Source organism: Actinomadura sp. RB99 (genome assembly GCF_014706005.1).
Lineage (GTDB): Bacteria > Actinomycetota > Actinomycetes > Streptosporangiales > Streptosporangiaceae > Spirillospora.
In genome coordinates this window covers 55,344-110,885 of the sequence record NZ_JABMCA010000012.1, presented here as the reverse complement: position 1 = coordinate 110,885, position 55,542 = coordinate 55,344, and the positions used below count along the sequence as shown (strand labels likewise).

Annotated in this window: 55 protein-coding genes (2 of these 55 running past the window's edge); 25 read left to right on the top strand and 30 right to left on the bottom strand. The window is 74.1% G+C overall.

The annotated features are described in order from the left end of the window. Together amrb99_RS14105 and amrb99_RS14100 are read right to left on the bottom strand one after the other, a co-directional pair. Positions 1-430: the 5' portion of an AIM24 family protein gene (locus tag amrb99_RS14105; RefSeq protein WP_190856391.1), read on the bottom strand. It extends 224 nt beyond the left edge of the window; the window shows 430 of its 654 coding nt (coding positions 1-430); it begins with the start codon at positions 428-430; its stop codon lies beyond the left edge, outside the window. Positions 431-485: 55 nt separating this feature from the next. Continuing rightward, positions 486-1,124, bottom strand: a complete 639-nt coding sequence (locus amrb99_RS14100) for an AIM24 family protein (RefSeq protein WP_347256669.1) — start codon at positions 1,122-1,124, stop codon at positions 486-488. Between the two features lie 152 nt (positions 1,125-1,276). Between amrb99_RS14100 and amrb99_RS14095 the strand changes: the two genes are divergently transcribed. Both amrb99_RS14095 and amrb99_RS14090 read left to right on the top strand, forming a co-directional pair. Further along, complete coding sequence (locus tag amrb99_RS14095) at positions 1,277-1,672, top strand: ABC transporter permease (protein WP_190856390.1); 396 nt, start codon at positions 1,277-1,279, stop codon at positions 1,670-1,672. Between the two features lie 104 nt (positions 1,673-1,776). Next, complete coding sequence (locus tag amrb99_RS14090; RefSeq protein ID WP_347256668.1) at positions 1,777-2,907, top strand: EAL domain-containing protein; 1,131 nt, start codon at positions 1,777-1,779, stop codon at positions 2,905-2,907. 38 nt (positions 2,908-2,945) lie between these two features. On the opposite strand, the gene amrb99_RS14085 is transcribed toward amrb99_RS14090, so the two are convergent. Then, positions 2,946-3,656, bottom strand: coding sequence for a response regulator (locus amrb99_RS14085; protein ID WP_190856389.1), 711 nt, complete (start codon positions 3,654-3,656; stop codon positions 2,946-2,948). A 47-nt stretch (positions 3,657-3,703) separates the two neighbouring features. Then, positions 3,704-4,900: a histidine kinase gene (locus amrb99_RS14080; protein ID WP_190856388.1), complete on the bottom strand. Its 1,197-nt coding sequence runs from the start codon at positions 4,898-4,900 to the stop codon at positions 3,704-3,706. 168 nt (positions 4,901-5,068) lie between these two features. On the opposite strand from amrb99_RS14080, the gene amrb99_RS14075 reads away from it, so the two are divergent. Beyond that, positions 5,069-5,644: a hypothetical protein gene (locus amrb99_RS14075; RefSeq protein ID WP_190856387.1), complete on the top strand. Its 576-nt coding sequence runs from the start codon at positions 5,069-5,071 to the stop codon at positions 5,642-5,644. On the opposite strand, the gene amrb99_RS14070 is transcribed toward amrb99_RS14075, so the two are convergent. The 13 genes from amrb99_RS14070 to argF all read right to left on the bottom strand — a co-directional run bounded on the left by amrb99_RS14070 (position 5,610) and on the right by argF (position 17,704). Next, complete coding sequence (locus amrb99_RS14070) at positions 5,610-6,395, bottom strand: methyltransferase domain-containing protein (RefSeq protein ID WP_190856386.1); 786 nt, start codon at positions 6,393-6,395, stop codon at positions 5,610-5,612. The genes amrb99_RS14075 and amrb99_RS14070 overlap by 35 nt on opposite strands. An 80-nt stretch (positions 6,396-6,475) precedes the next feature. Further along, on the bottom strand, positions 6,476-6,829 hold the full coding sequence (locus amrb99_RS14065) for a metal-sulfur cluster assembly factor (RefSeq protein WP_190856385.1): 354 nt from the start codon (positions 6,827-6,829) through the stop codon (positions 6,476-6,478). Further along, complete coding sequence (gene sufU, locus amrb99_RS14060) at positions 6,826-7,284, bottom strand: Fe-S cluster assembly sulfur transfer protein SufU (RefSeq protein ID WP_190856384.1); 459 nt, start codon at positions 7,282-7,284, stop codon at positions 6,826-6,828. The genes amrb99_RS14065 and sufU overlap by 4 nt, the downstream gene beginning before the upstream one ends. Positions 7,285-7,346: 62 nt before the next feature. Continuing rightward, positions 7,347-8,630, bottom strand: coding sequence for a cysteine desulfurase (locus amrb99_RS14055; RefSeq protein WP_190856383.1), 1,284 nt, complete (start codon positions 8,628-8,630; stop codon positions 7,347-7,349). Then, on the bottom strand, positions 8,627-9,394 hold the full coding sequence (gene sufC / locus amrb99_RS14050) for a Fe-S cluster assembly ATPase SufC (RefSeq protein WP_190856382.1): 768 nt from the start codon (positions 9,392-9,394) through the stop codon (positions 8,627-8,629). Before sufC ends, amrb99_RS14055 begins: the two co-directional genes overlap by 4 nt. Before the next feature lie 15 nt (positions 9,395-9,409). After that, on the bottom strand, positions 9,410-9,727 hold the full coding sequence (locus amrb99_RS14045) for a non-heme iron oxygenase ferredoxin subunit (protein WP_190856381.1): 318 nt from the start codon (positions 9,725-9,727) through the stop codon (positions 9,410-9,412). Continuing rightward, on the bottom strand, positions 9,724-10,866 hold the full coding sequence (sufD, locus tag amrb99_RS14040) for a Fe-S cluster assembly protein SufD (protein ID WP_190856380.1): 1,143 nt from the start codon (positions 10,864-10,866) through the stop codon (positions 9,724-9,726). The genes amrb99_RS14045 and sufD overlap by 4 nt, the downstream gene beginning before the upstream one ends. Then, positions 10,866-12,275: a Fe-S cluster assembly protein SufB gene (sufB, locus tag amrb99_RS14035; protein WP_190856379.1), complete on the bottom strand. Its 1,410-nt coding sequence runs from the start codon at positions 12,273-12,275 to the stop codon at positions 10,866-10,868. Before sufB ends, sufD begins: the two co-directional genes overlap by 1 nt. Then, the gene (locus amrb99_RS14030; protein WP_347256677.1) at positions 12,272-13,069 is read right to left on the bottom strand and encodes a metalloregulator ArsR/SmtB family transcription factor; all 798 of its coding nucleotides are present in this window, start codon (positions 13,067-13,069) and stop codon (positions 12,272-12,274) included. Before amrb99_RS14030 ends, sufB begins: the two co-directional genes overlap by 4 nt. 138 nt (positions 13,070-13,207) lie before the next feature. Next, on the bottom strand, positions 13,208-14,179 hold the full coding sequence (locus amrb99_RS14025) for a universal stress protein (RefSeq protein WP_190856377.1): 972 nt from the start codon (positions 14,177-14,179) through the stop codon (positions 13,208-13,210). After that, positions 14,176-15,639: an amino acid permease gene (locus tag amrb99_RS14020; protein ID WP_190856376.1), complete on the bottom strand. Its 1,464-nt coding sequence runs from the start codon at positions 15,637-15,639 to the stop codon at positions 14,176-14,178. Before amrb99_RS14020 ends, amrb99_RS14025 begins: the two co-directional genes overlap by 4 nt. A 91-nt stretch (positions 15,640-15,730) precedes the next feature. Continuing rightward, entirely contained in the window at positions 15,731-16,666 is a 936-nt protein-coding gene (arcC, locus tag amrb99_RS14015; protein WP_190856375.1) for a carbamate kinase, read from the bottom strand. A 36-nt stretch (positions 16,667-16,702) separates the two neighbouring features. Continuing rightward, complete coding sequence (gene argF / locus amrb99_RS14010) at positions 16,703-17,704, bottom strand: ornithine carbamoyltransferase (RefSeq protein WP_190856374.1); 1,002 nt, start codon at positions 17,702-17,704, stop codon at positions 16,703-16,705. A gap of 204 nt (positions 17,705-17,908) precedes the next feature. Between argF and amrb99_RS14005 the strand changes: the two genes are divergently transcribed. The 5 genes from amrb99_RS14005 to polX all read left to right on the top strand — a co-directional run bounded on the left by amrb99_RS14005 (position 17,909) and on the right by polX (position 23,408). After that, on the top strand, positions 17,909-18,835 hold the full coding sequence (locus amrb99_RS14005; RefSeq protein ID WP_190856373.1) for an ABC transporter ATP-binding protein: 927 nt from the start codon (positions 17,909-17,911) through the stop codon (positions 18,833-18,835). Next, positions 18,832-19,635 (top strand): ABC transporter permease, encoded by an 804-nt coding sequence (locus tag amrb99_RS14000; protein ID WP_190856372.1) that lies wholly within the window; start codon positions 18,832-18,834, stop codon positions 19,633-19,635. Before amrb99_RS14005 ends, amrb99_RS14000 begins: the two co-directional genes overlap by 4 nt. A 3-nt stretch (positions 19,636-19,638) precedes the next feature. Next, positions 19,639-20,574, top strand: coding sequence for an EamA family transporter (locus amrb99_RS13995; protein WP_241755538.1), 936 nt, complete (start codon positions 19,639-19,641; stop codon positions 20,572-20,574). Between the two features lie 158 nt (positions 20,575-20,732). Then, positions 20,733-21,572 carry a proteasome subunit beta gene (prcB, locus tag amrb99_RS13990; RefSeq protein WP_190856371.1) on the top strand — a complete coding sequence of 280 codons (840 nt, stop codon included), beginning with the start codon at positions 20,733-20,735 and terminating at the stop codon, positions 21,570-21,572. Between the two features lie 105 nt (positions 21,573-21,677). Beyond that, complete coding sequence (gene polX, locus amrb99_RS13985; RefSeq protein ID WP_190856370.1) at positions 21,678-23,408, top strand: DNA polymerase/3'-5' exonuclease PolX; 1,731 nt, start codon at positions 21,678-21,680, stop codon at positions 23,406-23,408. Positions 23,409-23,421: 13 nt separating this feature from the next. Here polX and amrb99_RS13980 read toward each other — a convergent pair whose 3' ends face one another. The 3 genes from amrb99_RS13980 to amrb99_RS13970 all read right to left on the bottom strand — a co-directional run bounded on the left by amrb99_RS13980 (position 23,422) and on the right by amrb99_RS13970 (position 26,676). Continuing rightward, a complete protein-coding gene (locus amrb99_RS13980) occupies positions 23,422-24,420 on the bottom strand; it encodes a COX15/CtaA family protein (RefSeq protein ID WP_190856369.1) in 999 nt (332 codons plus the stop codon). Between the two features lie 47 nt (positions 24,421-24,467). After that, positions 24,468-25,691: a PrsW family intramembrane metalloprotease gene (locus amrb99_RS13975; protein WP_190856368.1), complete on the bottom strand. Its 1,224-nt coding sequence runs from the start codon at positions 25,689-25,691 to the stop codon at positions 24,468-24,470. A gap of 79 nt (positions 25,692-25,770) precedes the next feature. Beyond that, a complete protein-coding gene (locus amrb99_RS13970; protein WP_347256676.1) occupies positions 25,771-26,676 on the bottom strand; it encodes a heme o synthase in 906 nt (301 codons plus the stop codon). Positions 26,677-27,409: 733 nt separating this feature from the next. On the opposite strand from amrb99_RS13970, the gene tkt reads away from it, so the two are divergent. The 10 genes from tkt (at position 27,410) to amrb99_RS13920 (ending at position 41,200) form a co-directional block, all read left to right on the top strand. Beyond that, entirely contained in the window at positions 27,410-29,536 is a 2,127-nt protein-coding gene (gene tkt, locus amrb99_RS13965; protein ID WP_190856366.1) for a transketolase, read from the top strand. Between the two features lie 88 nt (positions 29,537-29,624). Beyond that, the gene (gene tal, locus amrb99_RS13960; RefSeq protein ID WP_190856365.1) at positions 29,625-30,734 is read left to right on the top strand and encodes a transaldolase; all 1,110 of its coding nucleotides are present in this window, start codon (positions 29,625-29,627) and stop codon (positions 30,732-30,734) included. Further along, the gene (locus tag amrb99_RS13955; protein ID WP_190856364.1) at positions 30,731-32,401 is read left to right on the top strand and encodes a glucose-6-phosphate isomerase; all 1,671 of its coding nucleotides are present in this window, start codon (positions 30,731-30,733) and stop codon (positions 32,399-32,401) included. Before tal ends, amrb99_RS13955 begins: the two co-directional genes overlap by 4 nt. A 132-nt stretch (positions 32,402-32,533) precedes the next feature. Then, a complete protein-coding gene (locus amrb99_RS13950; protein WP_190856363.1) occupies positions 32,534-34,219 on the top strand; it encodes a phosphoheptose isomerase in 1,686 nt (561 codons plus the stop codon). Continuing rightward, positions 34,216-35,841 carry a glucose-6-phosphate isomerase gene (locus amrb99_RS13945; protein ID WP_190856362.1) on the top strand — a complete coding sequence of 542 codons (1,626 nt, stop codon included), beginning with the start codon at positions 34,216-34,218 and terminating at the stop codon, positions 35,839-35,841. Before amrb99_RS13950 ends, amrb99_RS13945 begins: the two co-directional genes overlap by 4 nt. A 164-nt stretch (positions 35,842-36,005) precedes the next feature. Beyond that, complete coding sequence (zwf, locus tag amrb99_RS13940; protein WP_190856361.1) at positions 36,006-37,532, top strand: glucose-6-phosphate dehydrogenase; 1,527 nt, start codon at positions 36,006-36,008, stop codon at positions 37,530-37,532. Then, entirely contained in the window at positions 37,532-38,623 is a 1,092-nt protein-coding gene (locus amrb99_RS13935) for a glucose-6-phosphate dehydrogenase assembly protein OpcA (RefSeq protein ID WP_190856360.1), read from the top strand. Before zwf ends, amrb99_RS13935 begins: the two co-directional genes overlap by 1 nt. Continuing rightward, positions 38,620-39,399: a 6-phosphogluconolactonase gene (gene pgl, locus amrb99_RS13930; protein WP_190856359.1), complete on the top strand. Its 780-nt coding sequence runs from the start codon at positions 38,620-38,622 to the stop codon at positions 39,397-39,399. Before amrb99_RS13935 ends, pgl begins: the two co-directional genes overlap by 4 nt. Positions 39,400-39,586: 187 nt before the next feature. Continuing rightward, positions 39,587-40,792 carry an Ig-like domain-containing protein gene (locus amrb99_RS13925; RefSeq protein ID WP_190856358.1) on the top strand — a complete coding sequence of 402 codons (1,206 nt, stop codon included), beginning with the start codon at positions 39,587-39,589 and terminating at the stop codon, positions 40,790-40,792. Between the two features lie 78 nt (positions 40,793-40,870). Next, positions 40,871-41,200, top strand: a complete 330-nt coding sequence (locus amrb99_RS13920; protein ID WP_190856357.1) for a cupin domain-containing protein — start codon at positions 40,871-40,873, stop codon at positions 41,198-41,200. A 33-nt stretch (positions 41,201-41,233) separates the two neighbouring features. On the opposite strand, the gene amrb99_RS13915 is transcribed toward amrb99_RS13920, so the two are convergent. The 3 genes from amrb99_RS13915 to fdxA are packed head-to-tail and all read right to left on the bottom strand — an operon-like array spanning position 41,234 to position 42,689. Next, positions 41,234-41,668 carry a hypothetical protein gene (locus tag amrb99_RS13915; RefSeq protein ID WP_190856356.1) on the bottom strand — a complete coding sequence of 145 codons (435 nt, stop codon included), beginning with the start codon at positions 41,666-41,668 and terminating at the stop codon, positions 41,234-41,236. Between the two features lie 53 nt (positions 41,669-41,721). After that, on the bottom strand, positions 41,722-42,360 hold the full coding sequence (locus amrb99_RS13910; RefSeq protein ID WP_190856355.1) for a helix-turn-helix domain-containing protein: 639 nt from the start codon (positions 42,358-42,360) through the stop codon (positions 41,722-41,724). A gap of 5 nt (positions 42,361-42,365) precedes the next feature. Further along, the gene (fdxA, locus tag amrb99_RS13905) at positions 42,366-42,689 is read right to left on the bottom strand and encodes a ferredoxin (protein WP_190856354.1); all 324 of its coding nucleotides are present in this window, start codon (positions 42,687-42,689) and stop codon (positions 42,366-42,368) included. A gap of 68 nt (positions 42,690-42,757) precedes the next feature. Here fdxA and amrb99_RS13900 point away from each other — a divergent pair, with 68 nt between their 5' ends. Beyond that, complete coding sequence (locus tag amrb99_RS13900; protein WP_190856353.1) at positions 42,758-43,450, top strand: DUF2249 domain-containing protein; 693 nt, start codon at positions 42,758-42,760, stop codon at positions 43,448-43,450. A gap of 28 nt (positions 43,451-43,478) precedes the next feature. Here the strand turns inward: amrb99_RS13900 and amrb99_RS13895 are convergent, their stop codons facing one another. Both amrb99_RS13895 and amrb99_RS13890 read right to left on the bottom strand, forming a co-directional pair. Then, entirely contained in the window at positions 43,479-45,029 is a 1,551-nt protein-coding gene (locus amrb99_RS13895; protein WP_190856352.1) for an alpha/beta hydrolase, read from the bottom strand. Then, on the bottom strand, positions 45,026-46,213 hold the full coding sequence (locus amrb99_RS13890) for a serine hydrolase domain-containing protein (RefSeq protein ID WP_190856351.1): 1,188 nt from the start codon (positions 46,211-46,213) through the stop codon (positions 45,026-45,028). Before amrb99_RS13890 ends, amrb99_RS13895 begins: the two co-directional genes overlap by 4 nt. A gap of 207 nt (positions 46,214-46,420) precedes the next feature. Between amrb99_RS13890 and amrb99_RS13885 the strand changes: the two genes are divergently transcribed. The 3 genes from amrb99_RS13885 (at position 46,421) to amrb99_RS13875 (ending at position 48,889) form a co-directional block, all read left to right on the top strand. Next, positions 46,421-47,629, top strand: a complete 1,209-nt coding sequence (locus tag amrb99_RS13885; protein WP_190856350.1) for a histidine kinase — start codon at positions 46,421-46,423, stop codon at positions 47,627-47,629. 129 nt (positions 47,630-47,758) lie between these two features. After that, positions 47,759-48,184 (top strand): pyridoxamine 5'-phosphate oxidase family protein, encoded by a 426-nt coding sequence (locus tag amrb99_RS13880; protein ID WP_241755537.1) that lies wholly within the window; start codon positions 47,759-47,761, stop codon positions 48,182-48,184. Positions 48,185-48,223: 39 nt separating this feature from the next. After that, positions 48,224-48,889, top strand: coding sequence for a response regulator transcription factor (locus amrb99_RS13875; protein WP_190856349.1), 666 nt, complete (start codon positions 48,224-48,226; stop codon positions 48,887-48,889). Positions 48,890-48,921: 32 nt separating this feature from the next. Here the strand turns inward: amrb99_RS13875 and amrb99_RS13870 are convergent, their stop codons facing one another. Further along, positions 48,922-50,427: an MDR family MFS transporter gene (locus amrb99_RS13870; protein ID WP_190856348.1), complete on the bottom strand. Its 1,506-nt coding sequence runs from the start codon at positions 50,425-50,427 to the stop codon at positions 48,922-48,924. A gap of 83 nt (positions 50,428-50,510) precedes the next feature. Here amrb99_RS13870 and amrb99_RS13865 point away from each other — a divergent pair, with 83 nt between their 5' ends. Continuing rightward, positions 50,511-50,966, top strand: a complete 456-nt coding sequence (locus amrb99_RS13865; protein ID WP_190856347.1) for a MarR family transcriptional regulator — start codon at positions 50,511-50,513, stop codon at positions 50,964-50,966. Positions 50,967-51,040: 74 nt separating this feature from the next. Further along, complete coding sequence (locus amrb99_RS13860) at positions 51,041-51,670, top strand: TetR/AcrR family transcriptional regulator (RefSeq protein ID WP_190856346.1); 630 nt, start codon at positions 51,041-51,043, stop codon at positions 51,668-51,670. A 2-nt stretch (positions 51,671-51,672) separates the two neighbouring features. On the opposite strand, the gene amrb99_RS13855 is transcribed toward amrb99_RS13860, so the two are convergent. The 3 genes from amrb99_RS13855 to amrb99_RS13845 form a co-directional block, all read right to left on the bottom strand. Next, entirely contained in the window at positions 51,673-52,443 is a 771-nt protein-coding gene (locus amrb99_RS13855; RefSeq protein WP_190856345.1) for an SGNH/GDSL hydrolase family protein, read from the bottom strand. Next, positions 52,443-52,997 (bottom strand): PadR family transcriptional regulator, encoded by a 555-nt coding sequence (locus tag amrb99_RS13850; RefSeq protein ID WP_190856344.1) that lies wholly within the window; start codon positions 52,995-52,997, stop codon positions 52,443-52,445. The genes amrb99_RS13855 and amrb99_RS13850 overlap by 1 nt, the downstream gene beginning before the upstream one ends. 69 nt (positions 52,998-53,066) lie before the next feature. Continuing rightward, positions 53,067-53,885 carry a class I SAM-dependent methyltransferase gene (locus amrb99_RS13845; RefSeq protein ID WP_190856343.1) on the bottom strand — a complete coding sequence of 273 codons (819 nt, stop codon included), beginning with the start codon at positions 53,883-53,885 and terminating at the stop codon, positions 53,067-53,069. A gap of 50 nt (positions 53,886-53,935) precedes the next feature. Between amrb99_RS13845 and amrb99_RS13840 the strand changes: the two genes are divergently transcribed. Further along, positions 53,936-54,529 carry a TetR family transcriptional regulator gene (locus amrb99_RS13840; protein WP_190856342.1) on the top strand — a complete coding sequence of 198 codons (594 nt, stop codon included), beginning with the start codon at positions 53,936-53,938 and terminating at the stop codon, positions 54,527-54,529. 4 nt (positions 54,530-54,533) lie between these two features. Here amrb99_RS13840 and amrb99_RS13835 read toward each other — a convergent pair whose 3' ends face one another. Then, positions 54,534-55,542 carry the 3' portion of an MFS transporter gene (locus tag amrb99_RS13835; protein WP_190856341.1) on the bottom strand. The gene runs 182 nt beyond the window's last position, so the window shows 1,009 of its 1,191 coding nt (coding positions 183-1,191); its start codon lies beyond the right edge, outside the window; it ends in the stop codon at positions 54,534-54,536.

Genomic DNA, 55,542 nt, shown 5'->3' with positions numbered 1-55,542 from the left:
CGCACGAGCCCTGGCCGGTCAGCGTGGTGGTGAACAGGCCCTGCCCGCTGACGGCGCCCCGCACGATGCCGCGCACGCCGCCCTGCTCACCCATGAACATGGTCCCGACCTGCAGGGACGCGTCGTGTACGAGGAGCCGGTCGGCCTCGACGTACAGGGTGTCGCCGCCGCCGAGGTCGACGACGGACACGTGCAGCCCGGCGTGCCCGAACATGACCTCGCCCTGCCCGGTGACGTGCATCATCGCGCTGCGCTCGCCCGCGACGGCGCGTCCGATGGCGCCGCCGATGCTCTGCCCCGCCGTGGTGGACGGGGCGAACGCCACCGACCCGGTGTAGGCGAGCATCGCGCCGCGCCTGCTGTAGACCTCCCGCCCGGGGCCGACCGGCACCTGGAGCATCTTGGAGGTGATCTTCTGGTATCCCGGCATCAGTACCTTCCGCAGCGGGCCGGCCGCCCGCGCCGCCCGCACGCCTTCGTCGTCATCAGATCTCCAGGATCCCGCCGCGCTCGGCGGGCTGGACGTAGACCAGACCGTGCCCCTGGTACCGGAACTGGACGCTCTCGCCCGACCCGTGGCCGATGACGGTCCGCCAGTTGACGTCGGTGACGACGTCCTGGCGCAGCTGCCCGTGGTGCCCGACGTAGGCGTGCGGGTCGACCGACAGCGGCGTCTCGGGCGTCACCTCCAGCGCGATCGCCGGCCCGTCGGACACGATCGCGACCGTGCCGTGCCCCTCCACCTTGGTCGTGGCGAGGCCCTGCCCGGTCCCCATCCCGCGCAGGCCGACGAACTGGACGCCCGTGCGCAGCCCGCCCTCCAGCGCCAGGAGGCTCTCCGACTCCACGAACAGGGTGTCGCCGGTCAGCTGGACGAGCGTCACCTCCGCCGCCTCGCTCGCCAGGTACACGGTGCCCTCGCCGGTGACCTCCATGAGCGTCATGCCCTCGCCGGCGATCTTGCGCTTGAGCGCGCCGCGCAGGCCCTCTCCCCCGGTCATCCCCTCCCGTTTGAACGCCATCCGCCCCTCGTAGGCGACCATGGCGCCGTTCAGCGCCCGGATCGTCTCCCCGGCGAGATCGACGGCCAGCATCTTCGAGCCGTTCAGTCGAAAGTGCGCCACGAGGCGACAAGATACCGGCCGGAACCCCGCGCGGTCCGGGCATTCGGCGCGGTCCCCCCGGCGGGGGCGGGCGAGCCGCCGGCGGCCCTCATCGCGGCGGAACCGGCGCGTTGCCGGTCCCGTGCGCCCGCCGATCGGAGAGGATGTCGCTCATGTGGATCGCTCCCGAACGCCGCAGCCTCAGCCGGTGGGCCGTACCCGGGCTCGTCCTCGGTGCCGGGGTGGTGGTCGGCGCCGTGCTCGCCGCCGACGGACGCGACGGCACCGCCCTCATCGCGCTCGCCGCCCTCGCCGGGTACGCCGGCTACCTGGCCTTCCGGCGCAACGAGCCCGCGCTGCCGCTCAGCGAGGGCTTCGGCTCCGGCCACCGCGCCCGCACCCATCTGCGCGCCGCCGCGATGACCGGCGACGTGCTGACGGTCGCCGTGATCGGCGGGCTCGTCGTGCAGGCGCTGCGCGGCGGCGACATCACCGCCTACGTCTGGCTCGCGGCCGTCGCGGGGGTCACCTACGCGCTGTCGGCGATGGTCGGCGGCCGCGGGCTGTGACGGCCCGCCCCGGGTCAAGATCCACACCGCGACCTGCGCGAATTATGCGTTAACTTCTCCTGACAACGGTGGTTCCGGGCGCTTCCGGACGACATGATGCCGCTGTGTCAGCCGTAGATGTCCTGGTCCCGGCGAGGGCGGTGTTCCATCCGGTCGTCGATCTCGGCACCGGGACCGTCGTCGCCGTGGAGGCGCACGCGGGGCCGCCCGCCGCGACCGGGCTGCCGCCGCGGGTCGATCCCGTGTCCGAGGACCTGCGGCGCGCCGCCGAGGCGGCCCGCGCCGCGGCGGACCTCCGCACGCCCCTGCCGCTGCAGATCGGCCTGCGCGCCGAGACCCTCGCCTTCGGCGACCCGGTGCTCGCGGAGCTGCACCAGGGGTTCGCCGGGGCCGGGCGCCGCCCGCAGGAGATCATCATCTGCGTCACCGGGGGCTTCCCGCCGGCGCAGCGCGCCCCCGTCACCGCGGCGCTGTCCGGGCTGCGCCGGGCCGGGTACCTCGTCGGGCTCGGCGGCGTCGGCGCCGCGCACGCCCCGCTCGACCTGCTCGTCGACGGCGCGTCCTACCTGCTCAAGCTCGATCCCGTGCTGGCCCGCCGGGCGCCCGCCGAGCCGCGCCGCTCCGCGCTGGTGGCGAGCCTCGTCGAGCTGGCGCACCGGCTGGAGACCCACGTGCTCGCGCCCGGCCTGGAGACCGGCGACCAGGTGCTGCACCTGCGCGAACTCGGGGTGCGGCTGGTCCAGGGGCCGGCGCTGGCGCCGCCGGAGTGGCGGCCCGGCATGCCGGTCACGGTCCCCGTCGCGGCGCGCGGCGCCCCGGACCCCCGCGAGCGCCCCGACCTCGGCCCCCGCGTCTCGGAGTTCACGCTCCCCGGCGTCACGATGCCGCACACCGCGACCGCCGACGAGGTGCTGGACGCCCTGAACGCCGAGACGGGCATCACCAGCATCGTCCTGGTCGACGAGCGGCAGCGGCCCCGCGCCACCGTGGACCGGACGCGCTTCCTGCTCCGGCTGTCGGGCGCCTACGGCCACGCGCTGCACGCCCACCGGCCCGCCGCCCGGCTGGCCGACCCGCCCCGCCCGGTCCCGCGCACCGTCCCGGCCGTGGCGGCGCTGCGCGCGGCGGGCCAGGAGGACGAGCGCGTCTACGACGACCTGGTCGTGGTCGACGAGCTGGGCCGCTGCCTGGGGATCGTCCGCGTCGCCGACCTGATCCGCGGCCTGTCGCCCTGACCGGCGGCGTTCCGGTCCGGAGCGGTTCCCGGCGGGGGTCAGCCCGCGCTGAGATCCCCGCTGCCGGATCCGGGCGCGTCCGGCGCCGCGGTGGCCCCAGACGGGTCCGTGAGGCCGGACGCGGCCAGCTCCTGCGCGAGGATGGCGGCCTGGACCCGGCTGCGCAGCCCGAGCTTCCCGAGGATGCGGCTGACGTGCGTCTTGGTGGTCGTCTCCGCCATCGACAGCCGCCGCGCGATCTCCCCGTTCGACAGCCCCTCCCCGAGGCAGGCCAGCACCTCGCGCTCCCGCGGCGTCAGCTCCGCCACCGCCGCCGGGCCCGGCACGGGCGGCTCCGGCCGGGCCGCGAACGCGCCGATCAGCCGCCGCGTCACCTGCGGCGCGATGATCCCGTCCCCGGCCGCCACCGTCCGCACCGCCTCCACCAGCCGGTCGGCGTCCACGTCCTTCAGCAGGAACCCCGCCGCGCCCGCCCGCAGCGCCCCGAACACGTACTCGTCGAGGTCGAACGTGGTCAGCACCAGCACGTCCGCGAACCCGGCGATCTGCCGGGTGGCGCTGATCCCGTCCAGCCGCGGCATCCGCACGTCCATCAGCACCACGTCGGGGCGCAGCTCCCGGGCCAGCTCGACGGCCCGCTCCCCGTCGGCGGCCTCGCCGACCACCCGCACGTCCGGCGCCGCGCCGAGGATCAGCACCAGCCCGGCCCGCACGGCCGCCTGGTCGTCGGCCACCAGCACCTCGATCACCGCGCCACCTCGATCACCGCGCCACCCCGCTCATCGCGCCACCCCGATCACCGGACGCCTTCACGGCCGCGCGCGGGCTCCGCGTCCACCGGCAGTTCCGCGTGCACCAGCCAGCGCCCGCCGTCCGGCCCGGCGGAGAACTCCCCGCCGAGGATCGCCGCCCGCTCCCGCATCCCGATCAGGCCGCTGCCCGACCCCGGCAGCCCCGCGCCGTCACCGAGGGGGCTCAGCACGTCGATCACCACCCGCCCCCGCGCGTACCCGACCGACACCTCGGCGTCGCCCGGCCCGGCGTGCTTGAGCGCGTTGGTCAGGGACTCCTGGACGATCCGGTACGCGGCCAGCTCGACCGGCGCGGGCAGTTCGGGGAGCTCGCCGGCCGGGCGCAGCCGCGCCGACAGGTCCGGGCGGGCCGTCCGCTCGACGAGCCGGCCGAGGTCGGCCAGCCGCGGCGCCTCCGCCGGGTCGGCGCCGCCGGCGCCGCCCTCGCGCAGCAGCCCGATCATCCGGCGCATCTCCGCCAGCCCCTGCACGCTGTTCTCCCGGATCACCGTCATCGCCCGGTCCAGGCCCTCCCGGTCCAGGTCGCGGACCTTCAGCACGGCCGAGGAGTGCAGCGCGACGGCGCTCAGATGGTTGGCGATCACGTCGTGCAGCTCGCGCGCCATCCGGGCGCGCTCTGCGCCGACGGCGGCGCGCCGGTCCATCTCGGCGAGCCGCGCGACCTGCCGGGCGCGTTGCCGCTCCGCCTCCGCCCGGGACCGGTGCTCCCGGACGAGCATCGCGGTCAGCACCGGCGTCACCCACACCGCCGCCGCGAGCGCCCCGGCCACCACGCCGAGCGCGAGGTCGCGCGCCAGCGCGCCGGTCACCGCCAGGACCGCGACGGTCCCGCCGACGGTCGCGCCGAGCAGCCCTTCCGCCGTCCGCCGCGGCCGCCCGTACAGGCTCGCCGCGTACAGCGCGTCCCCGTAGATCATCGCGGTGGCGATGGACGGGCCGAACGCCACGTCGAGGAAGTTGAACGGGGTGGAGATCGCCAGCGCGGTGAGGGGGGCCGTGCGCCGCAGCAGCATCGCCCCGCACAGCCCGGCGAGCGGCAGCAGCCGGAGCCCGGCGGGCGGCCAGTGGTCGGTCCAGGTGCTGTACCCGTGCGCCGCCAGCAGCACCAGCCCGGCCGCCAGCGCCCCGGCGGCGATGAGCGCGTCCTGGGGCGTGGTGAGGCGGCGGAGCCTGGAGAGCACGGATCCATCTCAGCATCCCGCCGGGACCGTCGCGTCCATCTCGCTGAGGGCACCTCGTACATCCTTCGGAGGACCCTGAGAACCTCATCGGCGACGACGCCTCGCCCCTCCGCCGTACCCGACCATCGAGACACAGGCAATGGACGGGGAAGTGGAGGGGAACGCGCCATGCTCGTCGGGATCATCGCCGCCTGCGAGATCGGCTTCTGGGTCGTCCTCGCGGCCGGTCTGGTCGCCCGCTACCCGCTGCGGATGCGCAGGACCGGCGCGGCGCTCCTGCTGGGCGTCCCGCTGGTCGACCTCGTCCTCCTCGCGGCCACGGTCGCCGACCTGCGCGGGGGCGCGACCGCGGGCTTCGCCCACGGCCTGGCGGCGGCCTACCTCGGCTACTCGGTCGCGTTCGGGCACGGCATGGTCCGGTGGGCCGACGAGCGGTTCGCGCACCGCTTCGCCGGCGGGCCGCCGCCCCGGCGCAAGCCCCGGTACGGCCGGGCGCGCGCCCGCCACGAGTGGGTGGAGTTCGGCAAGGCCGCCGTCGCGACGGGGATCGGCTGCGCGCTGCTGCTGGCGATGATCGCGCTGGTCGGCGCCCCCGACCGGACCGCCGCCCTGACCGCCTGGACGGCCCGTCTCGGGCTCGTCCTCGCGATCTGGTCGCTGTGGCCGATCACCCACACGCTGTGGCCGTCCAAGCCGAAGGACGGGGCCGCTAGCCCGCCCGCAGAGCGCGCGCGGCCAAGGTGACGATCGGCAGGTCGAACTCGCCCTCGGCGGTCTCCGGCGTCATCCTCAGGAACTCGACGATCCGCTCGGTCACCTCCGCCCGCTCGGCCTCGTCGAGCACGAGCATGTGCGAATGCGTCCCGATCGTAGCCGCCATCGACTCGGCCGTGCGGCGCTGCGCATGCGGGAACTCCGCCCGCTCGAACAGCGGGAACCACCGGGTCCCGGGCAGGTCCTTCGGCTGCCACCGCCGGTACGACACGCTGCTGCGGGAGACCCGCTTCAGCTCCGCGACCCACGAGACCCGGTCGTCGTCGGTGTTCCACAGTCCCGCGAGCACCCCGCCCGGGGACAGCACCCGGTGGATCTCCGGCAGCGCCCGGTCCAGGTCGAACCAGTGCATCGCCTGCCCCACCAGGACGGCGTCGACCGCGGCGTCCGGCAGCGGGATCGCCTCCGCGCCGCCTCGCAGCGCCCGCACGCCGGGCACCTCGCGGCGCAGCTCGTCCAGCATCGCCGCGTCGGGCTCCACGGCCACCAGGTCCGCGGCGTCGACGCCGTTGCGGAGCAGCACCTGTGTCAGCTTGCCCGTGCCGGCCGCCAGGTCGAGCACCCGGAGTGGCCTGCGGCCCGCCACGGGCTCAAGGGCCCACCGCACCGCCGCGTCGGGATAGTCCGGACGCTCCCGCGCGTACGCCGCCGCGCTCCCGCCGAACGACGAGGCCCTGCGCGCCACCAGTGCGGGATCGCTGTCGGGAAAGGCATCCTTCACATCGCCTCACCCTAGACGCGCCCGGGCATGCGCGAGGCCGCGCCCCCGGCGGGGAGGCGCGGCCTCGCGGCGGCTCGGTGTCAGACGTTGAAGCCGAGGGCGCGGAGCTGGTCGCGGCCCTCGTCGGTGATCTTGTCCGGGCCCCACGGCGGCAGCCAGACCCAGTTGATCTTGACGTCCTTGACCAGGCCCTCCAGCGCGCTGTGCGCCTGGTCCTCGATCACGTCCGTGAGCGGGCAGGCGGCGCTGGTCAGGGTCATGTCCAGGGTGACGACCTCGTCGGCGAGGTTCACCCCGTACACCAGGCCGAGATCGACCACGTTGATGCCGAGTTCGGGGTCGACGACGTCCTTCAGCGCCTCGAGGATCTCCTCGTCGGGGACGGTGCCGGCCGCGGCGGTCGCGGGGGTCTCCTCCGGTGCGGTGTCGCTCATGATGCCTCTCCGAGTGCGCGGGCGGTCGCGTCCTTCCACGCCATCCAGGCGAGCAGGGCGCACTTGATCCTGGCGGGGTACTTCGACACCCCGGCGAAGGCGACGGCGTCCTCGAGGACGTCCTCGTCCGGCTCGACGTCCCGGCCGCGCGACTGCATCAGCGCCAGGAACTCCTCGCCGACCGCCATCGCCTCCTTCACGGACTTGCCGATGATCAGGTCGGACATCACCGACGCGCTGGCCTGGCTGATCGAGCAGCCCATGGCGTCGTAGGAGACGTCCGCCACCGTGGCGTCCTGGCCGTCGCCGTCCAGATGGACGCGGAGCGTCACCTCGTCCCCGCAGGTCGGGTTGACGTGGTGCGCCTCGCCCTCGTACGGCTCCCGCAGCCCCTTGTGCAGGGGGTTGCGGTAGTGGTCCAGGATGACCTCCTGGTACATCGCCTCCAGCTGCATGGCGTCCTTTCCAAGCCTTTCTCGCTACAACCCGGCCCCGGCGCGGGCTGTTCCTGCGGCCGTCAGGAGACGGTCCCGAAGAACTTCTGCGCCTGCCTGACCCCGTCGGCGAGCGCGTCGATGTCCGACAGGGTGTTGTAGAGGTAGAACGTCGCGCGGGTCGTGGCCGGGATGCCGAACCGGCGGCAGATCGGCCACGCGCAGTGGTGCCCGACGCGCACCTCGACGCCCAGGTCGTCCAGCACCTGGCCGACGTCGTGCGGGTGGATGTCCTCGACGGTGAACGACACGGCCCCGCCGCGCGCCTCGGTCGTGCCCGGCCCGATGATCCGGACGCCGGGGATCTCGCCGAGCCGCTTCAGCGAGTAGGCGACCAGCGCCTCCTCGTGGGCGTGGACGCGGTCCATGCCGATCTCGGCGAGGTAGTCGCAGGCCGCGCCGAGCCCGATCGCCTGCGCGGTCATCGGCACGCCGGCCTCGAACCGCTGCGGCGGCGGCATGAAGGTGGTCGCCTCCATGTGCACGACCTCGATCATGGAGCCGCCGGTGATGAATGGCGGCATGGCCTCCAGCAGCTCCGAACGCCCCCACAGCACGCCGATGCCGGTCGGGCCGAGCATCTTGTGCCCGGAGAACGCCAGGAAGTCGGCGCCCAGCTCGGCGACGTCCACCGGCTGGTGCGGGACCGACTGCGCGCCGTCCAGCAGGACGAGCGCGCCGACGGCGTGCGCCCGCTCGGCGATCAGCTTGATCGGCGGGACCGTTCCGAGGACGTTCGACTGGTGCGTGAGCGCGACGATCTTCGTGCGCTCGTTGACCAGCTCGTCCAGGTTCTCCAGGTCGAGGCGGCCGTCGTCGGTGATGCCGAACCACCGCAGGGTCGCGCCCGTCCGCTGGCAGAGCTGCTGCCACGGGACGAGGTTGGCGTGGTGCTCCATCTCCGACACCACGATCTCGTCGCCGGGGCCGACCTTGAACCGCTCGGCCTCGGGGCCCGCCGTGGCGGCGTTGCTCATCGCGTACGCCACCAGGTTGATGCCCTCGGTGGCGTTCTTGGTGAACACGATCTCGCCGGGCGTCGCGCCGATGAACCGGGCGATCGACGCGCGGGCGTTCTCGTACGCCTCGGTGGCCTCCTCGGCGAGCAGGTGCGCCCCGCGGTGCGGCGCCGCGTTGTGCCGCTCGTAGAACTCGCGCTCGGCGTCCAGCACCCGCGTCGGCTTCTGCGACGTCGCGCCGGAGTCGAGGTACACCAGCGGGCGCCCGCCGCGGACGGTGCGCTGCAGCAGCGGGAAGTCCTTCTTGAGCTCCTCGGGGAGCAGCGTCCCCTCGGACAGAAGCGTCATAGGGTCGCCTCCGCCTTCACGTACTTCTCGTACCCCTCGTTCTCGAGCTGGTCGGCCAGCTCCGGGCCGCCCTCGGCGACGACGCGGCCGGCCGCGAACACGTGCACGAAGTCCGGCTTCACGTACCGCAGGATGCGGGTGTAGTGCGTGATCAGCAGGACGCCGGTCTCGCCGCTCGCGGAGAACCGGTTGACGCCCTCGGAGACGACCTTCAGCGCGTCGACGTCCAGGCCGGAGTCGGTCTCGTCCAGCACGGCGACCTTCGGCTTGAGCATCTCCAGCTGGAGGATCTCGTGCCGCTTCTTCTCGCCGCCGGAGAAGCCCTCGTTCAGGCTGCGCTGCGCGAACGCCGGGTCGATGGACAGCTCGTCCATCGCCTGCTTCATCTCCTTGGAGAACTCGCGCAGCTTCGGCGCCTCGCCGCGCACCGCGGTGACCGCCGAGCGCAGGAAGTTCGACACCGACACCCCGGGGACCTCGACCGGGTACTGCATCGCCAGGAACAGCCCGGCGCGGGCGCGCTCGTCGACGGACATGCCGAGCACGTCCTCGCCGTCCAGCGTGACCGTGCCGGACGTCACCTCGTACTTCGGGTGGCCGGCGACGGCGTAGGCGAGCGTGGACTTGCCGGAGCCGTTCGGCCCCATGAGCGCGTGGGTCTCGCCGGCCTTGACGGTCAGGTCGACCCCGCGCAGGATCTCCTTCGTCCCGTCGGACCCGTCGGCGACGGAGACGTGGAGGTCGCGGATCTCAAGCGTGGCCATGGTGGTTGTCGTTCCTCAATCGTCGGAGCCGAGCGAGACGTAGACGTCGCCGTCCTCGACCTTGACCTTGTAGGTGGCGACCGGCTGGGTGGCCGGCGGGTTGGTGGGCTTGCCGGTGCTCAGGTCGAAGCAGGACCCGTGCAGCCAGCACTCGATGGTGCCGTTGTAGATCTCGCCCTCGGACAGCGACACCTCGGCGTGCGAGCAGATGTCGTTGACGGCGTAGACCTCGCCGCCGGTGCGCGCCAGCGCGACCGGCGTGTCGCCGATCTCGACGCCGAGGGCTCCGTCCTCGGGGATCTCCTCCAGCGCGCACACCTTGACGAAGCTCATCTGCCCTCCGCCCGCACGTCCAGCTCGGCCTCGATGGCCTCGGCGACCTTCTCGCGCACCTCGGGCACCTCGATCCGCTCGACCAGCTGGCCGAGGAACCCCCGCACCACCATGCGGCGCGCCTCGTCGAAGGTGATGCCGCGCGCCTGCAGGTAGAACAGGTGCTCGTCGTCGAGCCGCCCGGACGCCGAGGCGTGCCCGGCGCCGGCGACCTCGCCGGTGAGGATCTCCAGGTTCGGCACCGAGTCGACCCGCGTCCCGTCGGTCAGGACGAGGTTGCGGTTCAGCTCGTAGGTGTCGGTGCCCTCCGCCTCCGCGCGGATGATCACGTCGCCGATCCAGACGGCGTGCGCGTCCTGGTCCTGCAGCGCGCCGCGGTAGTCGACGCGGCTGCGGCAGTTCGGCACGGCGTGGTCGACCAGCAGCCGGTGCTCCAGGTGCTGGCCGCCGTCGACGAAGTACACCCCGTACAGCTCGGCGTCGCCGCCGGGCCCGTCGTAGGCGACGGACGGGGAGATCCGCACGAGGTCGCCGCCGAGCGAGACGTTGTGCGACACGAACCGGGCGTCGCGGCCCAGCCGCGCGTGCTGGTGCGAGACGTGCACGCTGTCGTCCGCCCAGTCCTGCAGGCTGATCACCGAGAGGCGGGCGCCGTCGCCGACGACGAACTCGACGTTGTCGGCGTAGGTCGCCGAGCCGCGGTGCGCGAGCACCACGGTCGCCTCGGCGAACGGCTCCAGGACCACGGTGGTGTGCCCGTAGGCGGCGGCCGACGCGTCCTCGCCGCGCAGCCGGATCACGGTCGGCGCCGAGGCGACGACCTCCTTCGGCACGGTGACGACGGTGGCGTGCGTGAACGACGTCCACGCCTGCGCGCTGACCCGGTCGGCGGGCACGTACGCCCTGCCGAGCCGGGCGTCGTCGCGGCCGACGGTCTCGACGGTCACCTCGGGCGCCGCCTCGACCTCGGCGATGACCTTGCCGTTGGGCTCGGCCGTGCCGTTGTGCAGGCCGCGCAGCCGGCGCAGCGGGGTGAACCGCCACTCCTCCTCGCGGCCGGTGGGCACGTCGAAGTCGCCCACCTCGTACGAAGCCTTCTCGTGCAGGGTCGAGAGCGGCTTGCCGGTCTCCAGCCCCATCAGCCGACGGCCCCTTCCATCTGCAGCTCGATGAGCCGGTTCAGCTCGAGCGCGTACTCCATCGGCAGCTCGCGCGCGATGGGCTCGACGAACCCGCGCACGATCATCGCCATCGCCTCGTCCTCGGTCATGCCGCGGCTCATGAGGTAGAACAGCTGGTCCTCGGACACCTTGGAGACGGTGGCCTCGTGGCCCATCTCCACGTCGTCCTCGCGGACGTCGACGTACGGGTAGGTGTCGGACCGGCTGATCTGGTCGACCAGCAGCGCGTCGCACTTGACCGTGGACTTGCTGTGCTCGGCGCCCTCCTGGATCTGCACCAGCCCGCGGTAGGAGGTGCGGCCGCCGCCGCGCGCCACCGACTTGGAGATGATGCTGCTGGAGGTGTTCGGCGCGGCGTGCACCATCTTGGCGCCGGCGTCCTGGTGCTGGTCCTCGCCGGCGAACGCGATCGACAGGGTCTCGCCCTTGGCGTGCTCGCCGAGCAGGTAGACCGCCGGGTACTTCATGGTGACCTTGGAGCCGATGTTGCCGTCGACCCACTCCATGGTGGCGCCCTCGTAGGCGACGGCGCGCTTGGTCACCAGGTTGTAGACGTTGTTCGACCAGTTCTGGATGGTCGTGTAGCGGACGCGGGCGTCCTTCTTCACGACGATCTCGACGACGGCGGAGTGCAGCGAGTCCGACTTGTAGATCGGCGCGGTGCAGCCCTCGACGTAGTGGACGTAGGAGCCCTCGTCGGCGATGATCAGCGTCCGCTCGAACTGGCCCATGTTCTCGGTGTTGATCCGGAAGTAGGCCTGGAGCGGGATCTCGACGTGGACGCCCGGCGGCACGTAGATGAACGAGCCGCCCGACCACACGGCGGTGTTGAGCGCGGCGAACTTGTTGTCGCCGACCGGGATCACGGAGCCGAAGTACTCCTGGAAGATCTCCGGGTGCTCGCGCAGGCCGGTGTCGGTGTCGACGAAGATGACGCCCTTCTCCTCAAGGTCCTCGCGGATCTTGTGGTAGACGACCTCCGACTCGTACTGGGCGGCGACGCCGGCGATGAGGCGCTGCTTCTCCGCCTCGGGGATGCCGAGCTTGTCGTAGGTGTTCTTGATGTCCTCGGGGAGCTCTTCCCAGGACGCCGCCTGCTTCTCGGTCGAGCGGACGAAGTACTTGATGTTCTCGAAGTCGATCGCCGACAGGTCCGAGCCCCAGGTGGGCATCGGCTTCTTGTCGAAGAGCCGGAGTCCCTTGAGGCGCAGGTCGAGCATCCAGTCCGGCTCGCCCTTCTTGGCCGAGATGTCGCGGACGACGTCCTCGTTCAGGCCGCGCCGCGCGGAGGCGCCGGCCTCGTCGGAGTCGGCCCAGCCGAACTTGTACCTGTCGAGCCCCTCCAGCTCGGGGTGGGCTGTAGTCATAGGGACGTCCTCCCGGACTCCTCGTCACTGGTGTGTGTCTTTTCGGGGGACCTCTCCCCCGCGTCCCCGCCAGGGGTGACGCTCGCTCCGGGATCCTCCGCCTGCCCCGTCCCGCACAGGGAGCGGGGGCTGACGTGGGTGGTGCAGATCCCGTCGCCGTGGGCGATGGTGGCCAACCGCTGGACGGGGGTGCCCAGCAGCCGGCTGAACGCCTCGGTCTCCGCCTCGCACAGCTGCGGGAACTCGGCCGCGACGTGCGCGACCGGGCAGTGGTGCTGGCACAGCTGCTCGCCGCCGCCCGGCTGGGGCGCCTTGCCGGCGGCGGCCGCGTAGCCGTCGCCGGAGAGCGCCTCGGCGAGCGTGCGGACCCGCTGCTGCGGCGGCGCGTCCTGCACGACGGGCCGGTAGCGCCGCTCCAGGTCGGCGATCTGCCGGCGGGCGAACTCGGCGACCGCGTGGTCCCCGGCCGTCTCGGCCAGGAACCGCAGGGCGCTGCTCGCCAGGTCGTCGTAGGCGTGCACGAACGCGCTGCGCCCGGCGTCGGTGATCGCGAACCACTTGGCGGGACGGCCGCGGCCGCGGCGGGTCTGCGGCGTCCGTGCCTTGCGGATCTCGATCATGCCCTCGGCCAGCAGCGCGTCCAGGTGCCGGCGGACCGCGGCGGGGGTGAGCCCCATGCGCTCGCCGAGCGTGGACGCCGTGACCGGCCCGTGCTCAAGGATCAGCCGGGCCACCCGGGCGCGGGTGTCGCGCTCGGTGTGGGAGGCGGCCGACGGCACGCCGGAAGGGCGCACGGGTGCGCTCTCCGGGGTCGTCTGATCCTCGCTCACGTTTTTCACAACATCAGTGTGCCGTAATTGCTTCCCCCGAAACACCGGAACGGGAATGTCCTCGCTCACGCAGGTTAGCCTTACCTAACCTTGGCCTTCTCGTCAGGCGAAAGCGCCCGCGGCCCCGCGCGGGAGGACGAGCACCGGGCACGGCGCGGCCCGGACGATCTTGCCGGAGCCCTCGCCCAGGAAGACCTTGCGCAGCGGCCCGTCGTGGCTGGACGGGCAGGCCAGCAGCTCACCCGGCAGCATATCCACCGCGGCCAGCGCGTTGGCGGTCCCCGTTCCGGCGACCGCCTCGGTCCCCACCAGCGTCCCCTCGCCCGCGATCCCGGTGAGCCGTTCGGCGGCGTCGGCGAGGTCCCGCTCCGCCCGGTCCAGCTGCCGTGCCATGACGTCGTCGGCGTTGCGGAACCGGGCCGCCAGCCCCGGCGGCCGCAGGACGAGGGTGACCAGCCGCACCGGCAGGGCCAGCGTCCGGGCGGTCCGCGCGGCCGCCTCCACCGGGCCGTCCGCCTCCGGCGCCCGCCAGTACGCCACCGTCAGCCGCTCGAACTGGTCGGGTGCGTGGACCGCGTACCCGCGCGGCGCCAGCAGCACAGGCACCGGCGAGCCGTGCAGCAACTGGTCCGCGGTGCTGCCGATGGCGACGCGCCCGCGCCGGCCGCGCGGCGCGGAGCCGATCACGATCAGGTCCGCGCCGGTCTCCGCGGCCACCTCGATCAGCCCGCGCCCGCTGCCCCGGTGCGCGTGCACCCGCAGGTCGGTGCGCCGGCCCGGCACGCCCAGTTCCGCCAGCCGCCCGGCCGCCCGCTCCAGCGCGTCGGCCGCCTGTTCCCGCAGGTAGCCGACCCATTCGGCGTCGACCGAGCCCGGCCCGCGCGCCGGCCAGGCCGGGGGATGCACGTTCGCCACGGTCAGCCGGACGTCCGCCACCCTGCGCGGCGCCGCCACGCCCCGCAGCACCAGCGCGGCGAGCGCCAGCGCGTCGCCGCCCCGCTCGTCCGGCGAGTACCCGGCGAGGATCCGCAGCGCGAGCCCGTCCGGCGCGTCCGGCCCGTTCGCCCCGCTCATCGCGGCTCCTTCCCGGGGATGCCGGACGCCTCGATCGCCAGGCGCGAATGGCGGCGCCCGTACAGGAAGTAGGCGACCAGCCCGGCGAGGGTCCACAGGGCGAACACGATCCAGGTCACGCTGCCGAGACCGACCATCAGGTACACGCAGAGCGCGACGCCGATCAGCGGCGTCGCCGGGTAGAACGGCGTGCGGAAGCCGCGCGGCAGGTCCGGCCGCGTCCGGCGCAGCACGATAACGCCCACGCTGACCAGGGCGAACGCGAACAGCGTGCCGATGCTGGTGGCGTCGACCAGCCGGCCGAGCGGGATCACGGCGGCGAGGACCCCGATGAACGCCGCGACGATCACGGTGTTGGCGACCGGCACCGCCCGGCCCGGGCTGACCCGCTGGAACACGTGCGGGACCAGCCCGTCCCGCGACATCGCGAACAGGATGCGGGTCTGCCCGTACATGACGGTGAGGACGACGCTGGCGATCGCGACCACCGCGCCGAGGGACAGGATCATCGACGGCCACGCCCGGCCGGTCGCCTCGTCCAGCACCAGGGCCAGCGACGCCTCCGACCCGCTGAGCGAGAACCGGGTCCAGTGCAGGGCGCCGACCGCGGCCAGCCCGACCAGCACGTACACCGCCGTCACGATCGCCAGCGACAGGACGATCGCGAGGGGCAGGTCGCGGCGCGGGTTGCGCGCCTCCTCGCCGGCGGTGGACGCGGCGTCGAACCCGATGTAGGAGAAGAACACCTTCGACCCGGCGGCGCTGATGCCCGCCCATCCCAGCGGCGCCAACGGGGTCAGGTTGCCCGCGTGGAACGCGGTGAAGGCGACCGCGCAGAAGAACAGCAGCACGGCGATCTTCAGGAACACCATGACCGTGTTGGCGCGGGCGCTCTCGGACGTGCCGCGCAGCAGCAGCAGGGCGGCGATCAGCACCACGACCACGGCCGGGACGTTGACCAGCCCGCCGTCACCCGGCGGGTTGCTGATCGCGGCCGGCATCGTGCCGCCGACCGCCTTGTCGAAGAACTCGTTCAGGTAGGAGCCCCAGCCGACCGCGACGGCCGACACCGAGACCGCGTACTCCAGCAGCAGGCACCACCCGCACACCCACGCCACCAGCTCGCCGAGCGTCGCGTAGGCATAGGAGTAGGACGAGCCGGACACCGGAATCGTCCCGGCGAGCTCGGCGTAGGACAGCGCGGAGAACAGCGCCGTCACCGCGGCGAGCACGAACGACAGCACCACCGCCGGGCCCGCCTTCGGCACCGCCTCCCCCAGCACGACGAAGATCCCGGTGCCGAGGGTCGCGCCCACGCTGAACAGGGTCAGCTGCAGCAGGCTCATCGAGCGCCGCAGCTCGCCGCCCTCGCCATGCCCGCCCTCGGCGACGATCCGGTCGACCGGCTTGGTCCGCACCAGCGACCGCGCGAACGACCCGCGGCCCGCCCCGGCGGTCACCGGCCGCTCCGGCGCGGCGCGGTGGCGGTCACCATGGTCGCAGTGGCCGCGTGCGTCCCGATGGTCGGCCGCGTCACGACGATCAGCCGGGTCACAGGGTGCTCGCCAGCGGCCAGGTCGCGTTCGGGGTCACGATCGTGCCCGCGGTCCCCGCGAGGATGTCGACGCACTCGTCCAGCAGCCCGATCGCGGCCATGTCGCCGGTGCGCTCCACGAACCCGGCGACGGCGGCGACCTTCGGACCCATCGACCCGTCCGGGAACTCCTCGCCGCGCAGCTCGTACGGGGTGGTGTGGTGGATCGCCTCCTGCCGGTCCGTCCCGTAGCGCCGCATGACGTTCGGGACGTCGGTGAGGATCAGCAGCGCGTCCGCGTCCAGCGTCTCGGCCAGCACCGACGCGGTGTGGTCCTTGTCGATCACCGCCTCGACGCCCTCCAGCCGGCCGACGTCGTTGCGGAACACCGGGACGCCCCCGCCGCCCGCGCACACCACGACCGTCCCGGCCCGCACCAGCTCCCGGATCAGCCGGGTCTCGATCACCCGCTGCGGCTTCGGCGACGGCACCACGCGGCGCCAGCGCTCCCCGTCCCGGCGGACCGTCCAGCCGTACTCGGCGGCCAGCCGCTCGGCCTCCTCCCGCTCGTACACCTGCCCGACGAACTTGGTCGGGTTCTGGAACGCCGGGTCCACCGCGGACACCAGCGTCTGGTTGACCATCGCCATCACCTGGCGGCCGGGCAGCGCGTTCTGCAGCGCCTGCAGCAGCCAGTATCCGATCATCCCCTGCGTCTCCGCGCCGATGGTGTCCAGCGGGTAGGGCCGGGTCAGCCGGCCGTCGTTCTGGCTCTCCAGCGCCAGCACCCCGACCTGCGGGCCGTTGCCGTGCGTCACGATCAGCTCGTGCTCCTCGGCGAGCGGCGCGAGCGCCCGGACGGCCCGGTCCACGTTGGCCCGCTGGAGCCGGGCGTCCGGCGTCTCCCCGCGCTTGACCAGCGCGTTCCCACCGAGCGCGACGACGACGCGCATCTCCCCCCTCCCCCGCGGCCCCGGCCCGGCGGGCGCTCAGCCGAGCGTCGCGACCAGCACGGCCTTGATCGTGTGCATCCGGTTCTCGGCCTCGTCGAACACGATCGAGGCGTCCGACTCGAACACCTCCTCGGTGACCTCCAGCGCCGCCAGGCCGGTCCGGCGGAAGATCTCCTCGCCGAGCGCGGTCTCCCGGTTGTGGAAGGCGGGGAGGCAGTGCATGAACTTCGCGTCCGGGTTCCCGGTCGCGCGCATCACCTCGGAGTCGACCTGGTACGGCTTGAGCAGCGTGATGCGCTCGTCCCAGACGTCCGCGGGCTCGCCCATCGACACCCACACGTCGGTGAGGACGAAGTCGGCGCCGCGCACGCCCTGCGCCACGTCCTCGGTGATGGTGATCTCCGCGCCGGTCCGCGCCGCGACCGCGTTGGCCGGGTCGACGACCGTGCTCCCGTCCGGCCACAGCGTCCTCGGCGCGACGATCCGGACGTCCATACCCAGCAGCGCCCCCGCGACCACGTACGAGTGCCCCATGTTGTTGCGCGCGTCGCCCAGGTACGCGTACGTGACGTCGCGCAGGGGCTTGTCGCTGTGCTCGCGCATGGTGAGCATGTCGGCGAGCATCTGCGTCGGATGCCACTCGTCGGTCAGGCCGTTCCACACCGGGACGCCCGCGTGCTCGGCCAGCTCCTCCACGTAGTGCTGCCGCGAGCCCCGGTACTCGATGCCGTCGAACATGCGGCCCAGCACGCGGGCGGTGTCCTTCATCGACTCCTTGTAGCCGATCTGGGAGCCGGCCGGGTCCAGGTAGGTCGTGTGGGCGCCCTGGTCGTGCGCGGCGACCTCGAACGCGCAGCGCGTCCGGGTCGAGGGCCGCTCGAAGATCAGCGCGATGTTGCGGCCCTCCAGGCGGCGCCGCTCCGTCCCGCTGTAGCGGGCGGCCTTCAACTCGGCGGCCAGGTCGATGAGGAAGCCGAACTCCTTCGGGGCGAGGTCGAGCTCGCGGGTGAGGCTGCGCCCGCGCAGGTTGTAGGCCATCGGTCCCCGGTCCCCCGTTCGGCGTGCCCGTCGGGCCACCGGCCCCGCCCCCGGTGACAGGCCGAGAGCTTCCCCTCGCCCCGCCGGGCGAAACCAGGGCCGTCCGGGGCTCCCCGGACCCGCCCGGCGCTTTTACCCGGCCTTCACCCGGCACCGGCGGCACCCCGCGCGGAGCCGTCCCGCGGCGGACCTAAACTCATTGCCATGACAACCCCCGGAGACGGCGCCGTCGAGCTGGACGCGCTCGTCAAGCGCTATGGCACGGCGACGGCCGTGGACGGCCTGTCGTTCAGCGCCGCCCGGGGCGCCGTCACCGCGCTCCTCGGCCCGAACGGCGCGGGCAAGACCACCACGATCGAGATCTGCGAGGGGTTCCGCCGCGCCGACGCGGGCACCGTCCGCGTCCTCGGCCTGGACCCGGTCGCCGACGCGCGGGCGCTCAAGCCCCGCGTCGGGGTGATGCCGCAGTCGGGCGGCGTTCCGGGCACCGCGAAGGCCGCCGAGTTCCTGCGGCTGGTCGCCTCGTTCCACGCCACGCCCCTCAACCCGGCCGCGCTGCTGGCGCGGCTCGGCCTCACCGAGCACGCCCGCACCCCGTTCCGCCGCATGTCGGGCGGCCAGCAGCAGCGGCTGTCGCTCGCGGTCGCCGTGGTCGGACGGCCCGAGCTGGTCTTCCTCGACGAGCCGTCCACCGGCCTCGACCCGCAGGCGCGGCACGCCACCTGGGAGCTGATCGAGGAGCTTCGCGAGGCCGGCGTCTCGGTGGTCCTCACCACGCACAACATGGAGGAGGCCGAGCGGCTCGCCGACAAGGTCGTGATCGTCGACCACGGCAAGGTCGTGGCGGAGGGCGGCCCGGCGGAGCTCACAGGCGCCGAGCGGCAGCTGCGCTTCCGCGCCCGGCCCGGCCTCGGGCTGGAGGAGCTGCTGTCGGCGCTGCCCGCCGGGAGCGCCGCGAAGGAGTCGCCCGCCGGGCACTACCTGATCGAGGCCGACGTCAGCCCGGAACTGCTCGCCACCGTCACCGCCTGGTGCGCCTCGCACGGGGTGATGACCGAGGACCTGCGGATCGAGCGCCGCACGCTGGAGGACGTCTTCCTCGAACTGACCGGACGGGAGCTGCGCTCATGACCACGACACCGGCGGCGACGCCCGCCGCGGCGCCGGCCGCGCTGGACCTGTCGCCCGCGCCGGGCGCGGTCCCGCTGCCGCGGATGATCCTGTCGCAGGCCGGCTACGAGTTCCGCGCCGTGGTGCGCAACGGCGAGCAGCTCCTGCTCACCCTGATCATCCCCGTGGTGCTGCTGACGCTGTTCGGCGCCACCTCGCTGCTGGACCTCGGCTCCGGCCGCCGGGTCGACTTCCTCGCCCCCGGCGTCCTCGCGCTCGCGGTGATGTCCACCGCGTTCACCGGGCAGGCGATCGGCACCGGGTTCGAGCGCCGCTACGGCGTGCTCAAGCGGCTCGGCGCCACGCCGCTGCCGCGCGGCGGGCTGATCGCCGCCAAGACGCTGTCGGTGGTCGCCGTCGAGATCCTTCAGGCGGTCGTGGTGTGCGCGGTCGCGCTGGCGCTCGGCTGGCACCCGCACGGCGACCCCGTCTCGGTGGTCGTCCTGCTGCTCTTCGGGACGGCCGCGTTCAGCGGGTTCGGGCTGCTGATGGCCGGGACGCTGCGCGCCGAGGCCACCCTCGCCGCCGCGAACCTGGTCTACATCCTGCTGCTGGCCGTCGGCGGCGTGGTGTTCCCCCTCGACAAGTTCCCCGGCGCCGTCCGGGACGTGCTGGAGCTGCTGCCGATCTCGGCGCTCGCCGACGGGCTGCGGCAGGTGCTGCAGCACGGCGCGGCGTTCCCCGGCAAGCCGCTGCTGGTCCTCGCGGTGTGGGCGGCCGCCGGGCTCGCCCTCGCCGCCCGCTTCTTCCGCTGGGAGTGATCGTTGGCACTCGCTGAGGCCCCCGGGTCCTACGGCGCGGCGGGCCGGGCGGCCCGGCGTGCCCGCACGCTGTCGCTCGGCTCGGTGCCGCCGCCCGCGATGATCCTGCTCGGCATCGTGTCCGTGCAGGTCGGCGCGGGTCTGGCCAAGCACCTGTTCGAGCGGCTGCCGCCGACGTCGGTGGTGTCGATCCGGCTGCTGGCGTCGGCGCTCGTGCTGGGCTTCCTCGCCCGCCGGGGGCTGCGGACGATCCTGCGCGACCACTCCTGGACGAGCCTGGCGTTCGCCGCGGGCTACGGGCTCGTACTGGCGATCATGAACTTCGCGTTCTACCAGTCGCTGTCGCGGATCCCGCTCGGGGTGGCGGTGACCATCGAGTTCCTCGGGCCGCTGTCGGTCGCGATCGTCGGCTCGCGCCGCCCCCGGGACCTGCTGTGGGTCGTGCTGGCGGGCGCGGGCGTGCTGATGCTCGCCCGGGGCGGCGGGCACGTGAACCTCGCCGGGATCGCGTTCGCGCTGGTCGCCGCGGTCGGCTGGGCGTGCTACATCCTACTGACCGCCGCCACCGGCCGGCGGATCCCGGGCACGACCGGCCTCGCCCTCGCCAGCGTCATCGGCACGCTGGTCATGCTGCCGGGCGGGATCGCGGCGGGCGGCGGCGCCGTGTTCGACCCGTGGCTGCTGCTGATCGGGCTCGGCGTCGGGCTGCTGTCGTCGGTGATCCCCTACTCGCTGGAGCTGGAGGCGCTGCGGCGGGTGCCCGCCCGGGTGTTCGGCATCCTGATGAGCCTGGAGCCCGCCGTCGCCGCGCTGGTGGGCGTGGTCGTGCTCGGCGAGGTGCTCAGCGGGCGGCAGTGGGTCGCGATCGCCTGCGTCATCGTGGCCTGCGCGGGCGCCACGCGGAGCCGGAAGGAGCCGCCGGAGGCCCCCGAGGTCTGAGGGCGCCTCCCCGCCGGCTCGCCGCCGACGGCCGTCCCGGGCGAATCGGCCCCGCCGCGACGGGGCATGGGGTGGGCGAGCGTGGCAGGATCGGTGGAAGGATCACTGCAGGAGCACCAGCACCACCCGAGCAGCACACCCAGCAGAGAGGAGCCGCCGTGACCGGCCGGACCGATGACCAGGGACTGCCGCCGGAGTTCTTCGAGGCGGGACCGGCGTCGTTCGTCGACTTCCTGCGCCACCACTCGCCCGACCTGCTGCCCGTCAACCGGGTGCCGGACGCCGGGACCGTCCCCGAGCTGCCGCACGGCACCACCGTGCTCGCGCTGACGATCCCGGGCGGCGTCATGATGGCCGGGGACCGCCGCGCCACGCAGGGCAACCGGATCGCCTACCGCGAGCTGGACAAGGTCCAGCGGGCCGACGAGTACTCCGCGGTGGCGTTCGCCGGGACGGTCGGGCTCGCGCTGGAGATGGTCCGGCTGTTCCAGGTGGAGCTGGAGCACTACGAGAAGATGGAGACGGTCCCGCTGTCGCTGCCCGGCAAGGCCCGCCGGCTCGGCGCCGTCATCCAGGCCAACCTCGCCCAGGCCATGCAGGGGCTCGCGGTCGTCCCGCTGTTCGCCGGGTACGACCCCGACACCGACGACGCCCGGATCTACACCTACGACATCACCGGCGCCCCGCAGCTCGCCCGCGACTACCACGCCGACGGCTCCGGCTCCCCCTACGCGCTGGGCGCGCTGAAGAAGCTGTACCGGCCCGACCTGTCGGTGGAGGACGCCGCGACGGTGTGCGTCCAGGCCCTGTACGACGCGGCCGACGACGACACGGCCACCGGCGGGCCCGACCTGTCCCGGCGCATCTACCCCACGATCGCGGCCGTCACCGCGGACGGCTACCGGCAGCTTCCCGAGGAGCAGGTCTCCGCGATCGCCGCGGAGGTGCTGGAGGGCCGGATGCGCGAACCGAACGGCCCGGTCGCGCCGCTGCGCTGATCCGCCGCCGGGACGGCGGGGCGACACGGAGCGTCGCGATGGCGACTGCGCTCTGTGACCCCGCCGGCTCCGGGAACGTCGTACCCGGCTCATAGACTCGGCCTTATGGCACGCGCGAACGACGAGGCCGCAGCCCTCATCCAGGAACTGGCCGACCTCCTCTCCATCACCGGCGGCGACGCCTTCAAGATCCGGGCGTACGAGAAGGCCGCGCGGGCGATCGCGGGTCATCCCGACGACATCTCCGAGCTCGACCTGGCCGGGCTGCGCAAGATCCCGACGGTCGGCGAGGCGATCGCCAAGAAGGTCCTCGACTACACCACCACCGGCACGATCCGGCAGGTCGAGGAGCTGCGCACGCAGATCCCCGCGGGCGTCCGCGCGCTCACCGCGATCCCGACGCTCGGCCCGAAGAAGGCCCTGGCCGTCTACGAGGAGCTCGGCATCTCGTCGGTGGACGAGCTGGCCGAGGCCATCAAGGCGGGCCGGCTGCGCGGGCTGAAGGGCTTCGGCGCCAAGACCGAGGACAACATCCTGCGCGGCATCGAGCTGATGCGCAGCTCCGGCGAGCGCGTCCTGCTGGACGCCGCCGCGGGCGTCGCCGACGAGGTCGTCGCGGCGCTGTCGGCGCTCCCCCAGGTCGAGCGGTGCGCGCACGCGGGCTCGCTGCGCCGAATGCGCGAGACGATCGGCGACGTCGACGTGCTCGCCGCGTCCACCGACCCGCACCCGATCATGGAGGCGTTCACCGCGCTGCCGCTCGTCGCCGAGGTGATCGTCGGCGGCGACAAGAAGACCTCGATCCGCACCGACCGGGGCCTGCAGGTCGACCTGCGCGTCGTACCGCCGGAGGCGTGGGGCGCGGCGCTCCAGTACTTCACCGGCTCGCAGGCGCACAACATCCGCACCCGCGAGATCGCGGTGAAGGCGGGGCTGAAGCTGTCGGAGTACGGGCTGTTCGACGCCGACTCCGGCGACCTGATCGTGTCCCGGACCGAGGACGAGGTCTACGAGCGGCTCGGCCTGCCGTGGATCCATCCGGCGCTGCGCGAGGACACCGGGGAGATCGAGGCGGCGCTGAAGGACGAGCTGCCCCGCCTGGTCACCGTCGAGGACCTGCGGGGCGACCTGCACAGCCACACCGACCTCACCGACGGCATCGCCTCCCTGGAGGACATGGTCGCCGCCGCCGCGGACCGGGGGCTGGAGTACTACGCGATCACCGACCACGCGCCGAACCTGTTCATGCAGCGGATGACCGACGAGAAGATGCTCGCCCAGCGCGAGCGGGTCCGCGAGCTGCAGAAGCGCTACCCCGGCCTGGTCCTGCTGCACGGCACCGAGCTGAACATCGACCCGGACGGCGGCGTCGACTGGGACGCCGGCTTCCTCGCGGGCTTCGACATCTGCGTGGCGTCCGTCCACTCGCACTTCACCCAGGACGAGGCGGAGATGACGCGGCGGCTCGTCCGCGCCTGCGAGAACCCGCACGTGCACGTGATCGGCCATCCGACGGCGCGCAGCATCGGCCGCCGCCCGCCGGTGGACGCCGACTGGGACGAGGTGTTCCGGGCCGCCGCCCGCACCGGCACGGCGATGGAGATCGACTCGTTCCCCGACCGGCTCGACCTGCCCGCCGACCTGATCCGCCGCGCGAAGCGGTTCGGGGTGCGGTTCTCCGTCGACACCGACGCGCACTCGCTCGGGCACCACCGCAACATCCGCTACGGGATCGGCACCGCCCAGCGGGGATGGCTCACGCCCGACGACGTCATCAACACCTGGCCGCTGGAGCGCCTGCGCGCCTTCCTCCGCAAGGACGAGGGCGCGCGGTGAGCGGCGGCGGGGCTCAGGCGGGCTGAGGGGCCTCGGCGGGACGGGCGGGCACCGCGCGCGGCCGCGCCTCCGGCATCGGGCCGCGGTCGCGGAGCGCGAAGAACAGCCGGAACGCCGCGATCCACATCAGCACCGCGCCGAGCATGTGCAGCAGCACCAGCCCGGCGGGGACGCCCAGGAAGTACTGGGTGTAGCCGACGGCGCCCTGCGCGACGATCAGCGCGATCAGCTCCCACGCGCGGCGCTTGGCGGCCGCGGGGCCGCCGGTGCGGTACAGCGCGATGGTGACGGCGATCGTGAACGCGATGGTGACCCACGCCAGCTCGCCGTGGATGCGCGCCACGTCCTGGATGTTGAAGCCGTAGCGGCGGGACGAGGCGTCCCCGGCGTGCGGGCCGGTGCCGGTGACCACGGTGCCCGCGACGAGCACGGCCGCGGAGGCGACCAGCAGCAGCGCGCCGAGGCGGCGCGTCCAGGGCCCGGCGAGGGGCCGGGCGGGGGCGTCGCCCTCGCCGGCGCGCACCCACAGCGCCACGCAGAACACCAGCAGCGCCGGCGAGACGAGGAAGTGCGCCGACACCGCGGCCGGGTTCAGGTCGGTGAGCACGACGATGCCGCCGATGACGGCCTGCGCGACGACGCTCATCGGCTGGGCGAGCGACCACCAGACCAGGTCGCGGCGGCGCGGGACGAGGCGCAGCGCGGCGACGAACACCAGCACGCCGATCGCCAGCACGACGAAGGTGATCAGCCGGTTGCCGAACTCGACCGCCATGTTGAACGCGTGGTGATCGGCGTTGCGGGTGGGGACGAGGCTGTCGCCCGAGCAGCGCGGCCACTCCGGGCAGCCGAGCCCCGACTCGGTGAGCCGGACGAGGCCGCCGCTGACCACGATCACCACGTTGCCGACGACGCCGAGCAGCGCCAGCAGCCGCACCGACCCGGGGGTGGGGTGCCACACGGCGTCCCAGGCACGGATCAGCGGGTTCGTCGACGACTTTCGCTCAGCCACGCGTCAATCGTATGGCCGCCCTCCCGTGCCCCCGACGCACCCCCCGGTTACCGCGTGTACGGGCCGGGCGGGGGCGGCGGCAGGAACCCGGACGGCCCCTGCGGCGCCCACGGCGGCGCTCCCGCGACGGAGCCGCCGCCGCGCGGCGGGGTCCGCAGGAACGCCTGCCTCGCCAGCGACATCAGCTCCAGGAGGGAGTCGCGGCGGGCCGCGAACCAGTGCGGCTCGGCGTTGCCGCGGTCGGCGCGCTTGTGCAGCAGCGCGAGCTCGGTGGCGGCGAGCTGGTAGTCGACCATCGCGCGGGCGGCGGGCGGGCCGCCGACGGACCTGGCCCAGCGGCGCGCGGCCCGCCGCGACGGGATGGACCGCAGCATCCGCACGTCCTGCGGGGTCACCAGGCCGGTGCCGGCGTACATCGGCAGGTACGCCTCGATGCGCCGGACGGTGTGCCGCCGCTCGACGGCGACGATGACGATCAGCGTGACCAGGACGCAGAAGTCGAGGAGGTACACGATGCCGAGGCCGCCGAGCCCGAAGGTCGTGGCGCCGTTCCACAGCCCGTGCAGGATCATCGCGCCGAGCAGCCCGAGGACGGGCGCGGCGATCTGGCCGCGCCGGTGGGTGGCGGCGTAGGCGACGCCGAGGCCGGTCATCGAGGTGAACAGCGGGTGGCTGAGCGGCGCGATCAGGCCCCGCAGGATGAACACCGTCTGCAGCTGCTGGGCGCCGCCGTCCTCGAACGCCCGCATGTAGTAGGTGATGTTCTCCATCATCGCGAAGCCGAGGCCGACCATGGCGGCGTAGATGATGCCGTCGGCGAAGCCGTCGATCTCGTTGCGGCGGAACCACAGCATGCCGAACAGCACGGCGCCCTTCAGCGACTCCTCGATGACGGGGGCGCCGAAGGTGGCGCTGACGAAGTGCCCCTTGGTCTCGCCGAAGATCGGGACGGTGACGTACAGCAGGCCGAGGGTGTTCAGCACCAGCGCGCCGAGGACGGCGACGCCCGCGCCCCACATGAACGCGAAGATCAGGGCGCGCGGCGGTTCGGGTTCCAGCCGGTCGAGGGTGAGGGCGAGCGCCACCAGCGCCGGGATCGGCAGGATCGCCAGGACGACCCCGACCCAGAACCCGGCGCCGCCGGACAGGACGTCGGCGGCGAGCGCGAGCACCACGCACAGCGACGAGACGGTCAGCCCGACGATGAGGCCGACCGGGGGCCGGCCGGGGATCCGGCCTTCGAGCACGGCCTTGGGGTCCACACGCGCCATGACGTGAGCGTAACGGGTCGGCGCAGGTCCTCGCGGGGCGCGGCGTCGCGGGCCGGTCCCGCGAGGGGCCGTGCAGGCGTCAGTGCAGCAGCGGGTCCACCGCGACGGCGGTGAACAGCAGCGCCAGGTACACGTTCGACAGGTGGAAGAACCGCATCGGCCGCAGGTGCACGCCGGTCACGCCGGCGCGGACGGCCTTGAGCAGCCGGTGCCCCTCGGCGAGGAAGACCAGGCCGAGGACGACCGCGACGGCCCCGTACACCGGACCCATCCCGGCGACGGGCCACAGCGCCAGCGAGCACGCGACGGTGGCGTAGGTGTAGACGAGGCTCTCGGTGATGACGCGGCGCTCGGTCGCGACGACGGGCAGCATCGGCACCTTGGCGACCGCGTAGTCCTCGCGGTAGCGCATCGCCAGCGTCCAGGTGTGCGGCGGCGTCCACAGGAACACGACGCCGAACAGCACGAACGGCGTCCAGTCCAGGCCGTCGGTGATCGCCGTCCAGCCGATCAGGACCGGCATGCAGCCGGCGATGCCGCCCCACACGACGTTCTGCGACGTCCGCCGCTTGAGCAGCAGCGAGTACACGAAGACGTAGAACAGGATCGCGAACAGCGACCCGGCGGCCGACAGCGGGTTGACGGTGACGAAGAACCCGGCCGTGGACACCAGGGCGAGGGTGATCCCGAACACCAGCGCGCGGGCCGGGGTGACCTGCGCGCGGGCCAGCGGGCGGCGCCGGGTGCGGCGCATCTTGACGTCGATGTCGCGGTCGATGTAGCAGTTGATCGCGTTCGCGGCGCCGGCCGACATGGCCCCGAAGGAGAAGGTCAGCAGCACCGTCGACAGCGGCGGCACGCCGCGCTGGGCGAGGAACATCACCGGGATCGTGGTGATCAAGAGCAGCTCGATCACGCGCGGCTTGGTGAGCGCCACGTAGGCGCGCACGCTGGCGCCGATCGACCGGCGGGCGGTCTCGGCCACCGGCTCCGGCGCGGCGGGCGCCCCCGGCGCACGCCCGTCGAGCGGCACCGGCTCGTCGAGCTCGACCCCGCGCTTGTTACTGAGCACCGTCACAATCGGGTCCACGTCCAACTAGGCATGAAGAAATCGCGTACCACCTCGGCGGCGCCCCCGCTTCCGGGCCGGCCTCGGTCGAGTGCAACTTCGGCTTGGTGATCCTGCTTGGTCCTGCACGGCGGCCGTCGTCGTCGGCCGCGCCATCACTGTAGTCCGACCCCCGCCGGGGGCGTGCACCGGGGCACCGGACGCGCCGGTCCCCCTGGCGAAGCGCGTTCCGCAGGCCGTTCTGGAGGGCGTTCCCGAGGCCGCCGGAAGCCCATCCGGGAGGCCGTCCCCCGGCGCGGGGGGCGGAAACCCGTTCCCCCCTCGGTATCACCCGTGCGGGGGGTTAGTCCCGGAACCGATCGGGCAAGGGTGCAGGGAGCGGCGCGGACCTGGCGCGGGCGGCGGCGCCGTTTCGTCGTGTTCTCGCTCTCGCCTGCGGCGGCCCGCCCGCGCGATAGGCTCGCCAAGGGCGCGGCATGATCTTCGCGAGGCCACGGCAGGTGGCCGCAAGGGGGCCCCAGGGAAGACGGACGGCGCCGCCGGACGTTGCGGCAACAGGGGGCCGCGGCACGGGTGCCGGTCATGCCGCGCGGCGGCACATCGCTAATGAACTCTGTACGACAGCGGTTCGAGAGGAGCCTGGCGTTCCGTGAGCAGGGACAGCAGCACGTTTGAATGGTCCGACCTGGACAAGCGGGCGGTGGACGTCATCCGCGCCCTCGCCATGGACGCGGTCGAGGAGGCGGGCTCCGGCCACCCCGGGACGGCGATGAGCCTCGCGCCCGCCGCCTACCTTCTGTTCCAGCGGTTCCTTCGGCACGACCCGACGGACCCCGAGTGGGCCGGCCGGGACAGGTTCGTCCTGTCCTGCGGGCACTCCAGCCTGACCCTTTACGTCCAGCTCTACCTTTCGGGCTACCCGCTGACGCTGGCGGACCTCAAGTCGCTGCGCAAGTGGGGAAGCCTCACCCCCGGCCACCCCGAGCACGGGCACACCGCGGGCGTCGAGACGACCACGGGCCCGCTGGGGCAGGGCATCGCGAACGCGGTCGGGATGGCGATGGCGGCCCGCCGCGAGCGCGGCCTGTTCGACCCGGACGCCCCGGCGGGCGAGTCCCCCTTCGACCACACCATCTGGGCGTTCGCGTCCGACGGCGACATCGAGGAGGGCATCAGCCACGAGGCGAGCGCCCTGGCGGCCCACCAGCGGCTCGGCAACCTGGTCCTGCTGTACGACGACAACCACATCTCGATCGAGGACGACACCGCGATCGCGCTGTCGGAGGACGTGCGGGCCCGCTACGAGGCGTACGGCTGGGACGTCCACCACGTCGACTGGACCGTGAACGGCGACTACGAGGAGAACGTGGCCGCGCTGGCGGCGGCGTTCGAGGCGGCCAAGGCGGAGACCGCCCGGCCGTCGTTCATCGCGCTGCGCACGATCATCGGCTGGCCGGCGCCGAACAAGAAGAACACCGGCAAGATCCACGGCTCCGCGATGGGCGCCGAGGAGATCGCCGCGACCAAGCGGATCCTCGGCCTGGACCCGGCCGAGTCGTTCATCGTCCCGGACGACGTGCTGGCGCACGCCCGCGAGGTCTCGGACCGGGGCCGCGCGCTGCACGCCGAGTGGGAGAAGGCGTTCCAGGCGTGGCGGTCGGCGAACCCCGAGCGCGCCGCCGAGTACGACCGGATCAGCGCCCGGCACCTGCCCGCGGGCTGGGAGGAGAAGCTGCCGGAGTTCCCGGCGGGCAAGGACGTCGCGACGCGCGCCGCGTCCGGCGACGTGCTGACCGCGCTGGCCCCGGTGCTGCCGGAGCTGTGGGGCGGGTCGGCCGACCTCGCCGAGAGCAACAACACCACGATGAAGGGCGAGCCGTCCTTCATCCCCGAGGAGTTCCAGACCAAGGAGTTCCCGGGCGACCGGTACGGCCGCACGCTGCACTTCGGCGTCCGCGAGCACGCGATGGGCGCGATCTGCAACGGCATCGCGCTGCACGGCGGCACCCGGCCCTACGCGGGCACGTTCCTGATCTTCAGCGACTACATGCGGCCGGCGGTCCGGCTCGCGGCGCTGATGAAGCTGCCGGTCACCTACGTGTGGACGCACGACTCCATCGGCCTCGGCGAGGACGGCCCGACGCACCAGCCGGTCGAGCACCTGTGGGCGCTGCGGGCGATCCCGGGCCTGGACGTCGTCCGCCCGGCGGACGCCAACGAGACCGCGGTCGCGTGGCGGACCGTCCTGGAGCACACCGACCGCCCGGCGGGCCTCGCGCTGACCCGGCAGAAGCTGCCGACGCTGGAGCGCGACGGCGCGATCGCGTCCGCCGAGGGCGCCGCCAAGGGCGGCTACGTGCTGGCCGACGCCGAGGGCGGGCAGCCCGAGGTGATCCTGATCGCCACGGGCAGCGAGGTGCAGCTGGCGCTGGAGGCGCGGGAGACGCTCCAGTCCCAGGGCACCCCGACCCGCGTGGTGTCGATGCCGTGCGTCGAGTGGTTCGAGGAGCAGCCCGACGCCTACAAGCAGGAGGTCCTGCCGCCCGGGGTGCGGGCGCGCGTGTCGGTGGAGGCCGGCGTGGCGCTCGGCTGGCGGACCTACGTCGGCGACGCCGGCTCGTCGGTGTCGCTGGAGCACTTCGGCGCGTCCGCCGACTACAAGACGCTGTTCGAGCAGTTCGGCATCACCGCCGAGCGGGTCGTCGCGGCGGCGAAGGCGAGCCTGATCAAGGCCGGCGTCAAGGACGCCGGCCGGGGCAGCACCACCGGGAACTAGCGGCCGCCGGGCCCCCGGCGACCGCCCCGGCGGGCCGGGGGCCCGGCGCGGCCGACCCCCCGCGGAACTCGACGACGAGGAGAAAGCGATGAGTGACATCCTGAAGGCGCTCTCGGACGAGGGCGTGTCGATCTGGCTGGACGACATCAGCCGGGAGCGGCTGCGCAGCGGGAACCTGGAGCAGCTGGTCAAGGACAAGCACGTCGTCGGCGTCACCTCCAACCCGACGATCTTCGCCAAGGCGCTGAGCAAGGGCAGCGCCTACGACGACCAGGTGCGCGACCTGGCGGTGCGCGGCGTGGACGTCGAGGAGGCGTCCCGGGCGATCACCACCTACGACATCCGCTGGGGCTGCGACGTGCTGCGCCCGGTCTACGACCGGACCGACGGCCTGGACGGCCGCGTGTCGATCGAGGTGGACCCGCGGCTGGCCCGCGACACCGAGAAGACGGTCGCCGAGGCGCGCGCGCTGTGGTGGATGGTGGACCGGCCCAACCTGTTCATCAAGATCCCGGCGACCGAGGAGGGCCTGCCCGCGATCACCGCGGCGCTGGCCGAGGGCATCAGCGTGAACGTGACGCTGATCTTCTCGCTGGAGCGCTACGGCAAGGTGATCGACGCGTTCTTCGAGGGCCTGGAGAAGGCCCGCGCGAACGGGCACGACCTGCCGACGATCGCGTCGGTGGCGTCGTTCTTCGTGAGCCGGGTCGACACCGAGATCGACAAGCGGCTCGACAAGATCGGGTCGGAGGACGCCAAGAAGCTGCGGTCCAAGGCGGGGCTGGCGAACGCGCGGCTGGCGTACGCGCTGTACGAGGAGAAGTTCGGCACGGACCGCTGGAAGGCGCTGAAGGACGCGGGCGCCCGCCCGCAGCGTCCGTTGTGGGCCTCGACCGGCGTGAAGGACCCGAACCTCGCCGACACGCTGTACGTGGACGAGCTGGTGGCGCCAGGGACCGTCAACACGATGCCGGAGGCGACGCTGGAGGCGGAGGCCGACCACGGCCGGCTGCGCGGCGACACCGTCCGGGGCGCCTATGACGACGCCCGCGCGCACATGGCGGCGCTGAAGGACGTGGGGGTCGACTACGACGACGTCGTGCGGGTCCTGGAGGAGGAGGGCGTCGAGAAGTTCGAGGCGTCCTGGAAGGAGCTGCTCGGCTCCATCGACGGCGAGCTGAAGGACAAGAGCGCGTGACGTCGGTGGTGACCGCCGGGGGGATCTCGGTCACCATCCGCGGCGCCGTCGTCGGCGAGAGCGAGACGGTCCTGGACCGTCTCGCCTCCGACGGCGTGCCGAGTTCGCTGGCGTCCCGCAACGCCAAGCTGTGGGGGCCGGACGCGGCCCCGCTGGCCGCCCGCCGGCTGGGCTGGCTGGGCCTGCCCGGGACCTCGCTGTCCCTGCCGGCCCGGCTCGCCGGGCCGGCGGAGGAGTTCCGCGGCGCGGGCCTGGACCGCATCGTGGTCGCGGGGGCGGGCGGCCCGGCGATCGCCGCCGAGGCGGTCCACCGGACCGCGGCCCGCACCGGGCCGGACGCCGAGCTGGTCGTCCTGGACACGACGGACCCGCACGAGGTGTCCGGGGTCCTGTCGGGCGACCTCGGGCGCACGGTGGTGGTCGTCGTGGGCGACGACGTCGAGGCGCGGTCGCTGCGCCGCGTCTTCGGGCGGGCGTTCTCCGAGGCGGGGCTGAGCCGCGCGGAGCTGGCCCGCCGGTTCGTCCTGGTGGACGAACCCGGGTCGGAGGCGGAGCGCGCCGCCCGCGACGTCGGCCACCATTTCGTGGAGGCCGAGACCGACGTCGACGGCCGCTTCGGCGCGCTCGGCGTGCGCGCCCTGGTGCCCGCCGCGCTCGCGGGCACGGACGTCCCGGCCCTGCTGGACGAGGCGGACCGGCTCGCGGGCGCGCTGCGCCAGCCCTACGACAACCCGGCGCTGGCGCTCGGCGCCGCGCTCGCCTCGTCGGCGCTCGGCGGCCGCGACAAGCTCGTCCTCGCCGACCACGGCTCGGGGCTGCACGGCTTCCCCGCCTGGGCGGAGCAGCTGGTGGCGGGCGCTCTCGGCAAGGACGGCCGGGGGCTGCTGCCGGTGGTCGTGGAGAGCGTGGACTCCCCCGGTTTCGACCTGACCGGCGACGTGCGCCGGGTGATCCTGGGCCGCCGCCCGGACGAGCCCGGGCCGGGCCGCGAGGCGGGGGTGAGCGTGGCGGGCCCGCTCGGCGCGCAGTTCCTGCTGTGGGACTACGCGGTGGCGGTGGCCGCCCGGGTGATCGGCGTCGACCCGTTCGCCGAGCCGGACACCGGCGAGTCGCGCGACAGCACGGCGGCGCTGCTCCGCTCGGAGGAGGGCGCGGCCCCGACGGTGGTGCGGCGCCCGCCGGCGCTGGTGTCGGACGCGGTGGAGGTGCACGCGCCGGAGGAGGCGCTGCGCGGCGCGAAGACGTTGGGAGAGGCGCTGGAGACGTTCCTGGAGGACGTCCCGGACGGCGGCTACCTCGCCGTCCTGGCCTACCTGGACCGGTCCGGGGAGGCGGCGGCGGCCGGGCTGCGGCCGCTGCTGGCGGCCCGCGGCGCAGGGCTGCGCAGGAATCCGGTGCCGGTCACGTTCGGCTGGGGGCCGCGGTACCTGCACGCGACGGGCCAGTACCACAAGGGCGGGCCGCGCAACGGCATGTTCTTGCAGGTCACGGGCGCGGTGACGACCGACGTCCCGGTGCCCGGACGGCCCTTCACGCTCGGCGAGCTGCAGCTCGCGCAGGCGTTCGGGGACCAGCGGGTGCTGCGCTCGCTCGGCCTCCCGGCGTTCCGGCTGCACCTGCGCGACCGCGCCGAGGGTCTCGCGCAGCTGATCGAGGCGCTGAGCTGACCGAGGAGCACGGCTGATCGAGGAGCACGGCTGCTCTTCCGCGTCCGGTTCGGCAACCGGAGGCAGAAGATCGATGGAGATGGTCGCGGATGCCCTTTCTCTCCTGAAACGATAGGGGGCAGGAGGGAAAGCGTGTCCGGATTCGACGTACTGACGCGCGGCGACGTGCTCGACTCGGCGCTGCAGGCGAGGGACTACCTCGTCGGCTGCGGCGTCCCGGGCGCGCTGGCCGCGAAGGACCCGCGGCTGTGGGGGCGGCGCGCGGTCGACCACAGCAGGCTGGGCTGGCTGGACCTGCCGTTCGCCTCGCGCGGGCTGCTGAAGCAGGTGGACGGGCTGGTCGCCGAGGCGCGCTACTCCGGCCTGGACCACATCGTGCTGATCGGGGTGGGCGCGGAGAGCCTCGCCGCCCAGGCGATCGTGGAGGCGCACGCGCCCGCCCTCGCCGGCGGGGGCGGCGCCCCGCCCGGCCCCGGCGGCGGGATGACGGTGCTGGACGGCAGCGACACCGCCGCGCTGGCGTTCGCGCTGGAGCGGCTCGACCGGACGCTGGTCGTGCTGGCGAGCAAGGCGGGCGTGTCGCTGGAGGGCGACGCCTACCGGCGGATCTTCGCGGGCGCGTTCCGCGAGCGCGGCCTGTCGGAGCGCGAGATCGCGGGCCGCTTCCTGGTGATCACCGACCACGGCAGCCCGCTGCACGACTTCGCCCGCCAGTGCGGGTACCGGATCGGGCTCACCGACCCGTACCTGCCGGGCCATTACGGCGCGCTGTCGGCGTACGGGCTGGTCCCGGCGGTGCTGGCGGGCGCCGACGCGGGGCGGCTGCTGGAGGAGGCGGCGTCGCTGGTGCCGTCGCTGTCCAAGGACGAGGACAACCCCGGGCTGCTGCTCGGCGCGGTCCTCGGCGGCTGCGCCCAGCAGGGGCCGGGCGGCGTCACCCGCGACAAGGTGGTGCTGCGCGAGCCCGGCGGGTCCGGCGCGCTCAGCGCCTGGATCTCGCAGCTGCTCGCGGTCGGCACCGGCAAGCGAGGCCGCGGGGTGCTCGCGCTGGAGCCGCCCGGCGGCAAGGGCGGCTTCCCGGACCTGCACGGCATCTCGATCAACCCGCGGTCGGCGGCGCAGGAGGAGGCCGACACCTCGGTGTGGGCGCCGCTCGGCGCGCAGTTCGTGCTGTGGGAGTACGCGACGGCCGTGGCCGGGTGGCTGCTCGGCGTGAACCCGTTCGAGGCGGGCAGCGCGGCCGTCCAGGAGGCGGAGGACGACGCGGCGACGCTGCTGCGCTCGGCGGGCGCCGGGCCGCTGCCCACCGGGCGGCCGGTGTACGTCGAGGACGACATCGAGGTGCACGCCGACTTCGCGTGGCCGTCGGGCGCCGACCTCGGGACGGTGCTGGGCGGGCTGATCGCCTCGGTGCCCGCCGACGGCTACCTGTCGGTGCTGACGTACCTGTCGGGCGACTTCTCGGGCCGCTACCTGGCGCCGTCGCTGTCGCGCGCCGCCGGGCGGCCGGTCGTGTACGGGCCGGGCCCGGCGTACCCGCACGCCACCGGCCCGATCCACAAGGACGGGCCGGGCAACGGCGCGTTCCTGGTGATCACGGGCGATCCGGCGCCGGGCGACGCGCTGGCGGCGCATCCGGTGCCGGGACGGCCGTACGGGCTGGCGAAGCTGCAGCTGGCGCGGGCGCTGGGCGAGGTCCGGGCGCTGCGGCAGCGGCGGCTGCCGGTGGTGCGCCTGCACCTGCGCAACCCGGTGGAGGGCGCGGGCCGGCTGATCGAGGCCGTTCGAGCGGTGGCGGGGGCGGGACCCCGGTCGTGAGCTTCACCGCCGTCGTCTCGGGGGAGACGGCCATCACCGCGCGCGGGCCGGTCAGGGAGGCCGCCGAGCGGGTGCTGGGGCGCCTGTGGATCGACCAGGTGCCGGTGCGTCTCGCCTCGGAGGATCCGGCGCTGTGGCCCTCGGCGGCGACGGCGGCGGTGGACGGGCGGCCGCTGTGCTGGCCCGGCCAGCCGGGGCCCGGGCGGGCCGCTTTGGACCGTGCCGGTGAGCTGGTGGCGGACGCCCGCGCGGCCGGGCTGACCGAGGTGGCGCTGCTGGGGCGGGGCGCTCCGGCGCGCGCGGCCGAGCTTCTCGCCCGCGCCAGTGGGCCCGGCGCCGCGAGGCGGCCCGCGGGCGCCGGCGCGCCGCCGCTGACCGTCCTGGACGGCCCGGAGCCCGGCCCGGTGCTGCGCATCGGCGACGATCCCGAACGGCTCGGCCGGACGGCGGTCGTGGTCACCGGCGACGATCCCGGCACCGACGCGCTCCGGCGGGTGTTCCTGGGGATGCTCGCCGACCTCGGCCTGTCCCCCGCCGAGATCGCGCGGCGGGTCGTGACGGTGGCCGCGCCGGGGTCCGGCGCGGCGAAGCTGGCGGCGGAGGCCGGGCATCCGGTGGTCGAGGCGCCCGCGCCGACCGCGTTCGGCGCCCTGTCCCCCTACGCGCTGGTGCCGGCCGCGCTGGCCGGCGCCGACGTGTCGCCCCTGCTGGACGAGGCGGCCCGGGTGCTGCCGGCGCTCACCCGTCCGGAGAACAACCCCGGCCTGGTGCTGGGCGCGATCCTCGGCGGGGCGGCGCGGGCCGGGCGCCGCACGGTCGTGCTAGGCGGCTACTCCGCGGCGCTGCCGGGCCTCGCGGACTGGGCGGCGCTGCTGCTGGACGAGGCGGCCGGCGGCCGGATCGTGCCGGTGGTGCAGGGCGGCGGGCTGCCGGTCGCGCCCGGCGACGACCTGTTCCTGCTGACACTGGACGGCCGGCCGCACCAGGACGACGCGACCGTCTCCGGCCCGGCGGCCGGGCAGCTCGTCGTCTGGGAGTACGCCGCCGCCGTCGCCGCCTACCTGCTGGACCGGGACCCCATGGCGCCGCCCGGCCGGGCCGCGCCGGTGACGCTGGACGACGGGGCGGGCGACCCGGTGCTGTCCGACGGCGCCCCGGGCCGGTCCGTCGAGGTGCACACCACCGACCCGGCGCTCGCCGGGGCGCCCGACCTGGGCGCGGTGCTCGCGGCGCTGGCCGCGGCGGTCGGCCCGGACGAGCATCTGGCGCTGGTCGCCTACCTGGACCCGGACGAGGCCGCCGGGCAGGGCGCGCAGGTCCGCCGGCTGGCGGCGCTGCTGGCCGCCCGCTGCCGCCGCCCGGTGACCGTCGGCTGGGGCGCCCGGCGCCCGGCGGGCGGGAATGATCGACCCGATACGGGCGTATACCTCCAGGTGACCGGGAACGCCGACCGCGACGTCCCGGTCCCCGGCCGGCACCACCGGCTCGGCGTGCTCCAGCTCGCGCGGGCGCTCGGCGACGCGCGGGCGGCGCGCTCGGACGGCCGCCCGGTCGTCCGGCTGCACCTGCAGAACCGGTGGGCGGGCCTCGCCCGGCTGCTCGACTCGGCCAGAGGCGGGTAGGACGACGGGGCGCGGCCGCGGCTCTCCGGCGACCCGGGAACGGCGACGGCGCGCCCGGGAGGGGCGAGACTGTCAGTACACGGGGTCGACACACAGGATGCGTGGTCTGATCGGATGCGAGTAGAAGTGAGGGTAGTCAAGGTGCGAGAAGAGGGGGCCGCAACGTGACCGACGCAGCCAATCCGCTCCGGGACCCGCGCGACAAGCGCCTGCCGCGGGTGGCCGGGCCGTGCGTGCTCGTGCTGTTCGGGGTCACCGGGGACCTGTCGCGCAAGAAGCTGCTCCCGGCGATCTACGACCTGGCGAACCGGGGGCTGCTGCCGCCGGGCTTCTCGCTGGTCGGTTTCGCCCGCCGCGACTGGGAGAACGAGGACTTCCGGCAGATCGCCTACGAGTCGGTGAAGGCGCACGCGCGGACCCCGTTCCGCGAGGACGTGTGGACGCACCTGTCGGAGGGCATGCACTTCGTCCCCGGCGAGTTCAGCGACCCGGGCGCGTTCGACGCGCTGTCGATGGCGGTCAAGGAGCTGGACGAGAGCCGCGGCACCGGCGGCAACTATGCGTTCTACCTGTCGATTCCGCCGAAGTTCTTCCCGCAGGTGGTCGAGCAGCTGCAGCGCAGCGGGCTGGCCGACCGCAGGGACGGCGCCTGGCGCCGGGTTGTGATCGAGAAGCCGTTCGGCCGGGACCTGAAGACGGCGCTGGAGCTGAACGACACGGTGCACCGCGTCTTCCCCGAGGAGTCGATCTTCCGGATCGACCACTACCTCGGCAAGGAGACGGTGCAGAACATCCTGGCGCTGCGGTTCGCCAACGCGATGTTCGAGCCGATCTGGAACCGCTCCTACATCGACCACGTGCAGATCACGATGGCCGAGGACATCGGCATCGGCGGCCGGGCGGGCTACTACGACGGGATCGGCGCGGCCCGCGACGTCATCCAGAACCACCTGCTGCAGCTGCTGGCGCTGACGGCGATGGAGGAGCCGACGTCCTTCAGCGCCCAGTCGGTCCGCACCGAGAAGGCGAAGATCCTGTCGTCGGTGCGGGTGCCGGGCGATCTGGAGACCTCCACCGCGCGCGGGCAGTACTCGGCGGGCTGGCAGGGCGGCGTGAGCGTCAAGGGGTACCTGGAGGAGGAGGGCATCCCGGCCGACTCCCGTACCGAGACGTACGCGGCGGTCAAGCTGGAGATCGACAACCGCCGCTGGGCGGGCGTCCCGTTCTACCTGCGCACCGGCAAGCGGCTGAGCCGCCGGGTGACGGAGGTGGCGATGGTGTTCCAGCAGGCGCCGCACCTGCCGTTCTCGCACACCGACACCGAGGAGCTCGGGCAGAACGCGCTGGTGATGCGGGTGCAGCCGGACGAGGGCATCACGGTCCGGTTCGGCTCGAAGGTGCCCGGCACCTCGATGGAGATCCGCGACGTGAACATGGACTTCGCCTACGGCGAGTCGTTCACGGAGGCGTCCCCGGAGGCCTACGAGCGGCTGCTGCTGGACGTGCTGATCGGCGACCCGCCGCTGTTCCCGCGGCAGGAGGAGGTCGAGCTGTCCTGGCGGATCCTCGACCCGATCGAGGAGTTCTGGGCGAGCCGCGGCGGCCTCGACCAGTACACGTCGGGCGGCTACGGGCCCGACAGCGCCGACGAGCTGATGGCGCGCGACGGCCGCGCCTGGAGGAGGCTCTGATGAACATCGACCTCACCGGCACCACGACGCGCCAGATCCAGGACGCGCTGACCCAGTCGCGGCACCTGATGGGCGGCCCGGCGGTCGGCATGGTGCTGACGCTGATCATCGTGACGGACGAGTCGGCGCAGTACGACGCGGTCCGCGCGGCGACGGAGGCGGCCCGCGAGCACCCCTGCCGGGTGCTGACGGTGATCTCCCGCGACCCGCGCGGGAACTCCTCGCGGCTGGACGCCGAGATCCGGATGGGCGAGACCGGCCCGGGCGAGACGGTGCTGCTGCGGATGTACGGGCCGCTCGCCGAGCACGCCGACTCGGTGGTGGTGCCGCTGCTGATGCCCGACACGCCGGTGGTGATCTGGTGGCCGGGCGGCAAGGTGCCGAAGTCGCCGTCCAAGAGCGGGCTCGGCAAGCTCGCGACGCGGCGGATCACCGACGCCTACGCGGCCCGCGACCGGCTCGGCACCCTCGCGCAGCTGGCCGGGAACTACAGCCCGGGCGACACCGACTTCACCTGGACCCGGCTGACGTCGTGGCGGTCGCTGCTGGCCGCCTCGCTCGACCAGGACCACGACGAGATCATCTCCGGCGAGGTGATGGCCGAGCCGGACAGCCCGAGCGCGGAGCTGCTGGCGGCGTGGCTGTCGATCCGGCTCGGCGTCGCGGTGGAGCGGACGGTGTCCGAGGGGCCCGGCATCACCGGCGTCCGGCTGACGACGACCGGCGGCGACATCGTGATCGACCGGCCGGACGGCCGGGTCGCGACGCTGTGCCGCCCCGGCCAGCCCGACCGGCAGGTGGCGCTGATGCGCCGCCCGATGTCGGAGCTGCTCGCCGAGGAGCTGCGGCGGCTCGACCCCGACGAGGTCTACCGGGAGGCGGCGGCCCGCTTCGCCAAGGACCTCGCGGGCGGGACGTCGGACGAGGGCGTCGCCAGCGAGCCGCTGTCGGGCACGCGGGAGGCGGCCACGACGAAGAAGGCGGCGAAGGAGGCCGAGAAGGAGGGCCTGCCCGACGCCCCGGCCTCGTCCGCGGCGAAGCCGTCCGGCGGGAAGAGGTCGTCGCGCGGCAAGTCGTCGGGGGACGCGTGACGCCCCCGGCGGTCCTGGTCCACCGCGACCAGGACCTGCTGGCCAAGGCGGCGGCGGCGCGGCTGGTGACGCGGATCGTGGACGTGCAGGCCGCGCGCGGCTCGGCGTCGGTGGTGCTGACCGGCGGCGGCGTCGGCACGGCGGTGCTGGCGGCGCTGGCCGCGACGGGCGCCCGGGACGCCATCGACTGGCGCCGGCTGGACGTGTGGTGGGGCGACGAGCGGTTCCTGCCGTCCGGCGACCCCGAGCGCAACGAGACCGGCGCCCGCGCGGCGCTGCTGGACCATGTGGACCTCGACCCGGCGCGGGTGCATCCGATGCCGGCCTCGGACGGCCCGGACGGCGACGACGTGGAGGCCGCCGCCGAGCGGTACGCCGCCGAGCTGCGCGCGGCCGCCCGTCCCGAGGACCACGGCCCCGTCCCGTCGTTCGACGTGCTGATGCTCGGCGTCGGCCCGGACGCGCACGTGGCGTCGCTGTTCCCGGAGATGCCGGCGGTGCGCGACGAGCGGCCGGTGGTGGCGGTGCACGGGGCTCCGAAGCCGCCGCCGACGCGGATCTCGCTGACGTTCCCGTCGCTGTGCGCCGCGCACGAGGTGTGGGTGCTGGCGTCCGGGGAGTCGAAGGCGAAGGCGGTGCGGCTCGGGCTGTCGGGTGCCGGGCCGGTGCAGGTGCCCGCCGCGGGCGCGCGCGGCCGCCAGAGCACGCTGTTCCTGCTGGACCGCGCCGCCGCCGCGGAGCTCCCGCCCGGGATCGAGCGGATCGCCTCGCCCTGAGGCGTTGATCACGTCGAGGCCGGTGCCGCGTGGTGGGAACGCCGCGCGGCACCGGCCTTCGTGACTTGACGGGACCATTGCCCACCTGTGAGAAAGGCGGGACGTTCCCTCGCATCGGCATGCCGCGCCGCTAAGGGCGCATAACCTGACCATGAGGTTCCGCGTGTCGAGCATGAGGAGTTCGGTGATGCGCAAGGGTCGGACCGGGACGGCGGGTGCGGCGATCATCGGGGCTTTGGCCATCTCCGTCGCCGGGTGCTCCTCCGGCGGAGGAGGCGACAAGGGCGGCGGCGCGGGCGGCGGCAAGGCCGAGGACGCCGCGAAGCTCGCCATCACCCCGGCGACCGGCGCCAAGCAGGTGGCGCCCGACCAGCCCGTGCTGGTGAAGGCCGACAAGGGCAAGCTCACGAGCGTCACCCTCACGTACGGCAAGAACGAGAAGGCCGCGGGCACGCTCGCGCCGGACGGCAAGTCGTGGCGGTCGTCGTGGACGCTGCGGCCGTCCACCACGTACACCGTGACCGCGCAGGGCTCCGCCGACGGCGGCAAGCCCGTCACCGTCACCTCGACCTTCACCACCCTGACGCCCGCCAAGAAGCTGGAGACCGGCATGTCGCCGCTGGACGGCGAGACCGTCGGGGTGGGGATGCCGGTGCAGCTGCTGCTGTCCAGGCCGGTGAGCACCAAGGCCGGCAAGCAGGCGGTGGAGAAGGCGCTGGAGGTCCGGATGTCCACGCCCGTGCAGGGCGCCTGGTACTGGATCAGCGACAAGGAGGTCGACTTCCGGCCCCGCGACTACTGGCCGTCCGGCGAGAAGGTGAAGGTCATCGCGCACCTCGCCGGGCTGAAGGCGGGCGAGGGCCTCTACGGCATGAAGGACCGGACGCTGGCCTTCACCGTCGGCCCGAAGCACATCACCACGGTCAGCGACGGCACGCACCGCGCCAAGGTCACCGAGAACGGCCGGGTGGTGCGGACGATGAAGGTCAGCCTCGGCAAGCCGGGCCACGACAGCTACAGCGGCACGATGATCGCGCAGGAGAAGGCGGCGCACATCATCATGGACTCGGCGACGACCGGCGACCCCGGCGAGTACCGGATCCCGACGAGCTGGAACGTGCGGCTGACCTACAGCGGGACGTTCGTGCACGCGGCGCCGTGGTCGACGGGCTCGCAGGGCGTCTCCGACGTCAGCCACGGCTGCGTGAACGCCTCCCCCGCGGACGCGAAGTGGTTCTACAACTTCACCAACCGGGGCGACATCGTCAAGGTGACGGGGACGTCGCGGCAGCTCCAGTTCGGGAACGGGCCGACGCCGTGGGTGAAGTCGTGGGACGAGTGGCTGAAGGGCAGCGCGCTCGGCGCGCCGGTGACCGGCGCCCCGCTGAACTGACACCGGGCCACGCCGTCACCGGGCGCCGCGTCCGGGTCCCTCCCGGGCGCCCCCGCAGGGCGCTGGCAGACTGGTGCCATGCAGAAGCTCTCGCTGGACGCGCAGGTAAGGGACCACCTCAAGCGGGCCGCCGCGGCGGCCACGGGACGCAGCGCCGAGACCGTCTACGGCGGCCACGAGCACGCCCTGCGGCAGACGTTGATCGCCCTGACCTCCGGCACGGCGCTGACCGAGCACGAGAGCCCCGGGGAGGCGACGCTGCTCGTCCTGCACGGGCGGGTGCGGCTGACGAGCGGCGACGACGCGTGGGACGGCATGTCCGGCGACATGCTGATCATCCCGCCGGCGAGGCACGCGCTGGAGGCGCTGGAGGACGCCGCGGTGCTGCTGACCGTCGCGAAGCGCTGACGGCTCCACGCCGCCGGCCGGGCGGCGGGCGGGTCAGCCCGCCGCGAGGACGGTGATGCCGAGGGCGACCAACAGGGCGACCTTCACGCCCTCCAGGGCCACGTAGTACAGGTGCCCCCGGGAGCGGGGCCGGTCGTCATCGCCGGCGAGCACCCGGTCGGACCGCTTGTTCAGGCGCGGCCGGACGACGCCGAGCTGCACGGCGAGCAGCACCACCAGGACGGCGGCGAGCACGGTGACGGCGACCGGCGGGCCGCCGGCCGCGACCGCGGCGACCACCGCGACGGCCAGCACGGTCTCGACGAGGTTGAGGGCGCGGAAGACGATCCGGCCGATGCCCAGGCCGATCGGGATGGTCACGCCCGGCGCGCGGAACTTCAGCGGCGCCTCGAGGAACGAGATTCCGAGCACCATCCCGAGCCAGAGGAAGGTCAGGGCGCCTGCCGTGGCGGCCGCGGTCGCGTTCATGGTCGTCGGAGCCTTTCGGATCGTCGGGGTTCGGGCGGCGGGGCGACGGGCGGTCAGGTGCGCCGGATGCGGGCGAGGCAGGCGGCGGGCTCGGCGAACGGCTCGAGCGCTTCGGCCTCGACCGGCGCGTCCAGCTCGTCCAGCGCGCCTCGCATGAGGCCGAGGTGGACGTCGCAGACCAGCGGCCCGTACTCCTCGGCCAGTTCCAGGAACGGGCAGTGCCGCAGCCGGACGACCTCGCCGGCGGGGTCGGGGTCGGGCGCGAAGCCGAGGTCGGCGAGCAGCGCGGTGAGCCGCTCGGTCGCGTCGCCGGCGCTCGTCCGGGCGAACGGCGGCGGCCGGTCGACCAGGAACCGGCCCCACTCGCGGCCGGCGCGCTCGGCCTCCCGGCGCCCGTCGGGTCCGGCGCCCGAGAGCCGGCTGAGCAGGATCTGCGCCAGCAGCCGGTAGCCGCGCGAGCCGCCGCGGTCCATGCCGGGGCGGGCCGTGTAGACCGTGCGGGGCCGGCCGGGGCCGGACGGCCGGTCGAGGGTCCGCTCGGCCGCGCCGTCCGCCACCAGGGCGTCCAGGTGGAACCGCGCGGTGTTGGGGTGGACGCCGAGCCGTCCGGCGAGGTCGGCGACGCCGAGCGGGGCGCCGGCGGCGCGCAGCGCGTCCAGGATCTCGCGGCGGCGGTGCCGTTCGGGAGGCATGGCCCTCATCCTTCCCCCGGTCGCGGCAGCGCTGCGATCAGGGGGTGGTCGCGGTCGAGCGCGCCGAGCTTGGACGCGCCGCCGGGCGAGCCGAGGTCGTCGAAGAACTCGGCGTTGGCCGCCGTGTAGGCCGTCCACCGGTCCGGGACGTCGTCCTCGTAGTAGATCGCCTCGACGGGGCAGACCGGTTCGCAGGCGCCGCAGTCGACGCACTCGTCCGGATGGATGTAGAGCGAGCGGGCGCCCTCGTAGATGCAGTCGACCGGGCATTCGTCGACGCAGGCCCGGTCCTTCACGTCCACGCACGGCTCGGCGATCACGTAGGTCACGGCGTTGCCCCCTCCACGGTTTTTACAAATAGTACATGTAATAATTATGGCAACAGAGAGGGGCACCCATGTCCGACGTGTTCATCCAGGCCACCGAGACCGACCCGGCCGTCCGCGCCGCCTCCGAGGTGCGGGGCGTCCACCGGCGGCTGCTCGACCGGCTCGCCGCCCTCGCCGGGCACGGCCACGGCCGGGACCACGCGGTCCTGGCCGGGTTCCTGGACGGCGAGCTGCGCCGCCACCTCGCCGCCGTCGACGAGGCCCTCTACGCGCCCGCGTCCGGCGCGCCGGAGACGCGGCTGCTCGTCAGAGCGCTGCGCGCCGCCGTCGCCGAGATCGAGGCGCTGGCGGCCGCGGTCCCCACCGCCGCCGACCCGGTGCCCGCCGCCCGCGACCTCGCGGCCGTCCTCGCCGTGCACTTCACCGTGGAGGAGACGGTTCTGCTGCCGGCGCTCGCGGCGTTGCCCGGCGCCGACGCCGGCCTGCTGACCGCCGACCTGCGCACGCTGCTCGACGGCGGGCGGCTGGAGCGGCCGGACGAGATCGACGTCCGGGAGATCCCGCGCGGGCAGCGGCACCCCCGGATCTTCGCCCGCTTCGCGCGGCTCGCGCCCGGCGAGTCGTTCACGCTGGTCAACAACCACGACCCCAAGCACCTGCGGCGCGAGTTCGAGCTGGCGCACCCGTCCGCGTTCACCTGGGACTACGTCGAGTCCGGGCCGGAGCTGTGCCGGGTGCGCATCGGCCGGCCCGCCACCTGAGCCCGCGCCGGCCTGGGGCGCCCCCGCGTCAGTTCTGCGGGGTGCAGGTGCGGTCGCGCGCGGTCAGCCGCCCGGTGAGCAGGTAGTCGTTCACCTGGCCGGTCACGCAGTCGTTCTTGTATCCGCGCTGGTAGGGGGCGTGGACGTCGGCGCCCTTGAGCGTGATCATGCGTGAGCCGGGGAGCAGCCGGTGCAGGGCGAGGCTGCCGGGATAGACCGTCCGGGTGTCGCCGGTCGCCGCGACCATCAGGGCGGGCAGCGGCCCGCCGACCTCGGTGAGCGGCTCCCGGGGCCGGACGGGCCAGAAGGCGCACGGGTTGATGCCGTAGGCGAGCGGCCCGAAGACCGGGGACTGTTTCCGGTGGCTCTGCACGGCCCGCCAGTACGTCTCGGGGTCGCGGGAGGTCGCGGCGTCCCCGCAGATGATCGCGCTCTGGCCGCTGCCGTAGCGGGATTCGGCGCCGGTGAGCAGGAACGCCAGTTCCTCGTCCAGGTCCTTGGTCGGTTCGACGGGCCCGGCCGTGGCCTTCTTGAACACGCGGATGGCGTCCGCGAGGGCGGCCCGCTGGGAGTCCTCGTCGGTGCCGAGGAGGTCGAACGGCACGAACGCCAAGGCGGTGTCGTCGACGCGATAGCGGCCCACCTGCAGGGGCTCGCGGGCGGACGCCCGCACGACGTCCCGGACGGTCGCCAGGACCTCGGCGGGCGTGGCGCCGAGGCCGTAGGTCGCGTTCCGCTTCGCCGTCCAGCCGGCCCAATGGGCGAGCGCGCGGTCGTTGGCGCCCTCGGTCCCGGCGAGCAGGCCCGGGCCCCAGCGGCGCGGGTCCACGGAACTGTCGAGGACCGTCCGGTCGAGGCGGCCGGGGAACATGGTCGCGTACACCGAGCCGAGGTAGGTGCCGTAGGAGGCGCCGTTGTAGGAGATCTTCCGCTCGCCGAGCGCACCGCGCACGACGTCCATGTCCCGCGCGATGTTCCGGGTGCTGATGTACGGCAGCTCCGCGCCGTCCGTCTTCGCGCAGCGGGCCGCCAGGTCCTCGGCGAACGCGACCGAGCGGCGGAACGAGCGGCGGGTCTCCCCCGCCGACCTGACCCAGGTGGCGCTGGGCCAGTGGCAGTCGACGGGGGCGCTGCGGCCGAGCGAGCGCGGGTCCATGCCGATCAGGTCGTAGCGCGGGCCGGCCTTGCCCATGAGGTCGCGGATGTAGGGCGGCATGTCGATGGACGGGCCGGGGCCGCCGCCGTTGATCAGCATGGTGCCGATCCGGTGCGCCCGGTCGGACGCGGCGAGCCGGGAGATGGCGATCGTGATGGTGCGGCCCTCCGGGCGGGCGTAGTCGAGCGGGACGGTCACGTCCGCGCAGCGGGCGCCCGCCTCGTCCAGGCTCCGCCCCACCTCGTCGTCCGGGCCGAGCGTGCACGCCTTCCAGGCGAGGTGCTGGGAGTAGTACCGGCCGAGCCCGCCGTCAGCGGCCGCGGCCGTGGACGGAGCGGCACTCGCCATCGCCGGAAAGGACGCCGCGACGGTGGCCGCCGCCAGTCCCGCCGCGGCCGTGGCAAGGGTCCTGCTCGTGGTCATGACGTCTCCGTTCCGGGGTGGTCGCACAGGCCGGTCTGGACGAGGTCCAGTTCGTCGTCGAAGGCGGCCTGCGTGGCGGGGTTCTCGTTGAAGGCGATCGAGACGCGCCGGCCACCGGGCGCGACGCCCGCGAGGGTGGTGAACCCGTCGATGTCGCCGGCATGGCCCCACCAGGTGCCGCCGCAGCGCAGCGGCGTCCCGATCAGCCCCAGCCCGTAGGCGGCGCCCGGCCAGGTGCGGTCGGGGTCGGTGGGCACGGTCCGCTCCATCTCGGCGAGCATCCCCGCGGGCAGGAGCCGTCCGCCGAGCAGCGCGCCGTAGAACGCGTTCACGTCGCGCGGGGTGGAGATCAGCGCGCCGCCGGCCCAGGCGACGGTCGTGTTCATCTCGGTGCTGTCGGCGCGGCGGACCGTCCCGTCCCGCTCGACGCGGACGTAGCCGCGCGGGTGCGGGCCCCTGATCCGGGTCTCGTCACCGGGCCAGTACGTGCCGCGCAGGCCGAGCGGCCGGATGATCCGCCGCGCCGTCTCGTCCTCCAGGCGGTGCCCGGTGACCTTCTCCACGATCAGTCCCGCGACGACGTAGTTGGTCGTGGAGTAGTGCCAGCCCCTGCCGGGGTCGGGGAGCCGCAGCGCCCGGCGCACGAGCTCCTCGGGCTCGAAGTGCCGGAAGCGGAACTCGTCCGTGCTCTGGAAGGAGTCCATGTGGTCGGGCAGGCCGCTGGTGTGCCGCAGCAGGCTCCGGACGGTGACGTCCCGCCCGTCGTGGCCGTTCGCGTCGATCAGCCCGGGCAGGTAGCGGGCGACCGGCGCGTCCAGCGAGACGCGGCCCTGGGCGGCCAGTTGCAGGACGGTGACGGCGGTGAACGTCTTGGTGATGCTGCCGACGCGCACGCGCGGGTCCGCGGGCATCGGCCGCCCCGTCCGGCGGTCGGCCACCCCGCTCGCTTCCGCCCACGTCCCGCAGCGTGGGTCGTCGATCCGCACGGTCGCTCCGGTGAGCCCGTCGACGCCGGTGATGCGGTGCAGGGCGCGGGACGTGTCGGTGTGGTCGCCGCATCCGGGCGGGGTGAGGGCGTGCGCGGGCGCCGGGAAGGCCGCGGCCCCGGCGATGGCGGCGCCGGCGGCGGCCGCCACCGCCGCCCGGCGGACGGCCCGCCGGCGCCTCGGTTCTGGTGTCCTCATGTCCTTCGACGCTAGGCGCGCGCGGGCTCCCGCACAGTGACGCGATCACCCCGGTTCGCGGTCGGGCAGGCGGCACGGCCATGGTGGGGACAGCCCCACATCCGGGCCCCGCGCCGCCGCTGACCGGCGGGACCGTCGACCAAAGTCGATGCCCGCGCCGACCCTGGACCGCTCCGGGGCCGCAGCGGGCTCGCTAGCGTTGGCGGCATGGATCCCGCCGGCCCCTCCCCCGCGACCGGCCCGTCCCGCCTCGCCGGCCCGCTCGACCTGCGGCGCCCGTGGCGGGACTGGCTCGGCGACCTCGGCGTCACCGCCGGGGCGGCGGCGCTGGGCCTGCTGCTGCTCCAGGGGACGCTGGACGACCCGACGCCCGGCCAGCGGATCGTGGTGCCGCTGGACCTGTCGGTCGGCGCGGCCTCCCTGGTGTTCCTGCTGCTGTTCCGGCGGCGCTTCCCGGTGGCCGTCGCGGTGACGATGATGTTCGCGCAGTGGACGGCCACCTCGACGCTGGGCACGGCCGCCGCCGCCATGTACTCGCTGGCGATGCTGCGGCCCTGGCGGACGCTCCTGCCGATCGCCGCCGCGAACCTGTCGCTGATCGCCGTGCTGTTCTGGATCACCTCGCCCTGGGACCAGTTTCGCCAGGGCATCGTCATCTTCGGCCTGATCTACGCCGTGCTGATCACGACGGGGATGCTGGTGCGGTCGCGGCGGCAGCTCATCGCCTCGATGGAGGAGCGGGCCCGCGCCGCCGAGGAGGGGCAGCGGCTGCGGGTGGAGGAGGCGCGGCTGCTGGAGCGCGAGCGGATCGCGCGGGAGATGCACGACGTCCTCGCGCACCGCATCTCGCTGCTGGCGGTGCACGCGGGGGCGCTGGAGTTCCGCCCGGACGCGCCCGCCGACCAGCGCGCCGCCGCCGGGGTCATCCGGCAGAGCGCCTACGAGGCCATGGAGGACCTGCGCGAGGTGATCGGGGTGCTGCGCGGCGATCCCGGCGGCGCGGAGGCCGACCGGCCGCAGCCCGCGCTCGCCGACGTCCCGGAGCTGGTGCGGGAGTCGTCGGCCGCCGGGGGCGAGGTGGTCCTGGACGACCGGGTGCCCGATCCGGCGGGGATCCCCGTCCGGGTCGGGCGGCACGCCTACCGGATCGTCCAGGAGGGGCTGACCAACGCCCGCAAGCACGCGCCTGGGGCGCGGGTCCGGGTGACGCTCGACGCGCCCGGCGGGACGGCGCTGACCATCGAGGTCGTGAACCCGATCCCGCCGGGGCCGCCGCCCGCCGGCGCGATGCCGGGCGCCGGCGCCGGGCTGGTGGGGCTCGGCGAGCGGGTGGCGCTGCTCGGCGGCACGCTGGAGCACGGCCGGACCGGGGACGGCCGGTTCCGGCTGCGCGCCCGCCTCCCGCTCCCCGGCTGAACCGCCGCCCGCCTCCGCGCCCGGGATGCGCCCGTCCCGGGCGCGTCCCGGGCCGCGCAGGGCACGTCCCGGGCACGTCCGTGCAGGTCGGACGCATGGCCGCCGCGAGTTGCGGGCATGGCCGTGAACATGGCATCTGACTCCGCACAACCCGTCCTTGAGGAACTCGACCGCGAGGAGTGCCTGCGCCTCATCGCACCCGGCGGCATCGGCCGGATCGCGTTCGAGGACGGCGAAGGGCCCGCGGTGGTCCCGGTGAACTACGCCGTCGACGGCGAATCGGTGCTGTTCCGCACCTCGTTGCAGGGCCGGCTGAGCCGGAGCCTGATGACCGCCGTGCCGGGCGGGAAGGTGCGGGCCGCCTTCGAGGTCGACGCGTTCCAGGACAGCACGCACGAGGGGTGGAGCGTGCTGGTGCGCGGCGGCGCCCGGCCCCTCGACGACGAGGAGAAGGAGCGCGCCGTCCGGGTCGACCCGTGGCCCGGCGGCGAGCGCGAGGCGTGGTTCAGCCTGGCGGGGATGGAGATCAGCGGCCGGCGGCTCCGGCGGCCGTAAGCGCGGCTGCCGGCTCGCCGGCGCCCATAGGGTTGGGAGATGGACTCACCTCCCATCCGTGTGCTGATCGTGGACGACGACGCGCTCGTCCGGTCGGGGCTGTCGATGATGCTCGCGGGCGCCGGGGACCTGGAGGTCGTCGGGGGCGTCGCGGACGGCGCGGAGGCGGTGCCCGCGGTGAACGAGCACCGCCCGGACGTGGTGCTGATGGACATCCGGATGCCGCGGCTGGACGGGCTGGCCGCCACCGAGCTGCTCCGGTCGCGGCGCGACCCGCCGGAGATCATCCTGCTGACGACGTTCGACACCGACGACCACATCCTGCGCGCGATGCGCGCGGGCGCGAGCGGGTTCCTGCTGAAGCACACCCCGCCGCCGGAGATCATCCAGGCGATCCGGCAGGTCGCGGCCGGGGAGCCGATGCTGTCGCCGGCGGTGCTGCGCCGGATGATGTCGTTCGTCGCCGAGGCGGGCGCCGATCCGCGCAAGGCCCGCGCCCGCGCGCTGCTGGAGCGGCTCAGCGAGGGCGAGCGGGCGGTCGCGGTGCGGGTCGGGCAGGGCAAGACGAACAGCGAGATCGGCCGGGAGCTGTCGCTGAGCGTCGCGACGGTGAAGGCGTACGTGTCGCGGCTGCTGACCAAGCTGGAGCTGAACAACCGGGTGCAGGTCGCGCTGCTGGTCAACGACGCCGATCTCGGCGCGTAGCCGGCCGGCTCGTCCGGCGGGAGGTGAAGTAGTCACTCGCGGGAGCCGAGCGGGACGTTCCGCAGCAGCAGCGCCGCCGCCAGGCCGACCGCCAGCAGCGGCAGGCCGGTGAGGAACAGGTCGGAGAACGCCTGCGCGAAGGCTTCGGCGACGCCGTGCCGGACCGGCTCGGGGAGGGTGCCGAGCACCTCGGGCCGGACGGCGTCGCCGAAGGCGGGCACCTTCCCGGCCGGGACGCGGCGTCCGATCTCCTCGGCGAACCGGCTGGAGACGATGCCGCCGAACACGGCCATCCCGGCGGCGGTGCCGAGCATGCGGGACGCGAACACGCCCGAGCTGGCGGCGCCGAGGTCGCGCCTCGGCGCCGCGTTCTGCGCGATCAGCATGACGACCTGCTGCGACAGCCCCGCGCCGAAGCCGAGGACGGTCATGTAGACCCCGGCGGTGACGAGGCCGGTGCGCACGTCCATGGTGGCGAGCAGGGCGACGCCGACGGCGCTGATCGCCATGCTGGCGGCGGGCAGCCGGTGGTAGCGGCCGGTGCGCGCGATGTACCGGCCGGCGCCCATCGAGGCGGCCAGCAGGCCGGTCATCATCGGCAGCAGCAGGAGCCCGGACTCGGTGGCGCCGACTCCCCCGACGACCTGGAAGAACATCGGCAGGTACGTGGCGAGCCCGAAGCCGGTCGCGCCGCCGACCGCGGCGACGGCGGACGCCACCGCGAACGACCGGTCGCGGAACAGCCGCGGCGGGATGATCGCCTCGGCGGCGCGGCGCTCCACGAGCACCCATGCGGCGAACAGCACCGCGGAGCCGGCGGCGAGCGCGAGGACCTCCGCCGAGTCCCACGCGTACCGGGTCCCGGCCCAGCTGGTCAGGAGCGTGAAGCAGGTGACGGCGGCGCCGAGCAGGGCGATGCCCGCGTAGTCGATCCGGGGCCGCCGGTCCGGTTTCGGCAGCCGCAGGAACGCCAGGGTGATCGCGGTGGCGGCCAGCCCGAGCGGCAGGTTGACGTAGAACGCCCACCGCCAGGACGCGTGGTCGGTGAGGAAGCCGCCGACCAGCGGTCCCGCGATGCTGGACACCGCGAAGACCAGTGCCGAGTAGCCCTGGTAGCGGGCCCGCTCGCGCGGTTCGAACAGCTCCCCCGTCAGCGCGAACATCGAGCTCATCAGGCACCCGGCGCCCGCCCCCTGGACGACGCGGAACGCGATCAGCGCGTCCATCGACGGCGCCGCCCCGCACGCCGCCGAGCCCGCCAGGAACCCGATCAGCCCGGTGAGCAGGACCGGGCGGCGGCCGAACAGGTCGCCGAGCCGTCCGGACAGCGGGACGGTGACGCTCGTGGCCAGCACGTACGCGGTGGAGACCCAGGCGAGCCGGTCCAGCCCGCCGAGGTCGCCGACGATCGTCGGCAGCGCGGTGCCGAGGACCGTCGCGTCCAGGGACGACATCAGCCCGGCGAGCATCAGGCCGCCGAACACCAGGACCCGGTGCCGGTGGCTCATGCCCGCCGGCGCGTCGTGGACGATCGTCATGTGCACCCCTCATTCATATGCTTAAGACATGTAGATGCTAAGCACAGTAATATGAGGGACGCAACCGGACTAGACTGGGCGGCATGACCGACGAGGCACTGGACGCCGTCGAGCGGAACATGGTCAAGCTGCGCCGCGGCATGTCCCGGCAGCGGCTCGGCAGGGCGGCGATCCGGGACCACAACCTGCCCGTCGACGTGCAGGTCCTGCACGTCGTGGACGTCGTGGACGAGGGCCCCGACGAGCCGGGCCAGGAGATGAGCGTCGGCCTGGTCGCCACCCGCCTCGGCGTCGACGCCTCGCGCGGCAGCCGCATCGTCGCCGAGGCCGTCAAGTCCGGGTACGTCCGCCGCGTCGCGTCCCAGGAGGACGGCCGCCGCATCCACCTGGAGCTGACCCCGGCGGGCCGGTCCGTCGTCGAGGCGACCCGCCGCACCCGCCAGGAGCACTTCGCCAAGGCCATGCGCGACTGGAGCGACACCGAGCGCGCGGAGTTCGCGCGCCTCCTCGCCCGCTTCGTCGACGGCTACGAAGGCTGATCGCGACGGCGATTTGGCCGGTCCATGACCCTCGCGGAAACGGTTCGCTACCGTTCGTGACTAATGTCGGGAGTATGAGCGCCGACGCGGACCTCGATCGGATCGTCGACGCCGCCACCCGGCTGTTCGCCGAGCTGGGGTTCGACGGCACGTCGCCGCGCCTGATCGCGGACGCGGCGGGCGTCGACCCCGCCACCGTCGACCGGCTGACCGGCGGCAAGACGGAGCTGTACCGGGAGGTGATGCGCCGCGCCACCGACGCCGAGAAGGCGGCGGTCGGCGGCGCCGCCGGCGGCTTCACCCCGACCCGGCAGGGCGTCGAGCGGCTGCTGGACGAGTACCTCGACTTCTACTCCGCGCACCCCGAGTACCTGGGGCTGTGGCTGCACCGCCGGACCGGCGACGCCGCCGACACCGCCGATCTGGAGGAGCAGTACGTCCGGCCGCGGCTCGGCGGGATCGTCAAGGCCCTGCGCGAGGCGGTCCCCGGCGGCGTCGACCTCGACCTCACCATCTGGACGATCCCCTGGGTCATCTCCGGTTTCCTCAGCCAGCGGGCGCTCGGCACGCGCGCGGAGGAGGAAGAGGAGGAGTCCGACGGCCCCTACCGGAACATCTCACGGGACGAGCTGGAGCGTTTCCGCGCCCACCTGCACATGCTCCTCGAACGGATGCTCACGCTGCCCGACGGCCCGGACCGCTGACCTCAGGGCAGGACGACCGGTTCGAGCCGGGGCCGTTTCGCGCTGCGGCCGTCGCCCGACGAGCGTCCGCGCAGCCGCCGGACGACCCACGGCCCCATGAACCTGCCCGCCCAGGCGGCCTCCGTGCCCGCCCGGCGCCACGCCGGGACGGGCGGCAGCGGCGGGAGCGCGTCGGACCAGGACGCGTGCCCGCCGGGCAGGCCCAGCGCGTGGGCGGCCGCCGCGGCGATGCGCGCGTGCCCGAGCGGGCTCGCGTGGATGCGGTCGGGGCTCCACAGCCGCGGGTCGGTCGTCACGGGATGCGGGAACGTGTCCACCACCAGGGCGCCGTGCCGGCCGGCGGCCGTCCGGATGCGCTCGTTGAGGTCGACCACCCGCGGCCGCAGGTGCCGCACCAGCGGCGCGATCTTCGCGACGTCGGGGAAGGTGAACGTGACCACCCGTGCCCCTGCTCCGCTGAACGCCGCCAGCATCGCCTCCAGTTCCGCGGCCACGGCCCGTGCGTCGAAACCGGGCCTGACCAGGTCGTTCATCCCCGCCATGACGGTGACCAGGTCCGGTTCCAGGGCGAGCGCCGCCTCGGTCTGCTCCGCCCGCACCCCGGCCGCGAGCCGCCCGCGCACCGCGAGGTTGGCGTAGCGGAAACCGGCGTCCCGCGCCGCGAGCAGCTCGGCGAGCCGGTCGGCCCATCCGCGGTACCCGGTCAGCTCGTCGCCGTCGTTGAGGCCCTCGGTCTGGCTGTCCCCCACCGCGACGTACCGGAGGTACCGCATCAGCCGACCCGCTGCCTCAGCACGGCCAGGGCCCATTCGCCCCACCGCTCGTTCTCGCGCTCGAACGCCAGCCCGCGCATCAGCGTCAGGTAGGGCCCGACGCGCTCGGCGTGCGCGAGGAACTCCTCCTCGGTGCGGCCGCCCAGCAGCCGCGCCTGCAGCCGCTCGAACCGGGCGATCTTCGCCCGCGCCCACTCCACCCGCTCCTCGACGGCGGAGCGCACGCCCTCGGCGTCCCCGGCGTCGACGGCCTGCACCATGACCATCATCTCGTCGCGGATCGCGCCGGGGCGGGGCGGACCGGCGGTGAACTCCCGCAGCTCCCGCCGCCCCTCCTCGGTCAGCGAGAACAGCCGCTTGTTCGGCCGCCGCTCCTGCTCCACGACCCGCGCCTGGACCAGGCCGTCCTCGCGCATCCGGTCGAGTTCCCGATAAAGCTGCTGCGGGGTGGCCATCCAGAAGTTGGCCACCGACGCGTCGAACCCCTTGGCCAGGTCGTACCCCGACGCCTCGCCCTCCAGCAGCGCGGCCATCACCGCATGACGCAACGACATGCCCCGACGATAACCCCGCGCGATTACTCAAATTGTTGACTACCCCCAGATGTGATCATCACCACGCCCTCATGCGGGCGGGCGGCGGGCGGCGGTGACGGCGACGGTGGCGTAGGGCATGGTGAAGGCGCCGCCCAGCGCGTCGATGGCGGCTCCGACCTCCTCCAGCACCTGCGCCACGTGGTCGGCTGGGAGCCGGGTGAGCGAGCCCTGGGTGGGCATCTGGTCCAGCCACTCGTCGCGCGTGTAGGTGTGCTCCCACTCGAACCGCCACCGCTCGGGGGCGGAGAATCCGCCGGCCTCCGCGATGCCGCCGGCGGCCTTGTCGAGGAGGGGCTCGTAGCCGTCCAGGCCCTGCCGGGCCGCCTGCATGTTGAACGGCGAGTCGGGCGCGACGCGCCGGTAGACCGCCACGAAGGCGTCGACGATCTCCGCGGGGAGCTCCATGGCGTGCCAGAACACGGCGAGGCGGCCGGCGGGGCGCAGCACGCGGGCGGCCTTGGCGGCGCCGGCGACCGGGTCGACCCAGTGCCATGCGGTTCCCGCGACGACCGCGTCGAACGTCCGATCGGCCGGGTCCCAGTCCTCGATCGTGGCCACCTCGACCTCGATGCCGGTGCCCCGCGCGAACGCGGCCATCCGCGCGTCGGGCTCCACGCCGAGCACCCGGCACCCGGCCGCCCGGAGCTGCCGCGCCTCGATGCCGGTGCCGCAGCCGACGTCGAGGACGTCGCGGCCGGGGCTCCCCGCGACGATCCGCTCGATCAGCGCGTCCGGGTAGCGGGGGCGGGTGCGGTCGTAGCGCTCGGTGTCGGCGCCGAACGACTCGGCCACCTCGCGGTACTGGTGGGGGGCGGGACGCGGGGGCTCCGGCGGTAGAGTGGTCATGCGCCCACTATAAATGGGCGATCGCCCACTTGGTCAAGGAGGGATGCACTGTGCCGACCGGGGTGGCTCTGCGGGACGCGCGGCAGCAACTGTTCGACGCGGCCGAGCGCGTCCTGCTCCGCGACGGGCCGAACGCCCTGACCAGCCGCGCCGTCACCACCGAGGCCGGATGCGCCAAGGGCGTCCTGCACCGGCACTTCAGCGACTTCGACACCTTCCTCGCCGAACTCGTCGAGGACCGCATCGCCCGCGTCCGGGCACAGGAGGCCGAGCTGTGCGAGCGGGCCGGGACGGGGACCGTCGTCGGCAACCTCGCCGAGGCCCTGACCGGGGTGTTCGAGACGGTCGCGGTCGCGATCGTCGCCCTCATCACGTCGCGGGACGAGCTGCGCGCGAAGCTCCGCGCCACCAGGCCGACCGGGGTCCCGCTGGCCACCGAGGCGGTCACCATGATCGCGTCCTACCTCGCCGCCGAGCGCGCCCTCGGGCGCATCGCCGCCGACGCCGACGTGGACACCCTCGCGCCGATGCTGGTCGGCGCGGGGCACCTGGCGTTCGCCGACCGGACCGGCCCCCGCCCGAGCCCCGAGGCCGTCCGCAAGGTCGTCGCCACCACCGTCGCCGGGGTGGTCCGCGACCGTTGATCCCTCAACGGGCCGCGCGGTGGCCCAGGCCGCTGACGCGCAGGAGCGCCGGGGTGAGGACGAGCAGGGCGGCGGCCAGGGCCGCGATCGCGAGCATCGCTCCGCGCAGTCCCACGGCGTCGGCCCACAGCCCGACGTAGACCGGACCGAGGAGGAATCCGAGGTAGGACACGGTCGAGACGACGGACGTCGCGCGACCGCGGCGGTACTCCTCGACGTCGCGGGAGACGATGCCGAGCAGGGTCGGGAACAGCACCGCGGTCCCGGCGGCGGCCACCGCGAGCCCCGCACCGGCGACGAGCAGCGTGGGCGCCGCCGCGATCAGGGCGGTGCCGGCCGCGGCGGCCGTCGTGCCGCCGAGGAGGACGGCGCGGGCATGGGCGGCTCCGAGCCCGCCGATGGCGAACCGGGTGATCGCGACCGCTCCGGCGAACACGGCGGGTGCGACGGCGCTCAGCCCGGCGCCCGAGTGGAGTTCGTCGTTGGCGAAGACCGCGCTCCAGCTCTCGTGGGCGTTCTCGGCGGCGAATCCGAGCGCGCCCAGCGTCCCGATGAGCACGAACGGGACGAGGCCGCCCCGTCCGAGCGGCGCCGGATCGGCTTCCGCGGCGTGCTCGCGCGCCTGACCGGCGCTCCCGTCGCCCAAGGCCCTGACCAGAGCGGCGCCGGCCGCCAGGGAGACGGCGGCCACGGCCGCGAACGGGACCGCGACCGGCAGGGACGCGACCGCCCCGGTGGCGAGGCTCGCGAGGACCACGAGGCCCGAGAAGACGCCGTGAGCGCGGGTGATGACGGGACGCCCGGCCGTCCTCTCGGCGCGGCCCGCGACCGCGTTCATGGCCACGTCCGCCGCTCCGCTGGTGGCACCGACGACGGTCAGCCCGGCGCACAGGGCCGCCAGGTTCACCGCGGTCAGCACCATCCCGGCGCCGGCGCAGCCGAGGGCGGCGATGGCCGCGCCCGCGACCCTCGGCCCCCATCGATCGAGCGCCCTGCCCATGAGCAGCATCGAC

What these genes read in the sequence shown, in the direction of transcription:
- amrb99_RS14095 (WP_190856390.1), top strand. Translation starts at nt 1,277, where the DNA reads ATGTGGATCGCTCCCGAACGCCGCAGCCTCAGCCGGTGGGCCGTACCC.
- amrb99_RS14075 (WP_190856387.1), top strand. Translation starts at nt 5,069, where the DNA reads ATGCTCGTCGGGATCATCGCCGCCTGCGAGATCGGCTTCTGGGTCGTC.
- amrb99_RS14065 (WP_190856385.1), bottom strand. Translation starts at nt 6,829, where the DNA reads ATGAGCGACACCGCACCGGAGGAGACCCCCGCGACCGCCGCGGCCGGC.
- sufU (WP_190856384.1), bottom strand. Translation starts at nt 7,284, where the DNA reads ATGCAGCTGGAGGCGATGTACCAGGAGGTCATCCTGGACCACTACCGC.
- amrb99_RS14055 (WP_190856383.1), bottom strand. Translation starts at nt 8,630, where the DNA reads ATGACGCTTCTGTCCGAGGGGACGCTGCTCCCCGAGGAGCTCAAGAAG.
- sufC (WP_190856382.1), bottom strand. Translation starts at nt 9,394, where the DNA reads ATGGCCACGCTTGAGATCCGCGACCTCCACGTCTCCGTCGCCGACGGG.
- amrb99_RS14045 (WP_190856381.1), bottom strand. Translation starts at nt 9,727, where the DNA reads ATGAGCTTCGTCAAGGTGTGCGCGCTGGAGGAGATCCCCGAGGACGGA.
- sufD (WP_190856380.1), bottom strand. Translation starts at nt 10,866, where the DNA reads ATGGGGCTGGAGACCGGCAAGCCGCTCTCGACCCTGCACGAGAAGGCT.
- sufB (WP_190856379.1), bottom strand. Translation starts at nt 12,275, where the DNA reads ATGACTACAGCCCACCCCGAGCTGGAGGGGCTCGACAGGTACAAGTTC.
- amrb99_RS14025 (WP_190856377.1), bottom strand. Translation starts at nt 14,179, where the DNA reads ATGAGCGGGGCGAACGGGCCGGACGCGCCGGACGGGCTCGCGCTGCGG.
- arcC (WP_190856375.1), bottom strand. Translation starts at nt 16,666, where the DNA reads ATGCGCGTCGTCGTCGCGCTCGGTGGGAACGCGCTGGTCAAGCGCGGG.
- argF (WP_190856374.1), bottom strand. Translation starts at nt 17,704, where the DNA reads ATGGCCTACAACCTGCGCGGGCGCAGCCTCACCCGCGAGCTCGACCTC.
- amrb99_RS14005 (WP_190856373.1), top strand. Translation starts at nt 17,909, where the DNA reads ATGACAACCCCCGGAGACGGCGCCGTCGAGCTGGACGCGCTCGTCAAG.
- amrb99_RS14000 (WP_190856372.1), top strand. Translation starts at nt 18,832, where the DNA reads ATGACCACGACACCGGCGGCGACGCCCGCCGCGGCGCCGGCCGCGCTG.
- polX (WP_190856370.1), top strand. Translation starts at nt 21,678, where the DNA reads ATGGCACGCGCGAACGACGAGGCCGCAGCCCTCATCCAGGAACTGGCC.
- amrb99_RS13975 (WP_190856368.1), bottom strand. Translation starts at nt 25,691, where the DNA reads ATGGCGCGTGTGGACCCCAAGGCCGTGCTCGAAGGCCGGATCCCCGGC.
- tal (WP_190856365.1), top strand. Translation starts at nt 29,625, where the DNA reads ATGAGTGACATCCTGAAGGCGCTCTCGGACGAGGGCGTGTCGATCTGG.
- amrb99_RS13935 (WP_190856360.1), top strand. Translation starts at nt 37,532, where the DNA reads ATGAACATCGACCTCACCGGCACCACGACGCGCCAGATCCAGGACGCG.
- amrb99_RS13925 (WP_190856358.1), top strand. Translation starts at nt 39,587, where the DNA reads ATGCGCAAGGGTCGGACCGGGACGGCGGGTGCGGCGATCATCGGGGCT.
- amrb99_RS13920 (WP_190856357.1), top strand. Translation starts at nt 40,871, where the DNA reads ATGCAGAAGCTCTCGCTGGACGCGCAGGTAAGGGACCACCTCAAGCGG.
- amrb99_RS13915 (WP_190856356.1), bottom strand. Translation starts at nt 41,668, where the DNA reads ATGAACGCGACCGCGGCCGCCACGGCAGGCGCCCTGACCTTCCTCTGG.
- amrb99_RS13910 (WP_190856355.1), bottom strand. Translation starts at nt 42,360, where the DNA reads ATGCCTCCCGAACGGCACCGCCGCCGCGAGATCCTGGACGCGCTGCGC.
- amrb99_RS13900 (WP_190856353.1), top strand. Translation starts at nt 42,758, where the DNA reads ATGTCCGACGTGTTCATCCAGGCCACCGAGACCGACCCGGCCGTCCGC.
- amrb99_RS13895 (WP_190856352.1), bottom strand. Translation starts at nt 45,029, where the DNA reads ATGACCACGAGCAGGACCCTTGCCACGGCCGCGGCGGGACTGGCGGCG.
- amrb99_RS13890 (WP_190856351.1), bottom strand. Translation starts at nt 46,213, where the DNA reads ATGAGGACACCAGAACCGAGGCGCCGGCGGGCCGTCCGCCGGGCGGCG.
- amrb99_RS13885 (WP_190856350.1), top strand. Translation starts at nt 46,421, where the DNA reads ATGGATCCCGCCGGCCCCTCCCCCGCGACCGGCCCGTCCCGCCTCGCC.
- amrb99_RS13880 (WP_241755537.1), top strand. Translation starts at nt 47,759, where the DNA reads ATGGCATCTGACTCCGCACAACCCGTCCTTGAGGAACTCGACCGCGAG.
- amrb99_RS13875 (WP_190856349.1), top strand. Translation starts at nt 48,224, where the DNA reads ATGGACTCACCTCCCATCCGTGTGCTGATCGTGGACGACGACGCGCTC.
- amrb99_RS13870 (WP_190856348.1), bottom strand. Translation starts at nt 50,427, where the DNA reads ATGACGATCGTCCACGACGCGCCGGCGGGCATGAGCCACCGGCACCGG.
- amrb99_RS13865 (WP_190856347.1), top strand. Translation starts at nt 50,511, where the DNA reads ATGACCGACGAGGCACTGGACGCCGTCGAGCGGAACATGGTCAAGCTG.
- amrb99_RS13860 (WP_190856346.1), top strand. Translation starts at nt 51,041, where the DNA reads ATGAGCGCCGACGCGGACCTCGATCGGATCGTCGACGCCGCCACCCGG.
- amrb99_RS13855 (WP_190856345.1), bottom strand. Translation starts at nt 52,443, where the DNA reads ATGCGGTACCTCCGGTACGTCGCGGTGGGGGACAGCCAGACCGAGGGC.
- amrb99_RS13850 (WP_190856344.1), bottom strand. Translation starts at nt 52,997, where the DNA reads ATGTCGTTGCGTCATGCGGTGATGGCCGCGCTGCTGGAGGGCGAGGCG.
- amrb99_RS13845 (WP_190856343.1), bottom strand. Translation starts at nt 53,885, where the DNA reads ATGACCACTCTACCGCCGGAGCCCCCGCGTCCCGCCCCCCACCAGTAC.